This window comes from Clostridium beijerinckii (genome assembly GCA_003129525.1).
In the GTDB taxonomy this organism is placed as follows: domain Bacteria; phylum Bacillota; class Clostridia; order Clostridiales; family Clostridiaceae; genus Clostridium; species Clostridium beijerinckii_D.
Window position 1 is genome coordinate 1,926,545 of sequence record CP029329.1, and the last position, 57,671, is coordinate 1,984,215.

Below are 57,671 nucleotides of genomic sequence, written 5' to 3' on the forward strand. Positions count from 1 at the left end.
AAAATTGTAACAGAAGAAGCATATCCATCAGATTATAATAGCACTGTTGATCTTGCAAAAAAAGAACAGAATGAAAATGCAAGGCCGACTTTGAAGAATAAGATTGATAATATTAAGGATTACGACATCATTATGCTGGGTTATCCAACCTGGTGGAGTACAATGCCCATGGCGGTAAAGACCTTCATTGAAGAATATGATTTGTCAGGAAAATCAATTATTCCATTCTGTACTCATGAGGGAAGTGGACTTGGAAATAGCGTACTGGATTTAAAAAATGAATGTCCGAATTCAAATATTGTAAAAGGTTTAGCAATACGTGGCGGTAGTGTAAGTAGCGATAGCGCAAAAAATGATGTTTCAGAATGGTTAAAGGAAATAGGAATGAAGTAGATTCTAAAATATAGTAAAGGCAGATATTTAATTTTGTAACTTGAACCCATTGAGAATCCAAACTCTGATTAAGGTAAGGAATGGGAGTCAGAAACTATAGCTGGATTAACTGCATTGATCACATCCGATTATGATTCGTCAAAGGAATGTAAAATGATGGTTTCAATCGCGGATTATGGTGGATTATTCTTCTCTGTGGTGCGGATACAACGGGTGTAAATATGATGTGAATGTATTAAATCAGTGTGAAAACAGCAATGATGTATTAATGGATCGACATCTGGGAGAATGTAGGCCCATTGTTGAAAATTCTTCCTGTAGAATGAAATTATGAAATTCCCTTTGAATTACTTAAGTTAAAAATCCACGATGCTTCGTGGATTTTTTTTTTGAATTGAGTTACAACCTTTAGGTTGATACTGGAGAACTTATTGAAACTTCTGTTTATTATTTGATTTACTTATAATAAAACTGTAAAGAGAGATGATTAAACAAGAATGGAGTGCGTTAAATAAAATATGAATAATTTTATTTTTGAGAATACGACAAAAATTTATTTTGGACGAGGTTGTGTAAAAGAATATCTTGCAAGTGCTCTTTCAGATTATGGCCATAATGTGATGTTTGCCTATGGTGGTGAGGCTATTAAGCAAAACGAAATCTATGGGGAAGTTATGGAGATACTCAATATGGTTGGAAAGAACGTCATTGAGTTTTCAAATATTATGCCTAATCCGACTTACGAAAAGGTATTGGAGGGGGCAGCACTTGCAAAAGAAAATGCTGTAGATTTTATCCTTGGTGTGGGTGGTGGGGCTGTTATGGATTGCTGTAAGGCTATTTCTATGGCGGTTGTTTCAACAGAGGATGTATGGAATAAGTATTGGTCAAAGATGAGTGTTATAGATTTTGAACCACTACCTCTTGGTGTAATTGTAACAGTTGCTGGCACAGGCAGTGAGATGAACGGCTGTGCAACAATCACTAATGAAAAGTATAAAGTGAAAACAGGTCGCGATTATCCGAAATGTAATCCAAAGTTTGCTATGATTGACCCAGAATATACATACAGTATATCAACGGATGAGATGGTGTCTGGTGGGTTCGGTACCTTAAGTCATATAATGGAGACTTATTTCAGCGAACCCAATGAAGATAATGTTTCCTATGATATTTCAGAGGCGCTGATGCGAAGTGTTATCCGCAATCTGCGCACAGCAATCAAAAATCCAAAAGATTATACGGCTCGAAGTAATCTGATGTGGGCATGTACTATGGCCGAGAATCGTATCATCAAGCTGGGAAAGAAGATAACTTTTGAAGTTCATAATATTGGAAATCAGCTGGATGCTTATACAAACTGCAACCATGACTGCGGTTTAGCGGTCATAGACCCGGTTTATTATCGACATATCTATTCCTACCACCCTTATAAGTTTGCTCGCTTTGCTCGAAATATTTGGAACATTAAAGCAGAAGGAAAGACAGAAGATGAACTAGCAAGAGCAGGCATTGAGGCACTTTCTGATTTCATAAAAGAAATTGGATTGCCTACAACACTTCGTGAGCTTAGTAATATTGATAATGACATGCTAAAGCAGATTGCGAACTCTTGCAAAATCTCTGCAGAAAGTAATAAGAAGATGACAAACCAAGAAATATTGAAAATCTTAGAAGAATGCTATTGATAAAGTAAATTCACATGTACTATTAGTACTGTCGTTGGTTTCAACCGGCGGCCAATTCTGTAAAAAATGGATATGCTTTATCCTGTAACAGTATAGTATATACTGCAAAGGAGAATTGGAAATCACTTTATTTAACAAAGTATTTATACAATTTAACTTTGTATAAATATTCAGCTAATAAATGGTTATAGGTTGCCTTGATCAACCTAAATGTATTATATAAGGAGAAATCAATGAAAAAAGTATTAGTTTTATCAGGAAGCCCAAGAAAGGGAGGCAATTCAGACACTTTATGTGATCAGTTTATAAAGGGTGCAAAGGAATCAGGTAATTTTGTGACTAAGATTTATATAAGGGATTGTAAAATTGGAAGTTGTAATGCCTGTTATGCCTGTAAAACAAGTAGTATCTGCGTACAGAAGGATGACATGACTAATATCCTCCAGCAGATGATAGATTCAGATATCATCGTTTTAGCTACACCTGTATATTTTTATTCTATGGATGGTCAGATGAAAACAATGATAGATCGTACATTGCCACGCTATACAGAAATTAGGGGTAAAGATTTTTACTTTATTGCAACTGCAGCTGCAGGTAAGAGTTCCATGGAGCGTACTATCGATAGTTTACGTGGATTTACAGATTGTCTTCCAACGTCTCATGTAAAAGGTGTAATTTATGGAGCAGGTGCTTGGCAGCTTGGAGATATTCAAGGCAGCAAATCAATGCAGGAAGCATATATAACAGGAAAAAATGCTTAAGGATATGCAAAGATTTTAGAAATAAGCATCACTTATATACCAAAGTTATGAATTAACAAAAGTAGAGGAGAATGTAGAATATAATGAACAAAGAAATAAACAACAATTGGAAAATTTATATGCTGACTATTATCTGCTTCGTGGTTGGAACGACACAATTCAGCATAGTTGGAATGTTAGATAAAATTGCTGAATCTGTAGGTGTATCTGTATCAACAGCTGGTCAGCTTGTCACTGTATATTCGCTAAGTAATGCAATAGGAACGCCTCTTGTCGTTGTGGCGATATCTAAAATGAATCAGCGCAAGCAACTGCTGCTGGCTCTTGCCATAATATTATTAGGAATCAGTTGTATACTTGTGCTGCCGGGCTTTGCATCTCTGATGACTGCGCGAGTTATACTTGGCGTTGGGACAGGTGTCTTTATAGTTAATGCTTATGGAATGGCTGCGAAATTAGCTGCTCCCGGACGTCAAGGCAGCGCTATGTCAAATGTTGCAATGGGTTTTAGTTCATCCCTTGTATTTGGAGTACCGCTAGGAAGAATGGTATCAGGGGCATATGGGTGGAAGGCAATCTTTTGGATTATTGCAGTTATCTGTTTGTTTGCACTATTTGTTATTAAGCAATCAATACCAGCACTTGAAGGAGATGCTTCAGTACCTCTTAATAAAAGATTTGCTCTTTTAAAGAATCCTAGAATAGCATTTATGCTTAGCGTAACAGTATTTGTATTTATCTGTTTTTCTATTATTGATACATATATTACTCCATTTCTTACAGCAGCTATGCCGATGATGGAAAATAAAATAAGTATTGTTCTTATGATTTTAGGTGTTGGAAGCTTAATTGGTTCAAAAACTGGAGGTTTCTTGGCTGATAGAATTGGAATTAATCGTACAATACTTGGTGCTATTGCTATTCAAATTATTACCCTTGTGTTAGTGTCTTTATTAGGTTTAGGTTGGTCAATGGGCACTATAATATTACTTATGATTTGGGAGATAGCTTGTTGGACATTTGGACCAACACAAAATTTCAACCTAGTGTCACTTGCACCTGAAGTTTCGTCAATTGCTCTTAGTCTTAACAGTACCTTTGTACAGATTGGGTTCTCCTTGGGGGCAGTCATTGGGGGAATCGTTGTAGGAGGATGGTCTGTAATGTCAATTACATGGATTGGTGCAGCAGCAGCGGTTATAGCCATATTTGTCTTCAGTTTTGCCCGTTCATTATCAAGTTCTGATGATGAAATAAGCAAGGAAAAACAATTTGAGGAAGAAGAATATAGCATAGGATAATTTGAATATAGTATGCACAGCAATAAATAAGCTTATGTTAATTACAATAATTGCAATGTGTATCTTTGTAACAAATTATATTGATGTAAAGTGAAAGGAAGATTTGAAGATGGAAAAGAGAAAATTAGGAAGAAGTGGATTAGAGGTATCTAGTATTGGTCTTGGCTGTATGGGAATGAGTTATGGATATGGAACAGTTTCAGATAAAAAAGAAATGATATCACTAATTCATAAGGCAATTGAAATGGGAATTACCCTGTTTGATACAGCAGAGGTTTATGGACCATATATAAATGAAGAATTACTTGGCGAGGCATTAAAGCCTTATAGGGAGAAAGTTATTATAAGTACTAAATGTGGAATAAAGATTGTGGATGGAAAACAGGTTCTAGATGGAAGACCGGAAGTAATCAGGGAATCAGTGGAGGGATCATTGAAGAGATTGAAAACGGATGTGATTGACTTATACTATTTACATCGTGTTGACACCAATGTCCCTATAGAAGCAGTAGCAGATACTATGAAGGAATTAATAAAGGAAGGTAAGATAAAACATTGGGGGCTTTCAGAAGCTGGAATTAACACAATTAAAAAGGCACATGAAATCTGCCCGCTAACAGCAGTGGAAAGTGAATATTCTATGATGTGGAGAAAGCCAGAAGAAGAACTATTTCCGCTTTTAGAAGAACTAGGAATTGGATTTATGCCATTTGCACCACTAGGAAAAGGATTTTTAACGGGTGCCTTCAATGAAAATACTGAGTTTATTAAGGGTGACCTTCGTAGTCAACTTCCAAGATTCTCATCAGAAAATATGGAAGCAAATCAGGTTTTAATTGATTTGATTTATAAGGTCGCTAAAGAAAAAAGTGCTACACCTGCTCAAATAGCTTTAGCATGGGTATTAGCACAAAAATCTTGGATTGCTCCAATACCAGGTACAACAAAAATTCATCGTTTAGAGGAGAATGCAGGAGCAACAAAAATCACTTTAACCTATGAGGATCTCAGCAAATTAAATGATGCATTATCAAAAATTACTGTAGTTGGAGAGCGTTACCCAGTGGGATCAGATATGGCTAAAAGAGCTGGAAAATAAAAAATAGGATAAAAATATGATAAAAAAATAGAAAAGTGCTTGACTGAGAGTATACTCTCAGTAGTAAGCTGATTCTAAAATGAAATTTTTTTAAAGTGAGTTGATTCAAAATTCATCGTTAAAATAAAAAATAAGTAAAAGTTATAAATTTATAGTAAATCATTTAATAAAAGAAATGGAGAGATAAAAATGAAAGTATTATTAGTGAATGGAAGCCCACATCAAAAAGGATGTACTTATACTGCATTAACAGAAGTTGCAGAAACATTAAATAAGGATGGAATTGAAACAGAGATTTTCTGGATTGGCAATAAAGCTTTAAATGGATGCATAGCCTGCAAGGTATGTGTTACTAAGAAAAAATGTACATTTGATGATAAAGTAAATGAATTCCTTGATATAGCTGCAGACTATGACGGATATATCTTTGGAACACCAGTGCATTTTGCAGCAGCAGGAGGCGCGATAACAGCGTTTTTAGACAGGGTATTTTATGCAGATTTAAACGGTGGCAGACAGTCATTTTATTTAAAACCTGCAGCATGTGTTATATCAGCAAGAAGAGCAGGAACAACTGCAACTTATGATCAATTAAATAAATATTTTGGGTTAATGCAGATGCCAATTGTTTCATCACAGTATTGGAATATGGTTCACGGTGCTACTCCTGAGCAAGTAAAACAGGATATAGAAGGACTTCAGACTATGAGAACTCTAGGAAGAAATATGGCATTTTTCTTAAAATGTAAGGAAACTGGTCTTAAGAATGGTGTAAAGATGCCAGAGAGAGAAACTGGCGTATTTACCAACTTTATAAGATAATGATTAACCTATCATCTGGGGCATATATAGAATAGTTAAAAATGCAGGTAATGTGATAGAACCAATTGAAATGCTGTTTGACAGTGACAATTTGTTGCCATTCATAATACCTGCACTTCTATTTAATTAAAATCCCTACAAATAATTAAATAAGGAGAAAAATAATTATGAAAAAGATTCTATTGACTATACTATGTTTCATGATGTTACTCTTTTCTGTAGGTTGTGGAAGTAATAGTAATAATTCTTCTTCTGCTGGTCAGGAAAAAGTTACTTCTTTAAATGGAACAGAGGCTGGTAATGATATTTCTAGTGCAAGTGATACGTCAAATTCAAATGGATCTAAGTTAGCAAAGAGTAATAATGGAACAAAAAGGATTCTAATCGCATATTTTTCACAAACTGGAACTACAGAAAAAGCTGCTAAAAGAATACAGGAATTTACTAATGGTGATATTTTTGAAATTAAAACTGTTACACCATACCCTAATGAATATAAGGAATTAAGTGATGTTGCTAAAAAGGAAAAGGAAGATAACGCTAGACCTAAGTTAGCAACGAAAGTAGAAAATATAGATAATTATGATGTGATTTTTGTTGGTTATCCAATCTGGTGGCATACAGCACCAATGGCAATAGATACATTTCTTGAATCTTACAATTTATCAGGTAAAACAGTTGTTCCTTTCTGTACCAGTTCATCAAGTGATATTAAAGAAAGTATGGAAGCAATCAACAGCCTTTGTCCAAAGTCAAACATATTGGAAGGATTAAGGGCGGACGATCCTAATGACATTGAACCATGGTTGAAGAAAATAGATATTATTAAATAAACTGAGTGATAGGATTAAGAAAATAAATACAATAATACTATTACTTTTAAGTAGTTTTAATACTTTTGAACTAGATCTAACAATTAATTAGTGAAAACGTTCAAGTGGACAATTTCTAATAATTAAGCTATGAAGTAAAGATTAATTGTTTTTGATATAAAGCATGATATCAAGTATAAATTAAGGGGGACAAAATGGAAATACTATCATTTATAAAACAATATATTACAAAGCCTAGAACAGTTGGAGCGATACTTCCAAGCTCAAAATATCTTGCAAATAAGATGATTGAAGATATTGATTTTAAGAGTGCAAGATATATTGTGGAATATGGTTCTGGTACAGGCGTGTTTACTGAAAAAATAGTAAAAGGAAGAAAAAAGAATACCCAAATTCTGCTTTTTGAAAGCAACAAAGAGTTTTGCGATTTACTTAAAGAAAAATACAAAGATGAATCTGATATTTATGTTATTAATGATTCAGCTGAATACATTGGGAAATACATGAAAGAATATGATATTCCGTGGATAGATTATATTGTCTCAGGACTTCCGTTTGCAAGTTTACCCAATGATTTATCTTCAAATATTTTGAAAGAAACACAAAAGCATTTAAAGGAAGACGGCAAATTTATCACTTTTCAGTACACTTTATTAAAGAAAGATTTTATTAAAAAATATTTTAATAAGGTAAGTGTAAAAAGGGAAGTAAGGAATGTACCACCTGCATATGTGCTTTGCTGTAGTATCTAATTTGATGTTAATTAGTGAATTACGTATACATTCAAATCTAAAATAGATGGAGGATAGATACTAGTTATAAATGAATTGGCGCAGGAAATGTATTAAATGCACTATGAGTAGTATAAAATATTTTGTTGATTCGTTGGTAATTAAATAAGACAAGTGTAGAAAGAGGGGATTCATATAGATATAAAAGATTGATTTATTAAAGATAAGTATAGAAAAGATATCTAAACCTTAATAATGTAATTCCATTCTAAAAAATTTATAAAACAAGAGAAGAAAGTAATTGGGGAACTTAACGAAAATTTGCTTTATATTATTAAGCAATGTTATTGGAGTATAAAAGTTTTAGAAGAAAAGGAAGGTTGTAAATATGAAAAGATATTCATTATGGAAGAAGATTGTAGTTGGGATTTCGGCAGTATCGCTCGTGGCAGGTGGGGTATTGACAGCGTGCTCTAGTGAAAGTAAATCCTCAGCTATAGTGAAAAGTTCAGAAACCACAAAAACAGAGGTAGTAAGCAGCAATCCTAAGGCATCTGGTGGTTCTTCAGTAGTATATATGACAAAGGACATCAGTCCAAAAGGGTTAGAAGCAGTCTATGAAGCTCTTGGACGTAAAGCAACAGGAAAGGTAGCAGTCAAGCTTTCCACTGGTGAACCCGGAGGAAACTATTATTTATCACCAGACTTAATTAAGGATTTAGTACAGTCAGTAAATGGAACCATAGTAGAATGTAATACAGCCTATGATGGGGGTAGAGCAAGTACAGAAATGCACAAGCAGGTTGCAAAAGACCATGGTTTTACTGCTATTGCAAATGTAGACATCATGGATGAAGATGGTTCTATGAGTATACCTGTCAAAGATGGAGTGAGGCTTAAGGAAGATTTAGTAGGATCACATCTAGCAAATTATGATTTTGTTATGGTTTTATCCCATTTTAAGGGACATGTTATGGGCGGTTTTGGAGGTTCAATTAAAAATATATCTATTGGTATAGGCTCAAGAGAAGGTAAGAGTTTGATTCATACGGCAGGAGCTAGCCATACTTCTCCATGGGGAGGAGAACAAGATCCATTTCTTGAATCCATGGCAGAAGCAGGAAAGGCAGTTTCGGATTATGAAGGTAATGGTACAAAAATGCTTTATATCAGTGTTATGAACAATATATCTATCGACTGTGACTGCAGTAGTAATCCAGCAAAACCTGAGATAGCTGATATTGGAATTTTGGCGTCTTTAGATCCTGTGGCCCTTGATCAAGCATGCGTTGATCTTGCATTAGCAGCACCTGGCAGCGAGTCGCTTAAAAAGAGAATTGAAGACAGGCATGGAATTCATACATTGGAGCATGCAGAAGAAATAGGCCTTGGAAGCAGGCAGTATAAATTGGAGAGTATTGATGGCTGATATATTATATAGAGAGTTTGTATATTTCTGGTATTACTTCACATTACAATTTAAACAGATATTTGGATACTGGATATTGGGAATAGTTATAGGTTCCTTAGTGTCTGTATTTCTAAAAAATAAAATACATGGAATGATGGCTTTACTGAATGGGAAAAAGATGGGGATTATTGGGATAATCCCTGCTGCAGCACTTGGAATATTATCCCCACTCTGTATGTATGGAACGATTCCTATAGTTGCATCTTTTTCGAAAAATGGTGAGCGTGAAGACTGGATTGCTGCGTTTATGATGAGCTCCGTTCTTTTAAACCCACAACTATTCTTTTATTCTTTAGCATTAGGCAAACAAATAGCAATGTTACGCCTTATTGTATCTTTTCTAGGTGGTATTTTTGCAGGAATTCTGGTAAGGGTATTTTTTAAGAATAAATCTTTTTGTAAATTTAATGAATTTGATATGCCAAAGAATCGTGACACGGATCCAAATCCTGCTATGAGATTTCTTAAGAACATCTGGCGAAATGTTAATATTACTTTACCTTATTTCCTTTTAGGAATTATTTTAACTGCATTATATCAAAGATATGTTCCAAATGAATGGATTATTAATCTATTTGGATCTAATCATGGATTTGGTACACTTATGGCTGCTGCGCTTGGGATACCACTTTATATGTGTGGTGGAGGAACAATACCTATTATATATGCATGGCTTGGAACGGGAATGAGTAAAGGAAGTGCAGTTGCCTTTATGATAGCAGGTCCTGCAACCAAGATAACAAATCTCGGTGCTTTAAAGATTGTTCTTGGCATGAAAAATTTTGTTATTTACATTGTCTTTTCTATTTTATTTGCCACACTTTCGGGGATTATTGTTAATATGATGTTTTAGCTGATCTACGAAATATTTATATTTTTAATCATTTTTAAGGTTTTAGAAAAGATAAATATAAATGACAAATGTTGAATGAAACTTAGGTTTGGATGGAGTTTACTAAGTGTCCTTTGAAGGTAAATCTCCATCTGAAAGTTAATTAACTTATTCTTTTCCTTTCAGGGGGATATTTAGTTCAAGTCAAAGATTCGATTAACAAGATTAATATTCATATAACTTAACAGAACTAAGATAAATTTTAGGAGAAAATATGAAAGAAAGTGAAAAAATTAAAAATATGAGAAGCGAACTTAATGATATGCTTAATAGTAAGAATTTATTAGATAATGAAGTTCTTGTTTTAAGCCAGAAGATAGATTTAGAAATTGTGAATTATATGCGAAGACAAAAAGATATTTTGATTAGAAAATACTTGCAGCCGGATGATAAATAGGTAATAGGAAAAGTGTGTTTATGCTGATATATATATAGTTTATTGAATATTTTATTCAAAGGAAGCAAAAGTGTTTTTTTACTTAAAGTGTCAATATAAATTGTAGATAAAAAGGAGAACTGAAATTGGATAAGTTATTTAAATGTATTGTGTTTATATTTTGGGCTGCAATATTGTTAATATTTTTTAAGTATGAATTATACAATAATGGTACTGATAAAATTATAAAATTCTTAAATACATATAAAGAATATAGTGAACTATTATTTCTAATAATTGCATCACTAAGAATTTTTACTTTGATTCCATGCACTGTTTTTATAATTATCGGAGGAGTTTTGTTTAATCCGTTGGAAGCTTTTATTTTAACAGCGATTGCGAATTTAATTAGTGAAGTTTTATTATTTTTCTTTGTTAAACTCACTTTTGGTATGAGCTATCAAAATAAAATAATAAAAAAGTACCCTAAAATATACAACATGGTAAAAAAGAATAGTGTACAAATTCTAGCATTAGGTGTTTCATCGCCTGTTGTGCCCAGTGATATAGTTTGTTTCTTTTCTGTATTAACAGAGATTACTCTAATTAAGTATATTTTAACAATACTTATAGCTGATACCCCGATAATTCTGTTGTATACATTTTTAGGAGTAAGTATAAGATACTCTATATTTGTATTCATTGTTATGTTAATAGCCTTAATTCTAGTAAATTCTATTAATATTAAAAAATGGAATAATCAAATAAGTGAATGAAAATAAGCGTTAAGTGAAAAAGTAAATTCTTTATTTTGAGAACTATTGAAAATGCAAGATTTAAGTCACCTTAGTTACCTTTTACGGGGCAAAAAGGCATCTAGAATGGAGTGCAAAACTAAATTCCACATGCCGCTCTTGTGCAACAAAAGCATTAGGGACAACTTAAACGGGGTGCAGCCGTTTAAGCTGTCCCTTGCTTCGATGTTAATATGATTTGTTAAAATAGTTGTATCTTTATGTGTATATGAATCTAGGCTACGTCCTCTTGGGATTACATATCGTATGTGTATTCATGATTTTTTCAATCATAATGCGTTGAGTTGTTGTTAGATGTTTATAATCATAATTCTTATTCAATATAATTACCTCCAATAATCTTAGAGGAATCCACTTTCACATAAGTTGTATGGAAAAAATAGTGCAAAACTAAAATCATGAATGACTAAATAAGTATTGCAATCGAGAAATTGCTTTTTCATTTTAGGTTAAATATTAAATTTAATACTTGACTTGGAGTTCACTTCAAGTGATAGGGTATATATAGATAAAGAAGCATAAATAAGAATCAGAGGGAGGAATAAAACAAGTAAGCAGGTCTTAAAAATGGTGTGAAAATGCCAGAAAGTGAAGCAGGTACACCAGATGAGGTGGCTGAAGTAGCAGCATTACTTATGAGTGAGCGTGGTGCATTTATTTCTGGCAGCGATTTTCTAATGGACGGTGGTGTGACAGCATCATACCGGTATGGAGATTTATCACCAAAGAATAACAAATAGATTCTCAAGATGTATGTTTTAATTGAACATGTCAATATCTTGCAATTGAAATACAAGAAGGAGTTTTCTAAAGATGAGTAAGAAAGGAACTTTGATTGTAACACTAGCACTGTTATTGTCAAATGCAATGGCAGGTTTAGATGGAACAATTGTGAATACAGCATTACCAGCAATCATAAGTGATTTACATGCAATTCAATACATGGGTTGGATAGTAGCTGTTTTTTTATTGGGAATGGCAGTAGTAACTCCACTCTGGAGTAAATTAGGAGAACGTATCGGAAACAAAAGAACATATCAAATAGCCACATTATTATTTGCAATTGGTTCAATATTTCAAGCATTATCAAGTGATATTATCTTTTTCCTCATTGCAAGAACCATCATGGGAATAGGAGCAGGTGGAATGAATACTATCCCTTTTATCATTTATGCAGATTTGTATACAGACTTAAGAAAGAGGGCGAAGGTTATTGGGTATGCTACAGCAAGCTTTAGTGCAGCGGCTATTATTGGGCCTTTAATTGGCGGATGGATAGTTGATACTTTTAGTTGGCATTGGGTATTTTATATTAATGTCCCAATTGCATTAATCTCGATACTAAGTGTTCAATTTTTCTTTAAAGAGCCTAAAAGAATTTCTACAGGTAAAAAAGTAGATTATTTAGGTGCTGGGATTATGATAATCAGTTTAGTAACACTTTTGACAGGAATTCAAATGATAGAGACAGCTTCACTAAGTATGGTTACTATTTTAATTATTGTTGGTCTAATTCTCTTAATAGTACTATTTAAGGTTGAAGAGAAGGCTGCTGATCCTATAATTCCTAATAGACTTTTTAAAAATGGTCCATTAGTAGTTGATTTCATATTGTTTGCTCTTTTATGGGGAGCATTTGTTGCTTTTAATATTTACATACCAATGTGGGCACAAGGATTACTAGGCGTTAGTGCTTTAATTGGAGGGGTGACTCAAATTCCAGGTTCCATTACAAATTTTTTTGGTTCAGTAGTTGGACCAGCCATAAAACCAGAATTGGGTAAATACCGTACCGTTGCTTTAGGAACTTTAGCTTTTATAATCTCTTTCGGAATTATGGCATCAGCTGGAATAACTATACCAATGTGGGTTTTATTAATAGCGGGAGCATTTGAAGGCTTTGGTCTAGGTTTAAGTTTTAACATTTTACAAATTAGTGTACAAGAGGATGCGGAAAAGCGAGATATTCCTATTGCTACATCATTTGCATATCTTTTACGTATTTTGAGTCAAACATTTATGTCATCAATATATGGAGTAATTTTAAATAATGCTTTAAATAAAGGTGTGGCTGAAACTAATGGAGAAGTTACTATTGCAATGTTAAATAAATTAAATGATTCTCAAAGTGCAGGTGATTTACCTAAAAATTTATTACCACTTATGAAACAGATTATGTATGGTGGTTTACACAATATCATGTTAGTTGCATTAATTTTGTTAATGGTCGCTCTAGTTTTTAATATTGGATTACAATTAAAAATACAAAAATCAGAAATGGTTTAATGTTATAGCATAAAGCATATTACATATAAGTGGAATAGTGTATTTATTTAAATTGAGGTTTTCTGGTGTGTGGAGGTGTGATGAAATCATACTGGAATGGAGAGTATTGGCAGCCCTCAGAATAAAACATGAAAGTTTTAAATTATTAGGTGGCTCTTATGACAGTAAGGCATTATCTGACGAGGGAAAAGAAACTTCTAATAGGAGTTTCTTTTTTATTCTTTTAGGAAATTATAATCAAGTCAAATATGTGGACATTGTGACCCCTGAGGTTATAAGTTCAACTAAGATTCAGATGGGGAGCAAACCCCATCTGAAATCAAGTTTCACTTGATTTTATGCATCTAATAAATTCCATTTCTAAAACTGTATCTATAGTATGTTTACCAAGATAATCTAAAGATCTATATTTATTTAAAGTATTTATTTCATCATCAGATAGATGAATTTCTTGTTTTTATTTCCATCCCATTAAATAAGTAGGGGTTGTACCTAAAATATCTGAAAGCTTTTCAACTTTTTCAAAAGGGACATTTGATATTACACCACTTTCATATCTTTGAAGTGTTGGTTTGCTTATGCCTAATTTATTTGAAACTTATTCTAATGTAAGATTTAATTCTAAACGCCTAGTCTTAATATTTTCTTTAAAGCTCATTTTATCACCCTTTAACATTATAATGATTTAATTATATCACCAAAATTCAAGGAAGATATTAATATACTTCAAGCATAAGTGTTGGTGCGATTCAAAGTACCTCTACAGTTAAATCTATACACTTCGCATATAGTGCATTCAGCTTGAACTAATTAATATCTTTAGATTAAATTCGCTATGCTCAAGATTAATGTTTCTCTCATCAGGTGTATGGGATGGGCTTAATGTTTTTTAAACTCTAAGAGCAGGAAACAATCAATATGTCATACTCTTTCGCCCTGCTCCAGAGTATGACATTGATACTTTCCTTTAGTGAATGTTCCTGGTGTAGTTAGAGCCTTCAAGGCAAGCTTCAAGGCTAAAGTTAATGTTTCTCTCATCCAAAGGAAGCTAATTACAAGCTATCTTCATAAATTGTGCTAATTATAAAAATTGAAATTTAGATAGCTTATACTTAGCGTTGAATGTGTTTGACTGCGGCAGCAAGGAAGTAATAGGCTACGCCTATAAATTATAACTCGCTACGCTCACACAAAAGGAAGGCTTGAAGCTACGCTCCAAGTTCTATTACAAAAAATAGATGTTTGGTGACCGATGCTATACGTTTGGTGTTCAATTATCTATATTCTGTGAACGATATTAATTTAATGTTTTTCTTTACAGCATTATAAATATAAGTTGGTTTGTATTCTGGTATACGTAATTTTTAAAGGACAGGCTTTTTTCTTCTTTATCTTAATAGAATAGTTCTATTTGAAATCAGAAATTGATGTTAATCACAATTTTTTGCACACTCAAAGTATAGAGTCAGTTTGTTTAGGTGCTCCCTTTCGGGATTGCGTGGTTGCATCCACATTTTGTGGATTGTGGCGTATCCGCGGTCGGTGTAGTCCGGGGGCTTGTACTAGCAATCAAGATTGCAGGTACATCTTGTATAAGCTAGCGGCTTGTCCCATCTGCGATTGGGACAGGCTACTAGCTTACACAAGAGCGCCCCAAGATAGCCAGTACACTTCGAGAAATAAATCGTTGTTGCGAGAATGTCCAAGCTAAAATAATTAAGGCTTATGGTAAATTCGAGTTGTGTATGTTTTGAAAGTATATGAAATGTATAGTTTTATGCTTTATATTTCAGCTAGAACACTTGCGCAAAACTTTATTTCTCTAAATGTACAGGCTATCTGTCAGAGATTGTGTTTTTATGAAGCACAAGGCTTATTTTAGGTATATAGCTGATTTAGGTGCATGGGGGAGTTCTGGAATTTGAGATAGAAGGTCAGTAAACTGACAAGGGAAGGGCGCCTTGGACATGCCATCATCATGCTATTAGTAAGTTTAGTGAAGGATGATGGCATGCCCACAATGTACAGGCTTACCTGCTAGTCCTTTTTAGTGATGGCGTTATTTCCGCTTCATAAATCCAATCAATAAAAATAATTAAATCTTATATTACAGGGAAATTATTTTTATTGATACGATTTCTTCAGCTCCAATAACACTCATCACTAAAAAGGACAGGCAGAAAAGCCAGTACATTGACGGCGCCCCTTTGCTCAAAACGAAAGATTGTGTATAGGAAAGTTTTGTAAACAAAATCATATTGGATATAAAAATAAATGATGTTACTACATAGTTTGCAAGAGAATATGGTAGCAAATTAAAGAAAGTGTTCTTTTGAAAATTGAATAGTGTGATTTTTACAGAATATGCTATAATTTATTCAAGAAAGTATACTGTAGCGAAATAGAAGATCATTGAAAGGGTTAATATATAAGTTATATATATAAAAGCATGGTAAAAGGAGTGGAAGAAAATAATGGTATTGTCATTAGAGCACGTGTTTGAATTTTTAATAAAAGATTTATTCATGTATTATGGATATGCTGTAGAAAATGAAAATACAATAATCAAAAATAGTAAAAGCCATAGAGCTGATTTAATTATTTCAAGTAACAAATCTGAAAAATGTATTGTTGAAATAAAAATGTATATAACAAGAAAAGCAGATTATGGAATACTGAAACAAGCAGCATTGCAGTTGAAATTCTATGGTGAGATATACAATATTAAGAGGCAATTGCTAATTGTAGGGTCTCCAATAGATGAGAAGTTAAAAGTAAATTTAGAAGAGGAATTTCAAATAAAAATCTATGATAGCAAGAATTTAATGTTTCTATCTAAAGTAGATGATAGTCTATATATGAGATTTAAAGGGATAATGAGCAATACCTTGGATGGAATTTATATACCTGAAGAGATGAGTGAAACGAAAATTGAAACATTATTTGAAGAGAGAAAAGAGCGGAAAACTAATATTGTGTATAAGAGATCAGGAGAAGGAGAAGAGTTTTTACGAGAACTTGATAATATAAAGCCCGGTAGAGAAGATTTCTTAAAATATGAAAAAAAGTGCACAGATATTTTGAAATATCTTTTTTTAGAAAACTTGAATGGTTGGAACGAGCAATTAAGAACAGATGATGAGCTTAATCGTTTTGATTTAATATGTAGAGTAAAGCAGGGAAATGAGTTTTGGGAACTTTTAATAAATGAATTTAAATCGAGATATGTAGTGTTTGAATTTAAGAATTATGCTAAACAAATTAATCAGACTCAAATTTACACGACCGAAAAATATTTATTTCAAACTGCTTTAAGGAATGTAGGATTTATAATTTCAAGAGAAGGTGCGAGTGTAAATGCAGTTAAATCTGCAAAAGGTATTTTGAGGGAAACTGGAAAATTAATAGTGAATTTAACTAGTAATGATTTGAGGAAAATGTTAGAAATGAAGGATTCTGGTAATGAACCTTCAGATTATTTGTTTAGCATAGTAGACAAATTTCTATTAGAGTTAGAAAAATAAATAATAGATATAAATATATCATTATTCAGAAATGGATTTGATAATTTCTTACTCACAATACAATTTTATGATTGATGAAAGCAGTATTACATATGATCTTGTTTTTTTAGAACTAGGTATAAATATTCTAGAGAAAATACATATTTTAGTGTACAGTTTGGGGTGTAAGTTTAAAACATATGAATATATGAACTTGGTAAGTTTTATAACTTAACTTTTCCAAAGCCTGTATTTAGTGATATAATGAGTAATTAGTAAATAAAATTGTGTACAAGTAAGTATGCGATTTAGAAAGTTGTGATACATATGAGTCTTCTTATGTCAGGAGTTATGGATAGTGCACTGTCAGATATTATGATTACTGGAGCAAAAGGGTTAAAGAAGAGGCCTAAAGAAAGAAAAATTGCTTTGATTTTATCTGGTATATGTATGATATTGGCAATTGCTGGTCTGGCGTTGAATGAATTTTTTTTCAGAAATAATAGTATGGCTTCAGGATTCCTTATTATACTAGTCCCTTCTGCTTTGACTTGTTTAGTTTCTATTATGTCTTATTTGGTTGATGATTCAAGAACTTTTGTTGAAGAATTGGCAAAATTTGCTGAAGAGCGAGAGGAACTAAATGAAAAGATAAAAAAAGAAAATAATGTTATGGATGTTATTAAGGTTAATTTGAACCAATTGAATGAATACTACACTATAAATAAGGTACAAGCTAGGAGAAGTTATTCGTTTAGTATAACTATGATAGTTACTGGTTTTATCGTACTAATTGCAGGTATTGTTCTTTGCTTTTATGGGAAATTAGGGTTAAATATCACTATATTATCAAGTCTATCAGGTTTGATTGGAGAATTTATTGGTGCAACTTCTTTGTTGCTATATAAAGAAAGTACAAAGCAAATACAATTGTTTTTTGATAAGTTGTCATATTTACAACATATTATGCTTTCAGTAGAATTGGCTGAAAGATTAGATGATAGCAAAAAACAAGAGCAAATTTCAGTAATTATATCCTCACTTATAGAAAATAAAACTAAGTCATTGAGTATAAGTAATAAAGATAAATGAATAAAAGTACTGCATTTTTACAGTGAATTTACGGTACTATTTTTCTACATAATAGTAAATTTAAGTGTAGATAATGCAAATTGTATTCCAAAGATAATATTTTTTACTATGTCACATGATTGACATGTTTATCCTGTACTATAAGGAGTATAAAGTAGTTAAAACATTATTTACCCCTTATTAAATATAGTTATTAACCAGTTTTAAGAATGATCTATTAATCCCCTAATAGGTCATTCTTTTTTTACGTAGAATTATACTAGATTTATGGTATAGGCTAATACCAATAAGGAAATTTTAGACAAGCTCTATACTATAGAATAGGTTGTAATAGATGTATTTTACTGAATAGAAGAATAGTATATAATCTTAGTTTTAATGATAGAGCTTATCTAAAATATTGTTTTTTGGGGCAGCAATTATACCAATAGAAAATAAATATAGTAAAGGGGTCGCTGCGCTCACCCTTGACAATATTTATTTTCTATGGAGCTTGGTATTTGCCAAAAAAACATCAGAGGCTTGTCCCATAATTTTGGTAGTTAATTCTGCAGGTTGTGTAGATTTGGAATTTTCAGTTTTGGTTTAGGTGAATATTTGATTATAGTAATGATTAATATTAAGATAGTATTTGACATGAAGCAAGTATATGTGAGTGGAGAGGTAGGACCTCTCCAGTATTATTTAAATTCCAGTTGTTTTGGTTGTGTTTCAAGAAAATGTTCATATTTCTCTTGATAATAGATAACAACTTTTCTTTGTGCTTCATATGGTAAGGTGCTTAAAAGGTAATCATATTGTGCTCTTGAAGTGAAACCTTCACTTTTTTTTAGCCATGTTGTGTATGTCATGTGATTGGATCCTTTCTTATGCTAATATTTATATTATTCTTGAGCTTAGAAGAGGAATGGGAATAGTGCCCCTAATCCCATTGAGTTTGCAAATATTTTAGAAAATATTGATATTTTTCACGATAATATAAGTTTGTATTTTTAGCATCTTCTTTTGACATAATGGACAACCAATAGTGGTATTGAGCATATGAATTAAAAGTTTCTTTAGTATTAAGCCATTTAGTAAATGAAAATTTTCTCATGTGTTTCTCAAATCCTTTCTGTATTTCCTTATTAATCTTTATATTATAAGTATGCCCAAAATACGAACGAATATTCTATATTGCTTGTACCTAAATGTATAAGTTTTAATATAGAGAAATGTATAAAATTTCAAATATTGGACACAATATTTGACAGAGAAGGAGTGAGGAAATGATGGAGAATAAGCAGAAACCAAGAATTATAAAACCACCAATAAAGCAAGTCCATTTGGAATGTGATATGGCATTATATAAGAAGTTCGAAGCATATTGTCATAGAAATGGAAAGAGCGTAAGTGCTTCATTAAGAGCATATATAAAAATGTGTGTTGACGAATAAAGAGAATGTTTAAAGTACCTAAGAGAAGGTACTTTTTTTGTACAGAAAAATGTATTAAAATTCTAGAAATGGGCAAAATATAAATAGGGGGGAGGGAATGAAAGGAAGGTTGTACAAATGGATAGAAGAAAATATCAAACTAAGACATTAATTGCAGAATATCATTATTTAACAGAGCTTGAGGAGTTTAGATTTTCTGAATTTGCTTACAGATTGAAAGATGATTCAATAGTTATTGAATATGATGGAAAGCCCCTTAGTCTATATGGTTTAAAATTGGGTTTTAGTAAGAATGTAGGCAGAAAAGGAATTTATAATATTTCAAATTGTGAGTATGAATCATGGAAAGTTGTTGCAAAAATGCGAGATAACAGTTCTTTCATTGATTGGGAAAAAGAAATGAATGAACAATTTGAGGATGAACATGAAAACGTGCTAAAGTGCGTTGGTGAAAATGAATTACCATATTAAATACATAGGGGGCGAAAGCCCCCAAAGAGTAAAGATTCATGAATATATGATTATAAAGATAGGATGGTACAAATGAGATATATTAATATAAATCTAAAAATTATAAGAATAACAATTGAAATCGAAGATAGTTTGCCTAAAAGAATTCATAGGTATGGAAACTATTTTGTTATAAATAATAACCCATTTTAGAGAGGATAAAAACATGATTAATGTATACATAACTAACTTAGGAAAATATAACGAAGGGGATTTAATAGGGAAATGGCTTGAATTACCCGCTACTGATGAAGAGATTGAAAATGTACTTAAAGAAATTGGTATTGATGGAGTATTGTATGAAGAATATTTTTTTACAGATTGGGAGGTCATAGATGGAATTGAAATTAAGGAATATTCATCATTAAAAGAACTTAATGAAATTGCTGGAACTTTAGAAAATTTAAACGAAGTTGATTTGGAAATATGTCAATGTTTAATGAAAAATGAAAATTGCACACTAGATGAAGCAATGGAGAAAAAAGATAATAGAATTATAATCAATTTAGAAAAAAATACAATGATTGATGAATGCAGTAATTTAGCATATTCATATATTAATGAAATTTATGGAGATGTAAGTGATTTAAGTAGAGAAACTTTAGAAAGATATTTTGATTTTAAGAGTTTTGGAAGAGATTTAAGTTATGATTATTTTATTGATTATAACTTAAATATTGCAATAAGTAACAATTAAATAAAATGGGGGGAAACCAAAAAAGTAAAGGAGCATGGAGCAAACACAATGATTAAATGTTACAAGGAAAATTCTAATACCTGGACTGTCTGGAATACATCAAACAATAAAACTGCTGATATTGTAAAGATTGATGAGCATAATGCAATTATAAAAATAAAGCAAAAATATAGAGTTGATGTAAAAGGTAATACTTATAGGTCATTAATTCATAATTTCAATACAGCAAAAGGGATAGCCTATAGCCAAGTCAAATAACAATGGGAAGAGATTCCCTTGGAATTAAAAGTGGACAAGCCATAATCATAGCGTAGCCAAGCCCACCCACTACCAAATGAAAAACGGTACAAGCTTTAAGGAAAGAGCCTGTCCCACCAAGCACCATACTACCACATAGATTTTTTCATATTGACCAGACATATTTATTTAGATTTATAGTCAAGACCAAAAGAGTAGCGTGTCTTTACTATAAATTTAAATAAATATACCATAAAGTATGAAAAAACCAATGTTAAAAGATTTTCTCAAGTTTCTGTATGAACATGAAAAAACCTTAATTAATAAAGAAAATTATGTTAAACAGAGTTTCCAGAGTTCCTGTAGGGGGGCGTTCTTGTACTTGATTTTCTGCCTGTCCTTTTTTGTAATGAGTGGCATTGGAGCGAAAAAAACCGAATGACTAAAAATAATTTCCCTGTAATATAAATTTTGATTATTTTTAGTTATTGGATTTTTTGCAGCGGAAAGGACACCATTACAAAAAAGGACTTAGCAGGTAAGCCAGTACAAGATGGACCTGCCAGCACTCTTCCAACTATATTTATTTATATACTAGTGGTGGCGTGTCCAAGCCCCCCCAACCCTTGCCAGTTTACTGGCCTACTCTCTAAAGTTTCAGCATCTCAATAAACCATAAATTCAATATGCAACCTTAATATAAACATTGTGTTTCAAGATATTATTGTTTCTGTACAAGAGCCATATACTAAAATATTGATAGTTCCATAAAATAAAGCATACACTTACGTTACAGACAGAGGGGTGGACTAATTTGAATGTACTATTGGTAAAGGACACACTATAAATTATCATTTTATTAATGGATTCGCAAATATCTCCACACCGACGCGCCCCACCGGGTACCCAAACAATGGACTAGTCTAATGCGTACAGATTCTTATCTCATAAAAGGCTTCGAGTGTGGAGGAGACTTTTATGAGGTTAGAATTCTGTAGCTAATGACCTGTCCATTTTTGGGTGGTGGATAAGGCGCCCAAATAATTATTTAGAAATAGAACTTGTCCTTTAGAAAATGCGTATATAGGAATAGACAGAGTAACTATATATTATCTCATATCCCAATATAGTTATTTACCTATATTGATATCTAGTTTAAATACTATATGTAGTGATATACCAAAAACTAATGGAGTGGCGCAGCCACGAGGAGCACGTAGTGTTCCTTATATATTTATTCATTGCTGCCGCAGGCTACAATAATAAGTGAGAAGTGGAAGCTATATATATTTTATTACTGTTTAGAATATACAATTATAACATTCATGTACTAAAAATATTGCAATCCATGAACTAGCTTCTACTTCTCTTCCTTAGGAGCGAAGCGACGTTATTGAATTACAAAAGATGGACAGAATAAAGCTATAGCTAAATTTTAAATTACATCATAACTGTAATAGCTTTATTCTGTCCATCTTAACTCCTTTGTTGAGAGAAACATTAACTATGGGATTTAAGGCGCAGCCTTTAATCCTGCCGCTACATTTAGAGCAATTGCAGAAGAAAGTGTCAATGTAATGCCAAGGAGCAGAGCGTATTGGTATTACGGATTGACTCTTTCTGGACTTAGAGTTTAGAAGTAATTTAAAGTAAGCAGGATGGATGAGGGAAACATTAACTTACGAGTGTAACGAGCATAATCAAAAGATATTAATTAGCTTAAGCTGAAAGGAATATAGGAGATATAGAAACTTTATTAAATGGAGTTCTTTAAAACGTAGATTTTCTTTTGCTTGAAGTATATTAATTTCTTCCTTTTAATGATATGAATGTATTAGATGATAACATTGATATAGGTATATAAGGAAACTTATAAATAAATACGATTATAATATAATATTTGTATGAAGATATACTCGATTCATTAGTTAGGTTTTCAGAAAGTAGTTAACTCTAATCGAATAATTCATCTCTATCTTAAAAGTTGAAGATAAATTAATAGTAAAATTTTTTTATAAATATGACATATAGTTGTCAGGTTAAACAAAATATAATGATAATGTATTTTAAAATTACTAGGAAGAACCTTGCGAGAACGCATGCTCTAATAATTTTGAAAACAAATGAACTATAAATTTTTATGAAAGAAGAGGAAGAAAATGAAAGATATAAACTTTAGTGAAGCGGTTGAGCGTTCAGTTCAAATAAGAAAACTTTATCATCAGTTGGAATGGCAGTATCATGAAAAAGAGTGGACAGTAGAAGAGGATGCGTTAGCTTTTCTGACAGATGCTGGCTTGGTAGGCCGTCTGACAATGTCTCAGCAGGGACGGTGGCCAGCCGGAGGGAAAACTGCATCGGAATTAGAACATAAGCTTGGTGAATGTATATGGTGGCTGATTATTTTAGCTGAACGCATGAATATTGATATCAGTGAAGCTGTGGAAAAATTCTTATCCAAAACTGAAAAACATTTAGGAGATTAGTATAAACAATTAGATTTAAAATAAACTAAAATGCAAATTGACTTAAAGGCGATAAACATTTAAAACAAAACGTTTATCGCCTTTATTCAAGCTACTTTATGAGAATCATCACTAGAATCCACATCTAGAGCCACTCCAAGCTTTGCTGATATTATGGTATTTAATTTATTAATTGAAGATGATAGACTACTAATTTGTTTTTCTAAGCGGATTAGCAAATACGCTGCTACAACAACAGGAAAACCGTTATTAACTATCAAGTTCATTAATTCATTCACTTCCATAAATTCATCACCTCCCATAAGGGATATATGAGAAAAAGCATATTATTTTATAAACCAATTAAAATATTATTAATATTATTATAAACATTAAAAAATCATTTATTGTTGGCTACCACCATTAATTATATGTTCATAGTAATGAGCAATAGCTAAATCTACTATGGTACTAACATAAGCATTCAATTCAGGATGAATGCTTTTAAGTTCATTAATTTTTCTAACTGTAGAGGCTCTAAGCATATAGGTTCTTTTTATATCCAAGTACTCTCCATTAATAGGTGGAGCCATACCATTTACTATAGGAGCTTTTCTATTATCATTTAAGAGATTATTTTTGTTAGATTTAGATTTATTATTTGAAGGGGTAGATGATATACTTTGTTCATTGGTATATGAAATATTAAAGTCTACAGTTTCATTGACTATATTAGAAGTAGTATCAACATTGCTTTTATTTTCAATATTAGTTGTAACATCAGGTTTAGTTTCATTTATAGAATCATCATCAAACGAAAATGACGAAATACATTCTCCAGTCACAATTGGTTCAGAGGTAAAGCTGCAAACGTCAAGATCCTCTTCAGCTGCAAAATCATTTTTAGGTATTTCATTTTGTTTTCTTCTTGCCATAAGTATTCTCCTTTATTAATATTTATTGGAAACTCGACTCATATTCATTCGCTGAGTAAGTTCGAGGAACCAAATATAAAATGCCCACAGGGAAAGTTCATGTTTCCAAATATAAAATTTGGACATTCACTTTTGGACTATCACTTAGGATATATGACTAAATGGAGCATATTCTAATATTGCAAAGAATATATATGGTTTACAATAAATATGGTAATATTCTTCACCATATTACCATAAATATTCTTCAGAATATGCGCCAAAAATGCAGGCTGAGAGGGTATTGCTATAAAAATATTACTTAATTTAATGTTATGTTACACTACAAAACATATATCCATAATAGCAGCTGTTTAATTTTTAGATCTGCAAATAGATTATTGGAGTGTGTTGTAAAAATGATTAGAAATGAAATTAAAATTAATTTAGAAGAAGGAGAAGTATTTGATAAAAAGCAAATAGCCCTAGCAATTAGAAATTCTACTTTCAATGATGAGCTTAGATGTTCTTTACTTGATGATGGGATACTTAATAAATGTGAAGGGTGTAGCCTTAGATATATTTGTGATGGAATTGATCAAGTTGTTGATAGTTATGTGGACAAAACTACTGAGGTTGTGAATAATTTTAATTTTGAATAAGTGAATAAAATATTGATATTGCTATTATAAAAATAACAGCTCCAAGGATAAATTTGGAGCTGTTAAGTTTTATAATTTTAGGTAGAAAAAGTACGAATCAATATTTCTTATAAACCTAGAGTTCGTGGATTTGAATTTTAGTGTGTTTTATAGCCTCTTTGAAGGCTTTATTTTATGGGGTTTTAAGATTTGTTGATTTTATTTTATCATGTAATATCATAAAAAATAACTGTGCTGTGTTATTAAAAGTATAACTTATTTAATTGATTAGATAATAAGTTAAAAATTAGTAAGTGATTAAACATTTAGAGATTTGTACATATTATATATAGATTAAAATTTTAATATACAAATTTGTGTCCCAAATATTGATTTAGTGTCCCGAAGCGTGATATAATAAATTAGGAGGTGACTGATTATGAAGAAAAAAAACATACTAAATTTAATAAAATATTATGCTGAAAAAAACGATGCTGGATTTAGAGATGAAGCATATGAAATAGCAAGATATTTTGATGGGATTGGAAATTATCAGTTAGCTGAATATATAATGGCATTAATGTCGAATACTAATACTTTCGTTCCTCAAATAAATGATAATGATTCTAGTTTTTTTAGGAGAGTAGAGTATGGTAGTGATTCGTTACCATTACCAGAAGCTATTAAAGATGATGTTGTTGGGATAGTAAATGCAATTGGACATAATGCTGGTATTAATAAATTTTTGTTTGAAGGTGCACCAGGTACCGGAAAAACTGAAACTGCAAAGCAGATTGCACGAATATTAGAAAGAGATTTATTTATGGTGGATTTTGATTCTATCGTGGATAGTAAACTTGGTCAGACATCTAAAAATATTGCCTCTCTTTTTGAAGAGATTCGTAATTTTTCACATCCTGAAAAAGTAATTATTTTATTCGATGAAATCGATGCAATAGCTATTGATAGAATTAATTCAAATGATTTGCGTGAAATGGGTAGAGCTACATCATCAGTATTAAAAGGAATGGATAGCTTAAATGAAAATATAGTTTTAATTGCAACAACAAATTTATTTGATGCATTTGACAAAGCTTTGACTAGAAGATTTGATTCGATTATTAACTTTAATAGGTATAAGAGAGAAGATCTGATTGAAATTGGAGAATCAATATTGAATGAATTATTAGTTAAGTTTAAATTTGCTGGAAGAAATATGAGGTTGTTTAAAAAAATAATTAGTCTTATGGACACAATACCTTACCCTGGAGAACTTAAAAATCTTTTAAAGACAGCTATTGCTTTTAGTAATCCGAGTAATGAATATGATTATTTAAAAAGATTATATAATAGTGCTAATAAAAATAATTTAGAAATGAATTTAAAAGAACTTCAAACTGAAGGGTTTACCACTAGAGAAATAGAGATATTGACGGGAGTTTCTAAAAGTCAAGTTTCTAGAGAATTAAAGGAGTGATTAGATGAATGAACTTTTACAATTAAAGGGGACATTTGAACAAAAATCAAGTAATTCAAGGCCAGGCGCACCTGAATTGCCATCCCAAACAACAGTAAAAGTTGAACAATTGGAAAAGCTTAAGAATGATTTAGAGACTTTAAAAGAATTTTGGAGTAAAGATAAAATCCTCAATGGAGCGCTCGTAAGTGTTTTTTATATAGACGTTATTGCTAAAAGTAGAAGAATATCAGGAACATTAACAAAGAGTTCTATCACTGCAAATAGTTCTATAGTTGGAGCTAAGTTTTCTAAATCAGATAAAATAAAGCACATAATTACTCACTATGTGAGTTTGGAAATGTTAAATGAGTCTATAGAAAGATACAAAAAGAGTATAACTGTTTTGAAAAAACAATTTAATGGTGTTATTACTAGCGAGGATGTTAAGAAATTAAATCAGAAAAAGATATTGTATGACAATAGTTTAATAGCAAAGACAAATTTTTTAAAAATAATTGTTGATGCTCATTATGTTGAAAAATTTTCTATTGTTATGCAAGAAGAGGAATTGAAAGAAAACTCAATTATTACAATTTATAAGACTAATACAGATACAATTGAGCTTATGGACAAAATAGGAATTAATCTTCTCTCTGCAAGATTGATTGATGATACTACAATGTTATTAACACCAGACCAATTAGCAATTTTAAAGCAAAAAGCACCATATTTGATATCTATGGCTATAAGTGATATTTCAAAATTAACAAAAACAGATTTTGAAAATATTAATAGAGAAACTATTAATATTCCAAGTCCTAAAAATGAACCAACTATCGGGGTTATAGATACAATGTTTGATGAAAATGTATATTTTTCTGAATGGGTTAATTTTAAAAATATGGTTAGCAGTGATATAGAATTATCACAAGATGATTATTTTCATGGAACTGCTGTTTCATCAATTATTGTAGATGGGGCATCAATTAATCCTGATTTAGATGATGGTTGTGGAAGATTTAAAGTTAGACATTTTGGTGTAGCATCTGGAAAAAATTTCAGTTCATTTTCTATTCTACGATCTATTAAGGAAATTATTACTTCTAATAAAGATATAAAAGTATGGAATTTATCATTAGGTTCACCTATAGAAGTTAATCCTAATTTTATATCACCAGAAGCAGCTATTTTAGATAAAATCCAATATGAAAATGATGTTATTTTTATCATTGCAGGAACAAATAAAAATTCAATGAATAAAACAGTAAAAGCTATAGGGGCACCAGCTGATTCTATAAATTCACTAGTCATTAATTCTGTAGATTTTGAAAATAAACCTGCCACATATTCAAGAGAAGGTCCAGTGTTATCTTTTTTTACTAAGCCAGATGTTAGTTATTATGGAGGAGATGGCAAGAAAAAAATAAGAGTATGTACATCTATGGGAGAGGTATTTGTAGCAGGAACTTCATTTGCAGCGCCATGGATTTCAAGAAAAATGTCTTATTTAATTGATGTTTTAGGATTAAGTAGAGAGGTAGCAAAGGCATTAATAATAAATTCAGCTACTGGATGGCATCCTCAAACAATATCTCCTTCAGTAATTGGACATGGTGTTATTCCTAAAAAAATTGATGACATATTAAAATCACCTAATGATGAAATTCGTTTTATATTGTCTGGAGTATCAGAAAAGTATGATACATATAATTATAATTTGCCTGTTCCAATTGATAAAGAGAAACACCCTTTTATTGCGAAAGCAACTATGTGTTATTTCCCTTATTGTTCAAGGAGTCAAGGAGTAGATTATACTAATACAGAACTTGATATGTATTTTGGGCGAATTAATGGAAATGAAATAAAATCTATAAATAATAATCAACAATGTACAGATGGTAATCATTATTTATATGAAGGAAATGCACGGAAATTTTATAGAAAATGGGATAATGTGAAACACATTATAGAATTTGCTAAAAATAATAAACCTAAAAAGGTCTATGATAAAGGTATCTGGGGAATTAGTATAAAAACAAAAGAACGTCTTGAAGAAAAATTTGGAGATGGAATTAAGTTTGGCATTGTTGTTACGTTGAAAGAAATAAATGGTGTTAATAGAATAGAAGACTTTATTAGAAATTGTTCATTGAGAGGATGGTTAATAAATAAAATAGATATTGATAATAGAATTGATATTTATAACATAGCTGAAGAAAATATTGATTTTGATGATGTGTTTTAATTAATATTTTGATTTAATAGACAGTGAGGTATTTGAAGAAAATTGAAATCTTATGAAGAAGAAAAACAGGAATATATCTAGAATGGAATAGATGTGACCAAGCCAATTAGTATGGTTAATGTAGATAAAAACATCTTAGAAGAAGTAACATCTAAAGCGTGTGATAAAGAATATTTAATAGCTAGATATTTAAGGTTACCATATGATGAGTTGCCAGAAGAATTGTGGGAAAATGTGAAAGGAAAAAATGATAAATATTTAAGCAAAAGTATATAATATAAGCTTGATTAAAGTATAAAAATAATTTATTAAAAGTACATTTTAGAAGGTAATGTAAATAAATATTAATAGTATTTATTTATAATTGATTTTAAAATTCCTAAATAATTGTTTACAATACACTAGACTAAAAAAATCCAAGGCATATTAGCCTTGGATTTTTTGAGCATTAGAATTTTGATAATATAGAGAAATATTATTGAATATCTTTTTTAAAATAGTTTTCTTTTTTACAATAGCAGTAGAGTAACACATATTTTTAAGATAAGCATAGTCTTTAACTGTATTACTTTTAAAGAATACAAAATTTATAAAATCCATTTCCTCTTCATTTAAATTCTTAAGAGCCAGCCTTAAATCTTGGAAGTCACACATTTCACATAATGAAATTTCAGTGGAGATTTCATCTGAAGGAAATTCTTTTTCAACATCATCATGTAGGCTTAATGCATCACTACCTTCTGTAGATCTTCTGGTTTTAATTCTTTTGATTAAATCTCCTATATTATTTTTAATAGCATTAGTAGCATAGGCAACGAATCTATGCTTTTCTAAATTGTACATGGAAACACATTTGAAAAGGGATTTATAACATTCATTCTGTATATCTTGTATGTCATAACTATCAATAAAGGTTCGTTTAGAAATATTGTAGATTAAAGGTCTAAATTCTGTAGCGAGTTTTTCTTTTGCTGCTTCATCATTATTTTTACATTTGGTAACTAAAGCTTCAATATAATCAAAATCCATATAAACCTCCTTTTTAAGTAAGAGTTATGAATAGAACTAATTAATTTACATATATTGTGTTTGTTGTTAAATTTACCTCTACATATAGTATATATGGCTAAACGACATATAACTTATATAGAAATAGAAAATTAATTAAGTTTATGTTGTTTTAGAGTATTTGTTTAAAGTTCTTAATTGCAGCATAGCTGCATTTTTTAAAGGTGTATAACTTAGGTGTAAATGCAAAAAAATTAAAGATTATAAAGGAGATGCGTAAAAATGAGTAATTATATAATAGCTGTAGGTCATACTGCTAGTGGAAATGTTGGATGTGGGGTTATTGATAGGCTTAATGAGAGCAATTGCAATCGTCAAATTGGAGCTTTGGTTACAGAGTATTTGCAAGAGAAAGGGCATGGAGTCAATTTACTTAGAGTGGATGAAAGTAATAGTTATAATTGTGAGGATTGTTTTGAAAGAGCCAATAAAGCAAATGCTACAGCTGAAACTACAGATGTGGAATTGTATATTGAAATTCATATTAATGCAGGGGGAGGAACAGGGCCAGAAATATGTGTTGCTGGAAAGTCAGAGGTAGCTAATCAGTATGCTGTGAAAATAAGTAATGCTTTAGCAAGTTCTTTAAACTTACCTAATAGGGGGGTAAAGGCAAGAAGTCTTATTGTACTAAATAGAACTGTTATGCCTGCAATTTTAGTTGAATGTTTGTTTGCTGATAGTGATGATGCAGATGTTTATGATGCTGAAGTTATTGCTAGGGCTATTGTTAGTGGATTAGTCAGAGCTGGTGTTTCTAGTGATGGGGAATGGAAACGAGGTTGGAATAGTAACGAAGTTGGATGGTGGTATACTATAGATATTATAAATAAGTATTATTACACATCAAAAAATGGATGGAAGGAAATTGATGGGGAATGGTATATATTTGATAGTAGGGGGTATGCGCTACAAGATGCCTGGTATTATGATGAAAGTGATAAGGCTTGGTATTACCTAGATTCTGATTGTAAGATGATTAGAGGAAGTAGTGGGAAGCATTTGTGGGTTTTGGTGGATAGTGGTTGGTACTGTTTTGATGAAAGAGGGAGAATGTATTGTGATTGTATCACTCCTGATGGCTTTAGAGTTGACGAAAGTGGAAGTTGGATAAAAGTTTAGGCGACATTGCTACAATATTGTTAGAATAAAGGTGTACAAGCTATCATAAGTTATAACAAATACTTTTTAAAAGGTGATAGTAATTGAGTCTTCCATTGATTATTCATAAAGATGGAACTATATATTTTTACAAGAAATTTTCAGCTAGTAATGAGATTGAGATTAGTAATTATTTAAAGAAAACAACTGTACAAGTCCAATATACAGATAAAATTGAGGTATATAAAATTGAAAATCATTCTATTGCATCTCTTTTATTGATGGGTGGTGAATCTAAAAATGAATTTATTAGATTTCTAAATAGATATAGCTACAATGAAATACCAGATGTTTTAATGGAGCATTTAAAAGAAATAGAAGAAAATATGAAAGTGGTAAGTTTAACTTTAAGTAAAGCGGAAATTATTATTAGGATAATGAAAGGGGATCCTTCATTCTTAGAAAAAGATAAAAAGATAAATGATAAACTTAAGTCAGATAGTGAGAAAAAGTTATACACTTATCCTAGAAAAGGTAATTTGAAGTTGATAGAACGCTTGGCCGAAAAAGATGTAAATATAACATTTCCTACTATTGATACAGATGGAACTGTAGATTTTAATTTTAAAGAAGATATAATTCCAAGATACTATCAAACACAAGCTTTTGATGCTCTGGTCCATAGGAAAAGAGGACTTACAGTAATGCCAGTAGGTTCTGGAAAGACATATGTAGCTATGAATCTAATTCAATACTTTAAAAAAGTCACTCTAATATTGTGTGAAAACAAAGATAATTGTTTAAGATGGAAGGAGATGCTTCTCAAATATTTAGATATTTCTAATAAGGATATTTCAGTATGTATTAACGATTCTAACATAAATAAAATAAGTAAAATCAACATTTACACTTACGATATTATAAGAACTACAACAGATGATTCAATATTTGAGAGGCTGTTTGAAAATAATTGGGGATTAGTAATATACGATGATGCTCATAAGGTAGTTACTGAGAAAGCAGTAGATTTGTTATATTTAAAGTCAACATATAAATTTGCGCTGGATTCTACGTTAAGTAGGACTGATGGTATGGAACGTAGCCTTCTTAATCTATTTGGAGGAATAACCTATAATATATCTTCTGACGAGTTAGTTAATAATTTATATCAAAAGAGGCTGGAATGTTATGAGGTTGATTTAAGAAATTCAGATTTATCAAAATTTCAGTTTATAAATTATGTGTTAAAAAGTATTGAGGAAAGAAGTGTACTCGTAGTTGCTTATGAAATAAAGGATATGGACAAAATTCGTGCAGTTTCAGGAATTAGAGTCATAAATCAAAATACTTGTGATACTGAAAGGATACATTGGGTTGATGAATTTAACAATGGCAGATTGAAAAGATTGTGTATAGGGAAATTAATTGAGAATTATCCAATTACAAATGTAGATGTTATGATTGCGGCAGGTTATCGAGGAAGAACTGAAATTGAAGATAGTTTTAGAATAGGAACTTTAGTTAGTACACCTTATAGATTGAATAAAATAACAAAAAGTTTGATGTTTTATTTAATAAATTCTGATTCTGATGAGGAAAAAGTGAAAAGTAAAGAACAATATATTTACAAATGGAAAGTTTCTTTGAAAAAGTTAGATGCAAACAAGTTGTTGGGAGATGACAATTTTGAGTTTGAGAGAGAGTTTGGAAATTTATAATACCACAAATAGGGAAGATTGTGAACTATTAGACTTAATATATAAAAAAGTATCCCATAATTATACAGTAAGTAATATTAACCCTTTTAAAATAGATAAAATCTTAGAAGCTTTTAATAATTTTGATCATATTCTTATGTATTTTGAATATGAGAATGAAGCTATTTTACAAGATGTTAAATTGTATATTATGAGGTGCAAACTCGATTTAGCACGGACTAAGGAAGTAGAGAATAGACTAATGGAATGGGGAATATTTTTTAATGGTGTAGGTATTGAACCAACATTCTCGGAACGACTTAGTTCTAGGTATAGAAAAGAGTTTATTGTTCAATTTTCAAACGAACAGAAGAAGTCATTAGAATTTTTGATTTACCTCGAATATTTGTTTTTTGTTAGGAATTTAAGTTGTGCATCTCAAGCTGAACAAATAAAAATATTAGAGAAGCTTAAAGTTGATAATAAGAATATATGTAATATTTTCATTGAATATATAATTGCTCCTCAAAATGGAAATGTATTTACTAATGGTTTTATCAATATAAGTGAGAACTATATAAAAAAATTAATGGACGAAAAGTTTTTGCTAAAAACTATTAAACAACTTTATCTTATATTTATTGGACATAGCTATAATAAATATGTACAGGATTTAGAAAGGATTTATTATGTTCAAAATGAGTTTGAAAATTGGGTAGATGTAAATAAACTGAAAAACTTTATTTCACAAGAGAAAATAGTTTTACTTAAAGAGGCATGTCTAATAGAAGAAATATTTGAAAAATACAATCATCTTATCAAACTGACTAAAATAGGCATTTCGTTGGCAGCAAATAAATTACTAGAAATATGGGATAGTGATATCTATTTTTATGAAACAGAAAACGAAGTTTTTATCCCATTTAACTCCAATCCACTATTACTAAGTAAGTATATTTTTAATAGGAATTTTGTATTAGAGAAAAGTGACTTCCTAATTACTTTTAAGAGAAAGAACACTTAGTATAAGAGATAATAATTATTAAGAAAGAAAAATTTTAAATGGTAAAAATTATTGGCAAAATATAGGTAAAATAATAAAATATTGTAGTATAATTAAGAATAGATTATTTATGAATAAAGAAATAATTTATTCTTAATTTATTTTAGATGAAATTAGAGGAATAATATTAAAAGTGTTTATTATGTCTATAATGTGAAGTGATTTACATTTAAATAGATAAATTATTTGATAATTATAAAATTGCTAATATCAAAGATCAATATTACTAAAATTTGAATTTGTGGGTGAGTGGGAAATGGGAGAACTTAATAACGTATATAATTTTAAAAATCCAGTTAAAAACTTTTTGAACACAGATAACATTAAATTGCCAAATAACGTATCTTCGTTCAATATTGAAAATTTATGTTGGGTTGAACCTTTTAATTTTAGAGTAAAAAAACAAGATGATAAGTATCGTACACTTAAGATACCTAATATCTTAAATTTTGCATGTGCATATGAACAGTTTAAAGACATGGACAATTTTGGCAGTATTAAAAGTATGGATCCAGTCCATAAACGTTTATCAGCAAATATCGAAACCGGAGATTTTGTATCAGGAGAATATGATAGTCAATTAGATGAGGACTTTGAAAAATTATGTGTTTATGACAACTTAATTAAGATGGATATAAAAGAGTATTATGGAAGAGTATATACGCATAGAATTGATTTTAAAGGTAAAGAGCGATTTTTATCTAATATGAATTTAGGAGCTACCAATGGTTTAATAATGGGCAATTATTTATCATTATATTTTGCAGAATTAAATTTAACAAACATTAGTAATGATATCGAGAAGGAAATTGGAGGTTTAGATTGCGAGTTTTCCTATTTTTCTGATGATTTTTATTTCTTTTGTAATAAGAATGATAATGAAAAAATAATTCAGATATTTGATAAAGTACTAGAAAGATATAATCTCGAAAGAAATGAGAATAAAAGAGAAATATGGACTTATGAAACCTTTAATAATTATAACTTAGTAGAAAGATATTGGAAAAAATTAATTGCTTACTGTAATATAAGATTTAAAGAAAAAAGAAATGATAATAAGTTATATTTCATTAATCAAATAGTTTATAGATTATCAAAATTAAATGATGATAAATTAAAGAAAATATTTATTAACAATTTTTTTAAAACGAAATATTTTAGAGAATTAAATTTTAGCAAATATCAAGTTAAAAATTATGATTATCACCAATTATGCTTTATATTGAAATTTTCGCCTGAATCTATGCTATATGCAGTTGATAAGTTTAATGGAATGGATAATTTTGATAATAGAAAATTATATAAGTTTTTTAAAATAAGATATAAAGAATCACTTCAAGAATCGTTTAATGAGGAGCAGTTATATTTTTATTATGCAATAAAAATACTAGGTTTTACAGACATATTAATAGAAGAAAAAGATACTGTGCTTAGATCAAATAATCAAATATTAATTTCATATTATTTGAAGGATAGTATATTTAAAAGTGAAGATATTGAAATACTTAAACAAAATGATACTGAGGAGTTCTGGTTTCAAAATTATCATTTGATTTTATGTACACCTGATTTATTAGGTAATATAGAAAATAGTATTTATAGATATTTGATGCCTATAAACGCTAAAGAGAAAGCAGAGGATTCAAATGATAAAAAGAAGAAGAAAGGATTTCAAAGAGAATCTTATATGAATTTTTATAAAGAAAATTTGGAATTAAATATTTCTTTTATTAAAGACATATCAAATGTTCATACTGAAATTAAAAATTATTTGAACCTAAAAATTGAAGAGAGCGAAGTTGCCTTTGAGTCACAAGAGACATAGTTGAATTTTTAAATTTTAATGATGGATATATTTTTTTATATATCGATTATTATTAATAAAACTTATATTATCGTAACTTACTCATTGGGTCAATAATTAGAAGAAGAGAGTGTTATAAAAATTGTATATGTTGTGTGTCTTTGATGGGTAAAAATCATAGTAAAATAGTATTGCATATAAAAATAGCTCTATAAATAAAAAGTATAAAGGGGGATATTACAATGATGGATACTACATTTATAAATTACGCAGCTAATACTTTGGGTGAAACTAAAGAAGGACTATCTGGCTCGGAGATTGCTAAATTTTGTGCTGCATATTCTATTGAATTTGATGTTTCTATACCTTATGGAAAATCACCATTTCCTAAAACCGTTCCTAATAAGCGTACAGCATTGTACGAAAATTTACTTTGCTTTAGTGATGAACAGAAATTACAAATTATGAATGAATTATGTGTTTTGCCTAAATTGTGTAAAGTGAATGAAGTGAAAAAATTAAAAGAAAAGTTACTTAGTAGATATGGACATCTTGCAAAAGATAAAATATCTCAAACAGAGTTAGTTGTTAAGACGCAACACTGGCTTGAGGATTATGTAAATGCATTAAAGGAATATAACTCAGCATTAGAAAAGTTTGAAAAAGGCATTTATCAGAGAAATATATTAGATGATGTTAGATTGTCTTTTGAACTATTGGTTAAATCACTTTTAAACAATGAAAAAAGCTTAGAAAATCAAGTGGCGGATTTAGGAGGAAAGCTTAAGGACACAAGGGTTTCTAATGAATTGAGAAATATGGTAATTCAAATAATTAATTATTATACAAAATACCAAAATAATTATGTTAAGCATAATGATAAAGTGAATGAAAATGAAATTGAGTATGTTATTGAACAGACAAGTATTATAATGAAATTTCTGATAAAAATGTTAGGATGATTTTGAAGAATAGTTGTTTGTAATCCTTGAAATAGACTAGCTTGTTTATGTTGGTAAATATAGAAGGCTAGGTTAACATTATTTATTGAAAATGAAAAATTATATATTAATTGTGGGGGATATAATGAAAATTATAAAAGTTATTCATGGTGAAACAGATAATCAATTGGCTTCTGAGAAAGATGAATTTTTATTGAATAAGTATGATGCTAATGAATTTTATATTAAATATGGAAGTAAGATTACGAAAGAAGCTTTAGAAGAACTTTATATTGAAAGGCTTCAAAACATGATTCCTCTTAATCCTATTCCTAATATTTTAAAAAATGGAGCAAAGTTAGTTTTTTCTGAGTTTATAAAAGATGACTTGAAAATTGAATTGCAAAATATAGTTAAAGAAACATCAAAATTGTTAATTGATGATATGAAAAATAGAAGTGAAAATTTAGAAATAATTTCTTTGGAAGATGCTAGAAAAAAGTATTCTAATACTAATAAGTTATCTATAGGTACATATACTTTACATCCATATAATAGTAGTAGACTTGCAAGTTTAGAATATTACCATGAAAAACTTGCATTAGAAAAGGATGATGAATTAATTATTCTCCTAGGAAAAATGGGAGCTAAAAAGGTTAGAATAATAGAAAGTATTTCTGACAAAAAAGCAGCCAATTGTGGTGTGGGAGCTAAGGTATCAAATGTTGATGGAAAGGTAAATGCATCAACAAGTGAAAATGAAAGCAGTGGAAAAGAATTAGTTGTTACATTCCAAGGGAATGCTGTAGATATTGATGAAAATTTACTAAAGAACTCAATATGGTTTTCAAATGATAGCAATTTAATTTCAATATTTGAAAGTAGACGTTTTAACCCAAATAAAATTGAAAAATATACGTTAAAAAGTACATATACTGAAACATTTGATTTTAACTTTGAATTGGCAACAAAATATTTGGTGACAAAAATTGATTTGAATGCAAGTTACAGCTCAATTAGTCAGAAAGAACGCTATTTTGAAGTTGAATTTGGTAAATAAATAGCTTGCGTGGATTTATGATTAGAAAGAAAATACAAAATCTACTTTCTGAATGTGCAATAAACAAATTATATTAAAATAATGCAAACTATAAATAAAGATATAGTTTTAAATAAAATGTAACTTCTCATTATTCATATATTAAGAAGTTGATATAGAGAGTAAAGTTATAGAGGAATGAAATCAAAAGAATTAGCTTTAAATTATTGATATTACTTAACTTAGAGAATGGTCGGAAGAATGAAAAATTCCACCCTTCTTCCGACCATCAACAAGATATGTTATATTATTTTAAATTACAATATGTAAAGATATGATATTTTTAATCTAAGGTTTAATTTATTTCCAATGATAAATAGATACAGTAAAATGCACTAAGTTATAATTTAATATAACTATTCAACACACACCTCACGTTGAAACTACCATCCAACATGAGGAGAGTTTTGTAATACATGGAACTATATATTTTAATGATAAAAGTGTAACCTTCCACTAAACTTCCACTGTACGTGAAAATATAATAAAATATAAATAGATATAGAAAAATATGTAATTAGGTTTAAAGCCAGTTGTATCAATACTTTCAGAATACAATAGAGTATGATTTGATACAATAAAATATAGTCTCAAGCGAATACAGAACTCGGCTTATGGCTTATCTCGCATATTTAAAATGAACAGTTTAGAGAATTTAGGAATAACTTTCCGACATTCTTCCAACTGTTATTTTTTTATGACAAATTAATAGATTTTACATTAATTATGCAAAAGGGACTGTGCTTAATGAATTTTTATTCATTGTGCAACAGTCCCTTTGTTTTATAAAATATAAATCAGTAAAATTATACATATTTGATTTAGTATTTTAAATTTAAGTATTAAATAAATAATATAAAAATATACATAGTAGTAAATAAAAGGCACATCAAAAAATAACAGGTCAGTATAATAGTATATTTTGGCTTATTTTTTAGTTAAAGTGCCTAAATAATATTAGGAGTTAAATATGTCTAATTCACGTGACTGTAATTTATATTATAATCCCAATACATTAAATTATTTAATTGAATATAAAGGAAATTTTAAAGAGAAAATAGATAAATTATCTTATGCATGTGGGGATATAATTACAGACACTATCGGAGTTATATCAGTGCTGGCTAAAGATTTTGATAGACTTTTAATTGATGTCCCAGAAATAAGTTTTTATTCTAGTAGAAAGATATATGTATTACAAGATATTTCGCCATCTTCTGTAGATAATATAAACAATATCAAAATAAATCCATACTTGAACTTAAATGGGAAAGGTGTATTAATAGGTATTGTAGATACTGGTATAGATTATCTAAATAACGAATTTATTAGAGAGGATGATACATCAAGAATAATTAATATATGGGATCAAACAATAGAAAATAATACTGATGACTCTGTATATATTGGTCAGGTGTATTCAAATGAACAAATAAATAATGCAATTAATACTTATAAAAATAACGGAGATCCATATGAAATAGTACCTTCAAAAGATGAAATTGGTCATGGAACTAAAGTTGCTGGAATTATAGGGGCAAGAGGATATAATAATGAATTTCAAGGAATTGCATCAGATAGTAATTTTGTAATTGTTAAACTTTTAGAATCTTTTGAGTTTAAAAATCAATTAATAGAAAATAATGTTAAATACACTCCGGTATATAATGGTTCTGAAATTGTAGCAGGACTAGAGTATTTAAGAAAAGTGTCTATGAGACTTAAGCAACCTATGGTTATTTATATGGGCCTTGGAAGTAGTGAAGGAAGTCATGATGGTACAAATCTGATTTCTAGATATGTAACATCCCTTGGAAGTAATGTAGGATTATGTTTTGTAGCAGGAGTCGGAAATGAAGGCGATTCACAAGGACATGCATCTGGTTATATTAAAAATGTAGGAGATGTAAAAGTAGTGGATTTAAAAATACCAAGGGAATTAAAATATTTTCACTTTGACATATGGGTACGAAGACCTAATGTTGCTTCTGTAAATGTAATTTCGCCTACAGGAGAAGCATCAGGAATTATTGAAGCTAAAATAGATAAATTTCAACCAAACAAATTTGTTTTTTTAAATACTACAATGACAGTTAGATATTACAATCCTGAACATTTTACTGGACATGAAGTTATAAGTATTGTATTCAATAATATAAAACCTGGAATATGGAGTTTTAATTTAATAGGGGAGTATATAATTGATGGGAGATATGATATATGGCTTCAAGCTAAAAGTACTTTGCCAGAAAATACAATATTTCTAGAATCAGATCCTTTTAATACAATAACAAATCCATCTGAGGCTGTTAACGTAGTTACAGTTGCTTATTACGGAAATAATAATGCTTTAATTGCATCTTCTGGTAAGGGATTCAATACTAATAACATAATTAATCCTGATATTTCAACTTTAGGAATAGATATTTTAACAACAAAAGTTTCAGGAGGAATTACAACATTTTCTGGTAGCTCTGCGGCTACTGCAATAGTGGCTGGAGCTTGTGCTCTTTTATTGCAGTGGGGAATTGTTGATGGGAATGATCCAACTATGTATACAAAAAAGATTAGAAGTTATTTAATGTATGGAGCAAATAGAAATCAAATTTATAAATATCCAAGTAGAGAATTTGGTTATGGGGACTTTGATTTATTAGGGACTTTTAATATTATCAGTGGAACATATAGAAGGAAAAATCAAATAGCTAATACAGATAATTCTAATGTGAGAAATATTAAAGAAAATTATGAATACATTGAATATTATATTAATAAATTATTTGTAAGAATTCCTAAGGGGATATGAGGAGTAATATATATGGAAGAAAATTTTAAGGCTTCAGGAAATATTTTTTCTGATCCCAATTATTATCATTATATTGTTCAATATCAAGGAGATATTAATGAAGAGGTCTCAAGACAACCAGGATATTATGTAACTATAATCAATAATAAATATGCAATAATATCTGCAAATAGAGAACTTGAATTAAATTTGGAAGAACCAATGTTTTCATCTATAGTATATGCGGCCACACCAGATATATTTACACTTGAACAAATTTCACCGATTGAAGCTTCAAAAGCTAATTTTTTACAATTAGATTTGCCTTTGAAATTAACGGGAAATGGTGTTGATGTTGCAATTATAGATACAGGAATAGATTATCTAAATCCAGAATTCATGAAAGAAAATGGAGAAACAAGAATAGAATATATTTGGGACCAAACAATAAATCCCATTGAAAAAGATACAAACAATTTTGCGGTTCCATTCGGAACAGTTTATACTAAAGATAATATACAAGAAGCTATAGATGCCTCAAAAACAGGGAAGTCACCTTATGAAATAGTGCAAACTAAAGATGAGATTGGACATGGAACTAACATGGCTGGAATTATTGGGGCGAGTGGAAAAAATCCTGATTTAAAAGGAGTAGTTCCAGAATGTAATTTTGTAGTTGTAAAATTAATGGAAGACATTGTATATAAAAAGCATTTTAATATACAAATTCCTATATTTGATATAGTTTTTATTTTTACAGCTTTAGAGTTTTTATATAGATATTCATTGAGTAGCAATAAGCCAATGATTATATATTTTCCACTTGGAAGTAATTTTGGTAGTCATAAAGGCAATGGTATTTTAGAACTATATATGGAATCCATATCTAGAAATAGTGGTATAGCTATAGTTACTGGAACAGGTAATCAAGGAGCAAGTGGAACTCATACTTCGGGCATAATATCAACAGTTAATGAATCGAGATCAATACAGCTATATGTATCTCCAGAACAAATATTTATTGTGACTTACATTTGGATTGACTCACCAAACATAATGTCTTTAAATATAGTATCACCTTCAGGAGAAAATACTGGTGCAATAAATGCTGAAATTAATACTTTGGAAACTTACTCATTTTTATTTGAAAACACAACAATAAGAATTAATAATTATCTACCAGAAGCCAATACAGGAGATCAATTAATACGTATTAGATTTACAGGTCTAAAAGAAGGAATATGGAATCTTATATTAACAGGAGAGTCCATTTTAGATGGAAAATTTAATGCTTGGATACCTCAAGAAGGATTGAGTATTGGTGGGACTAGGTTTATTTCTTCAGATCCATATGGAACAATTACGAATCCAGCTACTTCAGAGTATGTAATAACTGCAGCAGGATATAACCAAAATAATAATAGTATTTTAAGCTATTCTGGAATGGCATTTTTGGATGATTATATCAGTAGAATAGATGTTGCCGCAGGAAGCGTAAATGCATTAACTGTAGCGCCTAATAATACAACAGCTATTGTTAACGGAACAAGTGTGTCATCAGCAATACTTGCTGGAGCTTGTGCTATGTTATTTGAGTGGGGAATAATCGATGGAAATGATGCTAATATGTATTCTCAAACTATAAAAGCATATATTGCAAAGGGAGCGGTTCAAAGAAGTGGTGATGTATATCCAAATCCACAGTGGGGATATGGAATATTGAATATATTTAAGATGTTTCAGAATATGACATAGTTAACAAATAATAAAATAATAAAGTGTGGTGAGATAATTATCTAACTACCATAATTTATTTTTTATGGTAGTTAGATGATATGTTGTTTAATGAAGCAGTTATAAATGTTTCAAAAAGTTTAAGCATATTTTTGTCATTATAAGTAGTCATAATTTCAGGATGGAATTGTACACCAACAACAAAGTTTTTATCACATTTTTCGATAGCTTCAATTACATTATCTTTAGAATAAGCAGTAACTTTAAAACCAGGAGCTAAAGTTTTTATTGCTTGATGATGAAAAGTATTAGTAACAATAGAATCTCCTAAAATACTATGTAAAATTGAATTCGGAGTAATATCTATGGTGTGAGTTGCTGCACCATCTTTTGTTTGTTGTTGGTGCTTGATATAACAGCCTTCCATATCTGATAAATCTTGATATAAGGTACCTCCAAAGGCAATATTTAAAATTTGATGTCCTCTACATATAGCTAAGATAGGTTTATTAAGTTCACAAGCAATTTTGACGATTAAGAGATCAAAGGTATCTTTGTCCGGAAATATATAACCTAATTTAGGTGAAGGCTCTTCATTATATACTAAAGGATTTATGTCTACACCGCCAGATAGAATAACACCATCAAGAAGTTCAACTTGTCTTCTAATAGATTCTTCATCATATAGAATAGGAAGTATAACAGGGACTCCACCTGCCTTAATTACTGATTCCACATAATCATTACTCAGTGATTCTATAACAGAATGAGAATAAGAAGTTTCGTGCTTAATAACTCTACTTGAATTTATACCAATAACAGGTTTTTTCATATCAACATTACCTCCATTAAGAATGTTTATAAATTATACTATATAAGGACAAATAAATATTGTCAATTGTAGTTTGTTGGTATAAATATAAATAAAATATAAATTAATATTTACAAAATAAATAAACCAAGTAAAATAGAAATGAAGATAAATGATTTTTTTTTAAACAGAAGATAAAATGAATAGTTTTAGGAGGATATATATTAAATGAAAAGATTTTTCAAAACTATCATAATGGTAGGTATAATAATACAAATTATGACGTTGACAGCATTTGCATATGAAAAAGTTCAGAACCTAGAAGATATGGAAGGTAGTATTTATAGGCATTTTAAAAATAGAGATGCAAATTTTACTTTTTTATATACAGGAACAAGAAAAGAATTTGAGGATAATATACGTAAATGTATTAAGGATGCATATTCTAAAGATGATTATTTAGAAAGATCATGGTTAGAAATAAAACCTAAAGCAAATGTTACAAAAGATGGTATAGAAACAACCATAGATACAACTTATTTAACTACAAGGAAACAAGAAGAATATGTAGAAACTGAATTGAGAAGTATTACTAAATCTTTGATTAATATAAAAATGTCTGATTTAGAAAAGGTAAGAGCTATAAATAATTATATAGTAAATAGATATGAATATGATTATACACTAAAATCAATAAGCGTTTATTCAGGGTTAACTACATCATTAGCTGTTTGTCAAGGATATTCAATGACTGCTTATAAAATGTTTAATTATGCAGGTATAGAAAATAGAATTGTTGTTGGAAGAATTAAAGATATTCCACATTCATGGAATAGTGTTAAGGTGCAAGGGAATTGGCGTCAATTAGATATTACAAATAATGATTCTATTGAAAAGGATAAATATTTCTTAGTAGGAGATGATGCTTTAATTGCTAATAATTATATTTGGGATAGAGAGAAGTATCCCAAAGCACTAAGCGAATATAACTAATAAAAACTAATATTGTTTTATTTATAATTTTTCACAATGAAAATTTTTAATATGATTAAGGAATATCATTGAAATATAACATACAATTGTATTTCAATGGTATGAGTGTTTATTGATAAAGTCCAAATTATACTTATAATCATAAGTTCATTGTTCCCTTTTATATTATTTCACAAAAAAGATAATATAGTTTTGTAATTTTTCAATATAGTATTTAAAGGGTTACATATAGTAAAATAAACCTATAACAAATAAAGAAATAATATTTTAAATTATATAAATGAAATAAGGGGGAAATAAATATGGCAGATTTGTCACTAAGAAATATTTATAAGATTTACGAAGGGAATGTAACAGCAGTTAAGGACTTTAATTTAGAAATTGCTGATAAAGAATTTATCGTTTTTGTTGGACCATCAGGTTGTGGTAAATCGACAACTTTAAGAATGATTGCAGGACTTGAAGAAATATCTAAGGGAGAATTATATATAGGTGGGAAATTAGTTAATGATGTGGAACCTAAGGAAAGAGATATTGCGATGGTATTCCAAAACTATGCATTATATCCACATATGACTGTCTATGATAATATGGCTTTTGCTTTAAAATTAAGAAAAGCACCTAAAGAAGAAATAGAAAAAAAAGTTAGAGATGCGGCAAAAAGATTAGATATTGAACATTTATTGGATAGAAAGCCAAAGGCTTTGTCAGGAGGTCAAAGGCAAAGAGTTGCTCTTGGAAGAGCAATTGTTAGAGAACCAAAGGTATTCTTAATGGACGAACCTTTATCAAATCTTGATGCAAAATTAAGAGTTCAAATGAGAACAGAAATATCAAAGCTTTATCAAAATTTAGAAACAACATTTATATATGTTACACATGACCAAGTTGAAGCATTAACAATGGGAACTAGAATTGTTGTAATGAAAGATGGAATAATTCAACAAGTTGATAGTCCACTTAATATTTATAATACACCAACTAATTTATTTGTTGCAGGATTTATTGGAAGTCCTCAAATGAATTTAGTAAATGGTACTGTTGTAGAAAAAGAAGGCAAGTTATATTGTAACTTTGAAGAAAACAGTATAGTATTTACTGACGATAAAGCAAAAGTATTGAAAGCTAATGGATATGTAGGCAAGGAAGTAGTATTTGGAATAAGACCAGAGCACTTAGATGACAATGAAGAACTTGTTTCAATGAATCCAGCTGCAACTCTTACTGGATATGTAGAAGTTGTTGAACGTATGGGAGCTGAAAGTTATATTTACTTCAAATCAGGAAATAATAATATGACCGCAAGAGTTGATGGAAGCACTAAATCTGAACCTAAGGATAAAATTAAACTATATGTAGAACATGAAAATATTCATGTATTTGATAAAGAAACAGAATTAAGAATATGTTAATATAATTGGAGCGTTAGAAATGCTAGATATCAGGTAAAGTGAATTTCAGGTGGAGTTTTATACTTCACCTGAATTTAGTTAATATTCTTTCTACAATGGATACCAAACATTAAGAGATACGATGATATCTACAAAAGGGCATACGTAAAGTTAGTGGATGCGCAGTCTAGGATAGCATAATTTGTAGTTGATATTTTCTAAAAAGATAATATCTAAGAATGGCTAGACATAATATAAGAAATAGCAGAGGTAAGAATATGAATGGATTAGTAAAATATCTAAAAGAAATATATGAAAATTGTGAAATACCTTTTGAATTTTATATGGATGACGAAATAATATTTAAAGCTAATCTTGATTCTCATAAAGGGAAATTATTGGAAGATATATTTTTAATTGGAACAAAACAAGTAAAAATAAAAATTGAAGAACAGTATAAAGATTCTATAAAAATATTAGAATTTTGTATTAAAGATAAATACAAAGACGATTATAATAGAAAAGAAAAAATTATTTCTCAATTATTGCAAAATTTAAGTATATCAAAAGAAAAAATAAAAGAAGCTTTGCCACAAATAAAAGAAGATACATTTTTAATTACTATAAGTTTAAAAGAAAAATTAATAGAAGCATTAGACGCTTTAAAAAACATTTATAATGATACTGATATTATAGTATTGAATCATGAAGATACTATAATTTTAATAGGAATATTTGAAGATATAAATGAACATGTATCAAGTATAAGTGAAACAATATATCTTTCTTTTTATGAAAAATGCTATATAAGTTATTGTCATATTCAAGACTATGAATTTTTAAATGAGTTATATAATAACAATGCATATAAGATTAATTTGGCAAAAAAATATAAACTGTCTACAATGATATTTGGACAACATAGTCTTTTATTTGAAAAGATTATGGATAATATAAAAGAAGAAACTAAGATAAAAATATTAGATGAGTTTAATGATAGTTTTTCTAAATTAGATGAAGATATGATGAAAACAATAGAAATTTTCTTTAAATTAGATTTAAACTTAAGTGAAGCATCAAAAGCGTTATATGTTCATAGAAATACTTTAATTTATAGATTGGACAAGATTCAGAAATATACAACTTATGATATTAGAAAATTTAATGATTCAGTATTATTTAAAATAGCATTCTTTCTTTGGAAACAAAAAATAGCGAATATAAAATAGACTAGTATAGTGACATTGGAATTTTCCATAGCAAAACAATATTAATGATAAATCAAGATTATTTTAAAGTTAGGAAAAGAGGATTTAACATGAAAAAAATAGTAGTATTAGATGGTAAAACATTAGGTAATGTAGATTACATTAAATTAAATGAATTCGGTCAAGTAATTTATTATGATTTAACGTTAAAAGAAGAAGTTGCTAATAGAATTAAAGATGCTAATATTATATTAACTAATAAAGTTGTATTAAATGAAGAAAACTTAAAAGATACAAATAATCTAGAGCTTATATGTGAAATGGCCACAGGATACAATAACATAGATATAAAGTATGCCAAAGAAAAGAAAATTGCAGTAACTAATGTTATTGGATATTCTACTACTACTGTAGCACAACATACATTTGCTATGTTACTACACTTGTATGACAATATAAACTATTTTGATAATTTTATCAAAAGTGGTGAATATTCTAACTCTGCAATGTTTACTAACTTAGAAATGCCATATAAAGATTTGTGTGGTAAGGTATGGGGAATAATTGGACTTGGCAATATTGGGAAAAGAGTAGCAAAAATAGCCCAAGCTTTTGGTGCAAGAGTAGTATATTATTCAACTTCAGGAAAGAATGCAAATTCGGATTATGCGCGTGTAGAATTTGATTCATTATTAAAACAATGTGACATTATTTCTATACATGCTCCTTTGAATAAAAAAACAGAAGGATTAATTAATTATGAAGCCTTTACTAAAATGAAAAAGGATTCAGTTCTAATAAATGTAGCAAGAGGTCCTATAGTAGTAGATGAAGATTTAGCTAGAGCTATAGATGAAGAGATAATAGGTGGAGCAGCATTAGATGTATTTAAAATTGAACCAATGCCAGGCGAAAACCCATTACTAAAAGTTAAAAATAAAGAAAGATTAGTATTAACACCACATATAGCATGGGCAAGTGAGGAAGCTAGAAATAGATTATTTACAGATTTATTAGAAAATATTGGTGCATACAATAGAGGGGAAATGAGAAATAGAGTAGATATATAATACGGGCATTGCGCAATACCTATGCATTTTGATTGATAACTTAAACTGGTTTTATTTTTGGATTAATGTTAATATATATAGTGCTAAAAGTAGTAACTAAAGGAGGATAAGTAAAATATCATGGCGAAGGTTATTATTGCGGAAAAACCATCTGTTGCTAAGAATATTGCAGATGCATTTAAAATTAAAAACAGGAAAGACGGCTATTTTGAAGGTAATGGCTATTATATAACATGGGCATTTGGACATCTTTTGCAGCTTTATGATGCAAAGGATTATGATGAAAACATGAAGGGCTGGAGATTTGAGAAGTTTCCATTTATTCCAGAGCATTTTTTGTATAAGGTAAAATGCGATAGTGCGGATAGAACTATAGAAGATAAGGGGGCAAAAAAGCAACTTGGAATAATAAAGAGTCTAATTGACAGAGAAGATGTAGACGGAATTATCTCAGCTACGGATTTTGATAGGGAAGGTCAGGTTATAGCCGATGAATTATTTGGCTATTTTGAGGTCAAAAAACCTATATATAGATTGCTTTTAAACGAATGGACACCTGATGAAGTTAAAAGTGGTATGGAATCTTTAAAGGATAATAAAGAGATGCAATCACTTCAAGATGCTGGTATAGGAAGGCAATGGAGTGATTGGATTATTGGAATTAATTTAACTTCTGTAAGTACGTTAAAATATAAATTTGAAGAAAATAAGACTATTAATATAGGGAGAGTGCTATTACCTACATTAAAGATTATTTATGATAGAGATAAAGAAATAGAAAATTTTACAGCAACAACTTACTATAAATTAGTATCAAATTTTAAAACTTCAAGAAATGGCGAATTTGAAGGACTTTATTATGAAAATGATTCTGAAAAGTTTGAAAAAAAAGAAGATTTAGATAAGTATATTCCTTTATTAGAAGGATCAACTGCTAAGATTATCGATAAACAAACAGAATTAAAAAAGGAATATCCACCTTATTTATTTAATTTATCAAATTTACAAGGGTATGTTACAAGTAAATACAAAGGTTGGACATCGGATAAGGTTTTAAAGGTTGCACAATCTCTTTATGAAAAGAAACTTACAACTTATCCTAGAACAGCAAGTGTTGTTTTAGAAGAAAGTTTGAAGGATAGGGCAAAAAAAGTTTTAGATACTTTAAAAGTTGGTTTACCATATGAAAAAGATATTAAGTTTAATACATCTAAAAGAATTTTTGATAGCTCGAAAGTTGAAAGCCATAGTGCTATAACTCCAACATATATTAAACCATCAGGATTATCTGCAGACGAAAAGGTGGTTTATGAAGCTATTAAAAATAGATTTATAATGCAATTTATGCCTATAGCTGAGTTTGAAGAAACAAAGGTGACTTTGAAAGCTAATAATTCAGAAGTTAGAGGCATATTTATTTCTAAGGGAAAAGTAAAACTTGTGGAAGGATGGAAGGTAGTAGAAAAAATAGAAAGTAAAGATATAATTCTTCCAAAGATTGAAATAGATGAAAGTGTAGATATTATAGATTCAAAAGTAAATTCAGTTACTAAAAAACCACCCAAATATCATACTGAAAAAACTTTACTTAGAGTTATGGAAACGTGCGGAAAAGGTGTTGAAGGTACGGAAGATTCAGAAGAGATGATGCAAGCTATTTTGAGCGGATATAGTATAGGTACACCAGCAACCCGTGCTGAAACTATAAAAAAGCTAAAGGATATAGGCTATCTAAAATCTAAAGGGAAAAATCTTATGTGCACAGACCTTGGAATAAATCTAGTAGAAATTTTTCCTGTGAAAGATTTATTAGACTTAGAGTATACAGGAAAACTAGAAAAAACTCTTTCTGATATTGAAAAGGGTAAATTCGAAAAAAGTGATTTTATGAAAATGATAACAGATTTTACAATTGAGTCTGTTGATTCAATAAAGAAAGATGAAGGTGCATTATCAAGATTTAAAGTAGAAATACCTAAAGATGTTAAAAGCTTAGGACCATGTCCTATTTGTGGAAATGCAGTAATTGAAGGAGAAAAAAGTTTTGGCTGTAGCAATTGGAAAAATGGTTGCAAATATACAATTTGGAAGGATGATAAATATATTGCATCCTTTGGGAAAAAGATATCTAAGGAAATGGTTGAACTTTTGCTTAAAAATGGCAAAGTAGGATTTAGAAACTTAAAAAGTAAAAAAGGGAATACATTTTCAGCTTATTTTAAATACGAAAAAAATGAAGAAACGGGATATTTTAATTGGAAGATTGAGTTTATAGATTAATATTTACATATAAAACACATGTTTTAGAATTTTGAATATATTTAAGAAAGTAAAAATACTCAATTTGATATCTTGAGGATAAGTTTTAGAAAGACTATCTTCAAGATATTTAATTTGTAGAATAATTAATAATTAAAGATATTCTATAATAATTTGAAAGAAATTTAAATTATTATGTTTAAAATTAAAGAATAAAATGTAATAATAAGAATAATGATGATAATATTGCCAACATATGAAAAAAATATAATGTAAAAAGCACACTTATCTAAAGATAAGGCCGCAAAGCTATGAGTCTAAGGAAAATGAGATTTTCTAGGATTGTCAGGTTGCCAAATGAATATACAATAATAAATTATATATTTGATTGTCTTTTGGTACCTACGCTTTATAGGTACCTTTTAATTTTTACAATTATTTTTTTCATGGGAAAAATAGACTTAATGTAAATTTAATAAAATCGCAAAGTGAAATAATAAATAAAGACAGGAGGAGAGATTATTTTTCGATTTAATAATCAGAACAGTACATGAGTAAAATAAATAGTTTATTGCAAAAAACAGAAGAAATAATAAATAAAGGTATAACTAAAGATGGTGTAATAGAAATTTTAAATGCACTAAAATGTTCTTTTCCATTTGATGTTTTAGAAGAAATCCAATTATATGGGGATTATTTACCTAAAAATCAGGAACTAGGTTTTTCAGAAGAAAAAAGATACTTACATTTTTTATGGGATGTATTAGATAAATCACCTATGTGTCTTATATCTAACTTTGCTATTCCATTTAGAAGAATATTAGCAATGAAATTATTTAAGTCATGTGGAAAAAATTTTATAGCTGAAGAAAATGTTCGTTTTAATGTGCCAGATAATATCGAAATTGGTGACGATGTATTTTTAAACAGGGGAGTATTTATGGATTCTAAAGGTGGTGTAACGTTAGGGAATTCAGTAGTAATAACTGAAGGCGTAACAATATTTACTCATTCTCATACAGAAGATGATCATGTTTTAAGAACGTATGCACCTGTAATCATAAAAGATTATGCTAAAATATATTCAAATTCGACAATATTACCAGGTGTAACAATTGGAAAGCAGTCTATAGTAGCTGCTTGTTCGCTATTAGATAAAAGTGTAGAAGACAATGCGTTAGTAGCAGGAGTACCTGCGAAAAACGTAAGAGATCGGAAAACTTTTAATAAAAGCGAAGATGAGTTAAATCACATATGGTTTTATAATAACGAATTTCAAAAATCGGAAGTATAGTAAAAGTTTTAAATATTAAATGTTTATAAGGAGATTAAAAAAATATGAAAATATCTTTTAACTACAAGAAAATGTCATTTAAATCAAAATTTATGGCTGTGATTTTACCATTGGTTATAGTTGGATTGCTATCGCTAACAGGAGTAGCGTATGCGAATTTTCACAATATAATGGACACAGAGCTAACTAATTCAATGTCACTTAGAACAACAGAAGCTACAAATCATATTAATACTTGGCTAACCAGCAGGCTTGCAGAAGTACGTGAAACTGTTCAAAATCCTATGGTGAAACGTGTTGTGGACATTAATCCTAATCTTAATCTTAACGCTGTGGATGAATCGATAAATTTTATTGATGAATTAAATTTATCACGTTGGAATTTTATTAATACAACATATCCAGATCAATATGCAGCTTTACATATTGTAAATTTTCTAGAACCTAATGAATGGAGTAATACTGAGAGTTTAGGTAAACTTGAAGCACGTTATTATAATGTGAAAAATGGACAATTTGCAACTGCTCCATGGGCAAAAGCTGCTGCGGCAGAAGCTGGACAAAGATATTCTAAGACTAATGGTGTTCCTTATGATGCCATATTTAATCCAACATATTCTGAAGCTTATGCAAGAAATGTTGTAATGATGTTTGCATGGCAAAAAAATACTGAAGGTAAAGTTGTTGCAGGTGCAGCATCAAGTGTAACAATAGAAACAATAGAGGAACAAGTTAAAGCCCTAAAATATGGAGAAAAGGGTTATGGAATGTTGTTAGCTAAAGATGGAACTTTTATTGTTCATCCAAACGAGGATTGGGCGATGAAGGAAAAAATCAGTACAGTTAATGATCCAGATCTTAATAAGCTTAATGAACTTATTGCTACAGGAAAAGCAGGTATGTTCAGATTTGGTGAAGGAAGTGAGAAACAAATTGCTTTTTATGCTCCGGCACCAATAGCAGAGTGGACTGTAGTTAATGTAGTTTATGAAAATGAATTATTTGCAGCAGCAAATAAATTACTTTTAATCATGTTAGGAATAGCAATTGCAATTATAATCATTTTATCATTAGCCATATACGCTGTAGCTAGTCATCTTGTTAGACCATTAATTCGTCTTAATAAATTTGCTGAAGTTGTATCTACTGGTGACTTAAGTGGTTCTATAAAAGTGGAATCAGAAGATGAAATTGGAAATCTTACTCGAGCATTTAATAATACTATTGAAGCTTTAAGAAATATAGTAACAGATATAACTAATGAATCAATAAAAGTTAATGATGTTTCTAGTAATCTTGCTACTTCATGTGATGATAGCAGTAAAGTTACAGTAGAAGTTGCTAAGACAATACAAGTTATAGCAGAAAATACTACTGAACAAGCAAGACAAGTTTCTTTATCTGTTGATAAGACAAATGAAATAGAAGAAGCAAGCAGTGCAGTTATTAACAAGTGTAACCATATGCTTGAAACCGCTGAGGAATCACATAATATAAGTGCAGTAGCCTTTGAAGCTGTTGACAAAGCAGTAGACAGTATGAAAATAATTGTTGAAAACAATAATAGCAACTTAAATGAGAGTAAAATATTACTTGGTAGATCAACAGAAATTGGTAAAATTGTTGAGGTTATTACTAGCATTGCTAGTCAAACTAATTTACTTGCGCTTAATGCGGCTATTGAAGCAGCGCGTGCTGGGGAACAAGGACGTGGGTTTGCTGTTGTTGCAGATGAAGTTAGAACACTTGCTGAGCAGTCAGCTAATGCTGCTAATCAAATATCAAGTCTTATAAATAGTATACAATTACAAATTGTATCTATAACTGATAGTATGGACAAGGGTTCCGCTGAAATTACTATTGGTATGGAAACTGCATTACAAGCAGAAACTCATTTTGAGGATATTGAAAAGGCTATTGGCAATATTTTCTCTGTTGTACGTGATGTACATTCTGCAACAGAATCAATGACTCAAACTGCTAAAAGTACTGTAACAGAAATGCAAGAGACATCTGCTATATCTGAGCAGACAGCAGCTGCTACAGAAGAGGTATCAGCTTCAGTAGAAGAACAGTCTGCCACTATGGGGGAAATTGGTAATTCGGCTAATCAATTATCAAAACTGGCTCATAGATTAAATGAATTAGTATCACAATTTAAAATTTCTAATAGTGATAAAAAATAAAGGGAAATTAGAAGATGTGCCTGATACTTTTGAAGCAACAATTAATATAGAACTTTATATAAAAGATTAACCTATTATTTAAATTCATAATTTGTAATATAATAGTTCATATGTCAATATAAAATGAAAATAAATATCTCATTTTATATTGACATATAAAACTTAAGAAGGTAAGATTATATAAGTAATTTTAAAGAAATAATAGAATTTGTAGAAAACAATGGCGTTTTCATTTCAAAGGGAAAAATATATTCAATGATGGATATACCCTTTTGAAGTGAGAGCGCTTTTTTTATTCATTAAGAAATTACAATAAAGTAAATAATTGAAATAATTGAAGTTATTGAGGTAGGAGGAATAAAAATGGAATTGTTAAATGGAGCAGATATGGGATTTGTAATTATTTGTGCTGCGTTAGTAATGCTAATGGTACCAGGGTTAGCTTTATTTTATGGTGGTATGGTAAGGAGTAAAAATGTACTAAGTATTACAGTACAAAACTATGCAGCTCTTGTTGTTATATCTCTACAGTGGATTTTTGTAGGATATACCTTAGCCTTTGGTCCTGATATAAATGGAGTAATTGGAGGATTAGATTGGAGCTTTTTAAAAAATATAGGTATTACACCTAATACGGATTACGCAAGTACAATACCACATTTAGAATTTGTAGTGTTCCAATTAATGTTTTCAGCAATTACTGCAGCTGTTATTTCAGGTTCTGTTGCTGAACGTATGAGATTTCCGGCCTTTCTGATATTTATTATTTTATGGAGTACATTAGTGTATGATCCTATTGCTCATTGGGTCTGGGGTACAAATGGATGGATAAAGAATTTAGGAGTTCTTGATTTTGCTGGAGGACATGCTGTTGAGATGAATTCAGGTATTTCTGGACTTGTTGCAGCAATATTTATTGGTAAAAGAAAGAAGGTAATCCCAGAACCACATCATATACCTATGGCAATACTAGGTGGAGGACTTTTATGGTTTGGATGGTTTGGATTTAATGCAGGAAGTGCTCTTGCTATGAATTTTACGGCTGTTAATGCTTTTGTTACTACAAATACTTCTGCGGCAGCAGGAGCAGTGGGGTGGGTAGCTTGTGAATGGATTCTTTACAAGAAACCTACAGCACTTGGAATAGTCAGCGGAGCCATAGCTGGATTAGTTGCAATAACTCAAGGTGCGGGATTTGTAAGTCCTATATCAGCAATATTTATTGGATTAATTGGGGGAACATTGAGTTTCTTTGCTATAGCAGTATTAAAAAGAAAATTAGGATATGATGATACTTTAGATGCTTTTGGTTGTCACGGAGTAGCAGGGATATGGGGGTCTATAGCTACAGCTATATTTGCATCAAAGTCAATTAATCCAGCAGGCGCAGATGGATTAATATATGGAAACTTTCATCTTTTAAAAGTTCATTTAATATCAGCATGTGCTACTGTCTTATATGCAGCAACTGTAACTTTTATAATACTTAAGATTATGAGTTATGTGATGAACATAAGAGTTACTGCAAATCAAGAAGTAGAAGGATTAGATATATCTTTACATGGAGAAGAAGCATATTCAGGTTTTAATGGATAAAAATTAGTTTTAATAAAAAAGAGGGAAATCTTACTTTGTAATATAGGCAATGAGGAAGTATTAAGCAATTGAAAGATTTAAATACCATTTTAGGCCATATTGTCTAAAGTTTTTTCCCTATCAGACAAAACCTTATTTATGGATTCATATATATTAGAACAATCTTCGATTAAATATCATATTATACACCATGAATATTATTAGGAGATGTTTTCTTCATGAGAAAGAAGTTAAAAGTATTAACTGCGTTATTGATTTCAAGTGTAACTGCTATATCTATGTTTGGATGTGGTAATACCAAAACTGATGAAGGTAAAGTGACTGTACGTTTAAATGAAGTAACACGTTCTGTTTTTTATGCACCAATGTATGTTGCTATGAGTGAAGGTTTTTTTGTTGAAAATGGAATTGAGATTGATTTACAAACAGGTCAAGCCCCTTGAACTCGCTTGCGAAGGAATGGACAATAATGGTAGCAAAGATTCTATTTTTTTTTATCATCATTGCTACCAATGAAATTAAGGTTTAAGTCTCCTCTATTTCCATCCCATGTAACTTTATCTGTTAGTCCTCTAATTAGTTCTTTTATTTCATCGTGAGTCAAGGTATCTATTATAGAGCACTTTTCCAGTAGGCACTTTATGAAGGATAAAGTTAATTCTTCCATATCTATTTGTTCAATTGTATTATTAGCATCATTTAGGTCTTTATTAAGTTGTGTTATTTCTTTCTTAAGTTCCTTTATCTTAGGAATGATGAAATCTCCTAAATCAGGTTCTAAGGACACTTTAGTGAGGAGATTATCTATTTGATGTTTTTTTTGTTTAATAAGGACATTAAGGTTACTTTCTAAATTATCTTTAGCAACTGCTTTTCTAGTTTGTTTATTTTTCGCCATAAGATTTTTTAGAAAGGTTTCTTTAGTTTTACCTAGGTCCTTTATGGCATTTATAACAACTGGATCTATTTGTTCTACTTTTCCATTTGGATTATCACATCTAGTTCCTTTAGAGTCTTTTTTCATTGTACAAGCATAGTAGTATAGTTTATTTCCAGTTTTTTTACTAACTGGACCATGCATTATTCTCATTGGAGAGCCACATTTTGCACATTTCATTATACCTGTCAATAAAGCATTATGGCTTCTTGCTGATACTGTGAATTTATCACCATTTCCTGTATACATTTTTTGAACTTTAAGCCAGTTTTCTGATTCTATTATTCCTTTATGTTTGCTAACAGCAACTATCCAATCTGAGGTATTTCTAAATTCGCGACCATGATTACCATCTTTTGAATAGATTGTTTTAAGCTTATTGTAAGTTAGAAATCCATTGATTCCATCAGGTGTTCCACATAAAGTCATACCTTGTGAACCAAGATAATCAAATATTTCTTCACTAGATTTTGCATAAACAGGATTAGTTAATATTGATCTTAAGGTTGATTTTCTAAAATTGGCTCCAGTTCTTGTTTTATAGTAGCGCTCAAGAAGATAGGCTTCAACGCTACTTAATGATTTAAGTTCTAGGTATTTATCATATATTAATTTAACTATTTTCAATTCTTCATCGTCAATTGATAATTTAGCCATTGAACGTTGAGTCATATTTTCATCATAGTATGTTACAAGAGTAGATTTATAGCCAAGTGGTGGAGTCCCACCAAGCCATCTGCCAGACTTTGCAAGTTCAAGCATGTTATCTCTTACACGTTCTGCAATGGTTTCACGTTCCAGCTGAGCGAATACTGAAGCTATGTATATCATTGCTCTTCCCATTGGTGAGCTAGTGTCAAATTGTTCTCTTATGCTTACAAAATCAACATTGTATCTTTGAAGAGTTTCAAGGGTAGAAGAGAAGTCAGCTACATTTCTAGAGATACGGTCTAATCTATAGCATATTAATATATCAAATTTCTTTAAAGAAACATCATTCATGAGCCTCTGAAATTCAGGCCTGTTAGTATTTCCACCAGAGAATCCTTCATCTTCATATATTAGAAATTCATAAGATTCATTATTTCTATTTTGATTTGATAAGTAATCCTTACACATTTGAACTTGATTTTCTATACTGTCACCTTTTCCAGTGAATTTTGATTTTCTACTATATATTGCTACTTTCATGTTGCCACCTCATTTTCATCATAGAAAAATTTACATTGAATAATAAGTATTAATGTAAAGTGAAATAACTGTTTATAATAGTTATTCATTTACATTAATAATATGAAAATTAAAAGAGGAAATTACATGTATTTATGTATATTTATTTCACATGCATAAGTTTTAATTTGTATATTGATTAAATAAAAGATTATATTTATTAGACTTAATGATTTTATTGGAAATTAATTTTAATTTAGGAGGTTGCATAGTATGAACTAAGCAATGTTTAAGGGAGAACGGGTTTTTTGAAGATAAATGTTCATATTAATTATCCAGATGATATGGAAGAATTAGAAAAGAAAGCTGCTGACTTATTATCTTCAATACTCATAAAGAAACTCCAACCTAAAGAAATTGATGAACTAGTTGAAATACTTAAAGATGATTCAAATAAGATTACTTGGTAGAAACATGAGATTTAGAAAAGAGGAGTTTATCCGATAGCTAGCATCCGTAACACGCCCACTTCTTCAAGTAGGAGATAACGGCTGCACGCTCCTGGACAAGGTACCCCTTGAGGGTATAAGTTCAACTAAGATTCAGATGGGAATCAAACCCCACCTGAATCAAGTTTCACTTGATAAATTCTATTTTATAGATAATTAACTTTAGTAATAAATAAAAAAGAATACAAAAGAAAAGGAAATGGATAAATTAGAATAGCTTAAGAAAAGGCAAATAGGAATTGGTAGTTCTGATGTTGGAGCTATCATGGGAGTTAATAAGTGGAA

The 57,671-nt window shown here is 29.9% G+C and carries 47 protein-coding genes, 5 pseudogenes and 1 riboswitch (2 of these 53 running past the window's edge); of the genes and pseudogenes, 45 read left to right on the forward strand and 7 right to left on the reverse strand.

What is annotated here, in order from left to right; all coding sequences use genetic code 11:
- The 13 genes and pseudogenes from DIC82_08495 to DIC82_08555 all read left to right on the forward strand — a co-directional run.
- On the forward strand, nucleotides 1-393 hold the 3' portion of the coding sequence (locus DIC82_08495) for a flavodoxin (protein AWK51052.1). The gene continues 282 nt to the left of window position 1, outside the view; 393 of the gene's 675 nt are visible here — the last part of the coding sequence; its start codon lies beyond the left edge, outside the window; the stop codon is at nucleotides 391-393.
- A gap of 220 nt (nucleotides 394-613) precedes the next feature.
- Nucleotides 614-716, forward strand: a pseudogene (locus DIC82_08500) (LysR family transcriptional regulator).
- A gap of 195 nt (nucleotides 717-911) precedes the next feature.
- On the forward strand, nucleotides 912-2,081 hold the full coding sequence (locus DIC82_08505; GenBank protein ID AWK51053.1) for an NADH-dependent alcohol dehydrogenase: 1,170 nt from the start codon (nucleotides 912-914) through the stop codon (nucleotides 2,079-2,081).
- 233 nt (nucleotides 2,082-2,314) lie between these two features.
- A complete protein-coding gene (locus DIC82_08510) occupies nucleotides 2,315-2,845 on the forward strand; it encodes an NADPH-dependent FMN reductase (GenBank protein ID AWK51054.1) in 531 nt (176 codons plus the stop codon).
- Between the two features lie 83 nt (nucleotides 2,846-2,928).
- Nucleotides 2,929-4,146, forward strand: coding sequence for an MFS transporter (locus tag DIC82_08515; protein AWK51055.1), 1,218 nt, complete (start codon nucleotides 2,929-2,931; stop codon nucleotides 4,144-4,146).
- Between the two features lie 109 nt (nucleotides 4,147-4,255).
- On the forward strand, nucleotides 4,256-5,245 hold the full coding sequence (locus tag DIC82_08520) for an aldo/keto reductase (GenBank protein ID AWK51056.1): 990 nt from the start codon (nucleotides 4,256-4,258) through the stop codon (nucleotides 5,243-5,245).
- A 189-nt stretch (nucleotides 5,246-5,434) separates the two neighbouring features.
- Nucleotides 5,435-6,067 (forward strand): flavodoxin family protein, encoded by a 633-nt coding sequence (locus tag DIC82_08525; GenBank protein ID AWK51057.1) that lies wholly within the window; start codon nucleotides 5,435-5,437, stop codon nucleotides 6,065-6,067.
- Nucleotides 6,068-6,234: 167 nt separating this feature from the next.
- Nucleotides 6,235-6,900 (forward strand): flavodoxin, encoded by a 666-nt coding sequence (locus DIC82_08530; GenBank protein ID AWK51058.1) that lies wholly within the window; start codon nucleotides 6,235-6,237, stop codon nucleotides 6,898-6,900.
- Nucleotides 6,901-7,094: 194 nt separating this feature from the next.
- On the forward strand, nucleotides 7,095-7,652 hold the full coding sequence (locus tag DIC82_08535) for an SAM-dependent methyltransferase (GenBank protein ID AWK51059.1): 558 nt from the start codon (nucleotides 7,095-7,097) through the stop codon (nucleotides 7,650-7,652).
- A 367-nt stretch (nucleotides 7,653-8,019) separates the two neighbouring features.
- Entirely contained in the window at nucleotides 8,020-9,060 is a 1,041-nt protein-coding gene (locus tag DIC82_08540) for a ferredoxin (protein ID AWK51060.1), read from the forward strand.
- Complete coding sequence (locus DIC82_08545; GenBank protein AWK51061.1) at nucleotides 9,053-9,955, forward strand: permease; 903 nt, start codon at nucleotides 9,053-9,055, stop codon at nucleotides 9,953-9,955. Before DIC82_08540 ends, DIC82_08545 begins: the two co-directional genes overlap by 8 nt.
- A 253-nt stretch (nucleotides 9,956-10,208) precedes the next feature.
- Nucleotides 10,209-10,391, forward strand: coding sequence for a hypothetical protein (locus DIC82_08550; GenBank protein AWK51062.1), 183 nt, complete (start codon nucleotides 10,209-10,211; stop codon nucleotides 10,389-10,391).
- Between the two features lie 125 nt (nucleotides 10,392-10,516).
- On the forward strand, nucleotides 10,517-11,146 hold the full coding sequence (locus tag DIC82_08555; GenBank protein ID AWK51063.1) for a hypothetical protein: 630 nt from the start codon (nucleotides 10,517-10,519) through the stop codon (nucleotides 11,144-11,146).
- Nucleotides 11,147-11,283: 137 nt separating this feature from the next.
- On the opposite strand, the pseudogene DIC82_08560 reads toward DIC82_08555, so the two are convergent.
- Nucleotides 11,284-11,454, reverse strand: a pseudogene (locus DIC82_08560) (IS30 family transposase).
- 309 nt (nucleotides 11,455-11,763) lie between these two features.
- Between DIC82_08560 and DIC82_08565 the strand changes: the two are divergent.
- The 3 genes from DIC82_08565 to DIC82_08575 all read left to right on the forward strand — a co-directional run bounded on the left by DIC82_08565 (nucleotide 11,764) and on the right by DIC82_08575 (nucleotide 13,805).
- The gene (locus DIC82_08565) at nucleotides 11,764-11,925 is read left to right on the forward strand and encodes a hypothetical protein (protein AWK53056.1); all 162 of its coding nucleotides are present in this window, start codon (nucleotides 11,764-11,766) and stop codon (nucleotides 11,923-11,925) included.
- 73 nt (nucleotides 11,926-11,998) lie between these two features.
- Nucleotides 11,999-13,471, forward strand: a complete 1,473-nt coding sequence (locus tag DIC82_08570; GenBank protein AWK51064.1) for an MFS transporter — start codon at nucleotides 11,999-12,001, stop codon at nucleotides 13,469-13,471.
- Between the two features lie 67 nt (nucleotides 13,472-13,538).
- Nucleotides 13,539-13,805, forward strand: coding sequence for a hypothetical protein (locus DIC82_08575; GenBank protein ID AWK51065.1), 267 nt, complete (start codon nucleotides 13,539-13,541; stop codon nucleotides 13,803-13,805).
- Here the strand turns inward: DIC82_08575 and DIC82_08580 are convergent.
- Nucleotides 13,791-14,129: pseudogene (locus tag DIC82_08580) on the reverse strand (XRE family transcriptional regulator). The gene DIC82_08575 and the pseudogene DIC82_08580 sit on opposite strands and share 15 nt — an antisense overlap.
- Before the next feature lie 1,816 nt (nucleotides 14,130-15,945).
- Between DIC82_08580 and DIC82_08585 the strand changes: the two are divergent.
- The 7 genes from DIC82_08585 (at nucleotide 15,946) to DIC82_08615 (ending at nucleotide 23,432) form a co-directional block, all read left to right on the forward strand.
- On the forward strand, nucleotides 15,946-16,995 hold the full coding sequence (locus tag DIC82_08585) for a hypothetical protein (GenBank protein ID AWK51066.1): 1,050 nt from the start codon (nucleotides 15,946-15,948) through the stop codon (nucleotides 16,993-16,995).
- Nucleotides 16,996-17,313: 318 nt separating this feature from the next.
- The gene (locus DIC82_08590; protein AWK51067.1) at nucleotides 17,314-18,066 is read left to right on the forward strand and encodes a hypothetical protein; all 753 of its coding nucleotides are present in this window, start codon (nucleotides 17,314-17,316) and stop codon (nucleotides 18,064-18,066) included.
- Between the two features lie 400 nt (nucleotides 18,067-18,466).
- Nucleotides 18,467-18,655 (forward strand): hypothetical protein, encoded by a 189-nt coding sequence (locus DIC82_08595; protein AWK51068.1) that lies wholly within the window; start codon nucleotides 18,467-18,469, stop codon nucleotides 18,653-18,655.
- A 964-nt stretch (nucleotides 18,656-19,619) separates the two neighbouring features.
- Complete coding sequence (locus DIC82_08600; protein ID AWK51069.1) at nucleotides 19,620-19,973, forward strand: hypothetical protein; 354 nt, start codon at nucleotides 19,620-19,622, stop codon at nucleotides 19,971-19,973.
- Between the two features lie 205 nt (nucleotides 19,974-20,178).
- Complete coding sequence (locus DIC82_08605) at nucleotides 20,179-20,709, forward strand: antirestriction protein ArdA (protein AWK51070.1); 531 nt, start codon at nucleotides 20,179-20,181, stop codon at nucleotides 20,707-20,709.
- A gap of 48 nt (nucleotides 20,710-20,757) precedes the next feature.
- Nucleotides 20,758-20,967 (forward strand): hypothetical protein, encoded by a 210-nt coding sequence (locus DIC82_08610; GenBank protein ID AWK51071.1) that lies wholly within the window; start codon nucleotides 20,758-20,760, stop codon nucleotides 20,965-20,967.
- 2,138 nt (nucleotides 20,968-23,105) lie between these two features.
- Complete coding sequence (locus DIC82_08615) at nucleotides 23,106-23,432, forward strand: MazG-like protein (GenBank protein ID AWK51072.1); 327 nt, start codon at nucleotides 23,106-23,108, stop codon at nucleotides 23,430-23,432.
- Between the two features lie 86 nt (nucleotides 23,433-23,518).
- On the opposite strand, the gene DIC82_08620 is transcribed toward DIC82_08615, so the two are convergent.
- Both DIC82_08620 and DIC82_08625 read right to left on the reverse strand, forming a co-directional pair.
- Nucleotides 23,519-23,716 carry a hypothetical protein gene (locus tag DIC82_08620; GenBank protein ID AWK51073.1) on the reverse strand — a complete coding sequence of 66 codons (198 nt, stop codon included), beginning with the start codon at nucleotides 23,714-23,716 and terminating at the stop codon, nucleotides 23,519-23,521.
- A gap of 99 nt (nucleotides 23,717-23,815) precedes the next feature.
- The gene (locus tag DIC82_08625; protein AWK51074.1) at nucleotides 23,816-24,346 is read right to left on the reverse strand and encodes a hypothetical protein; all 531 of its coding nucleotides are present in this window, start codon (nucleotides 24,344-24,346) and stop codon (nucleotides 23,816-23,818) included.
- 398 nt (nucleotides 24,347-24,744) lie between these two features.
- On the opposite strand from DIC82_08625, the gene DIC82_08630 reads away from it, so the two are divergent.
- The 4 genes from DIC82_08630 to DIC82_08645 all read left to right on the forward strand — a co-directional run bounded on the left by DIC82_08630 (nucleotide 24,745) and on the right by DIC82_08645 (nucleotide 28,946).
- A complete protein-coding gene (locus DIC82_08630; protein ID AWK51075.1) occupies nucleotides 24,745-24,987 on the forward strand; it encodes a hypothetical protein in 243 nt (80 codons plus the stop codon).
- A gap of 418 nt (nucleotides 24,988-25,405) precedes the next feature.
- Entirely contained in the window at nucleotides 25,406-26,443 is a 1,038-nt protein-coding gene (locus DIC82_08635; GenBank protein AWK51076.1) for an AAA family ATPase, read from the forward strand.
- A gap of 4 nt (nucleotides 26,444-26,447) precedes the next feature.
- Nucleotides 26,448-28,670 (forward strand): serine protease, encoded by a 2,223-nt coding sequence (locus tag DIC82_08640; protein AWK51077.1) that lies wholly within the window; start codon nucleotides 26,448-26,450, stop codon nucleotides 28,668-28,670.
- 93 nt (nucleotides 28,671-28,763) lie between these two features.
- Entirely contained in the window at nucleotides 28,764-28,946 is a 183-nt protein-coding gene (locus DIC82_08645; protein AWK51078.1) for a hypothetical protein, read from the forward strand.
- Nucleotides 28,947-29,096: 150 nt separating this feature from the next.
- Here DIC82_08645 and DIC82_08650 read toward each other — a convergent pair whose 3' ends face one another.
- Nucleotides 29,097-29,699 carry a sigma-70 family RNA polymerase sigma factor gene (locus DIC82_08650; protein ID AWK51079.1) on the reverse strand — a complete coding sequence of 201 codons (603 nt, stop codon included), beginning with the start codon at nucleotides 29,697-29,699 and terminating at the stop codon, nucleotides 29,097-29,099.
- A gap of 261 nt (nucleotides 29,700-29,960) precedes the next feature.
- Between DIC82_08650 and DIC82_08655 the strand changes: the two genes are divergently transcribed.
- From DIC82_08655 to DIC82_08690, 8 genes are all read left to right on the forward strand, one after another.
- On the forward strand, nucleotides 29,961-30,860 hold the full coding sequence (locus DIC82_08655) for an N-acetylmuramoyl-L-alanine amidase (protein AWK51080.1): 900 nt from the start codon (nucleotides 29,961-29,963) through the stop codon (nucleotides 30,858-30,860).
- A gap of 83 nt (nucleotides 30,861-30,943) precedes the next feature.
- On the forward strand, nucleotides 30,944-32,557 hold the full coding sequence (locus DIC82_08660) for a hypothetical protein (GenBank protein AWK51081.1): 1,614 nt from the start codon (nucleotides 30,944-30,946) through the stop codon (nucleotides 32,555-32,557).
- Nucleotides 32,526-33,560 (forward strand): hypothetical protein, encoded by a 1,035-nt coding sequence (locus DIC82_08665; protein ID AWK51082.1) that lies wholly within the window; start codon nucleotides 32,526-32,528, stop codon nucleotides 33,558-33,560. Before DIC82_08660 ends, DIC82_08665 begins: the two co-directional genes overlap by 32 nt.
- Nucleotides 33,561-33,855: 295 nt before the next feature.
- The gene (locus tag DIC82_08670) at nucleotides 33,856-35,424 is read left to right on the forward strand and encodes a hypothetical protein (GenBank protein ID AWK51083.1); all 1,569 of its coding nucleotides are present in this window, start codon (nucleotides 33,856-33,858) and stop codon (nucleotides 35,422-35,424) included.
- Between the two features lie 221 nt (nucleotides 35,425-35,645).
- Nucleotides 35,646-36,365, forward strand: a complete 720-nt coding sequence (locus tag DIC82_08675; GenBank protein AWK51084.1) for a hypothetical protein — start codon at nucleotides 35,646-35,648, stop codon at nucleotides 36,363-36,365.
- A gap of 124 nt (nucleotides 36,366-36,489) precedes the next feature.
- Nucleotides 36,490-37,404, forward strand: a complete 915-nt coding sequence (locus DIC82_08680) for a hypothetical protein (GenBank protein ID AWK51085.1) — start codon at nucleotides 36,490-36,492, stop codon at nucleotides 37,402-37,404.
- A gap of 1,009 nt (nucleotides 37,405-38,413) precedes the next feature.
- A complete protein-coding gene (locus DIC82_08685; GenBank protein AWK51086.1) occupies nucleotides 38,414-40,249 on the forward strand; it encodes a peptidase S8 and S53 subtilisin kexin sedolisin in 1,836 nt (611 codons plus the stop codon).
- A gap of 12 nt (nucleotides 40,250-40,261) precedes the next feature.
- A complete protein-coding gene (locus DIC82_08690) occupies nucleotides 40,262-41,983 on the forward strand; it encodes a peptidase S8 (protein AWK51087.1) in 1,722 nt (573 codons plus the stop codon).
- A 55-nt stretch (nucleotides 41,984-42,038) separates the two neighbouring features.
- Here the strand turns inward: DIC82_08690 and DIC82_08695 are convergent, their stop codons facing one another.
- Nucleotides 42,039-42,794: a gamma-glutamyl-gamma-aminobutyrate hydrolase gene (locus tag DIC82_08695; GenBank protein ID AWK51088.1), complete on the reverse strand. Its 756-nt coding sequence runs from the start codon at nucleotides 42,792-42,794 to the stop codon at nucleotides 42,039-42,041.
- Nucleotides 42,795-43,001: 207 nt separating this feature from the next.
- Here DIC82_08695 and DIC82_08700 point away from each other — a divergent pair, with 207 nt between their 5' ends.
- The 9 genes and pseudogenes from DIC82_08700 to DIC82_08740 all read left to right on the forward strand — a co-directional run bounded on the left by DIC82_08700 (nucleotide 43,002) and on the right by DIC82_08740 (nucleotide 55,204).
- Complete coding sequence (locus DIC82_08700; protein AWK51089.1) at nucleotides 43,002-43,766, forward strand: transglutaminase; 765 nt, start codon at nucleotides 43,002-43,004, stop codon at nucleotides 43,764-43,766.
- Between the two features lie 302 nt (nucleotides 43,767-44,068).
- A complete protein-coding gene (locus DIC82_08705; GenBank protein ID AWK51090.1) occupies nucleotides 44,069-45,178 on the forward strand; it encodes a sugar ABC transporter ATP-binding protein in 1,110 nt (369 codons plus the stop codon).
- Nucleotides 45,179-45,435: 257 nt separating this feature from the next.
- Nucleotides 45,436-46,386: a PucR family transcriptional regulator gene (locus DIC82_08710; GenBank protein ID AWK51091.1), complete on the forward strand. Its 951-nt coding sequence runs from the start codon at nucleotides 45,436-45,438 to the stop codon at nucleotides 46,384-46,386.
- A gap of 89 nt (nucleotides 46,387-46,475) precedes the next feature.
- Complete coding sequence (locus DIC82_08715) at nucleotides 46,476-47,435, forward strand: D-2-hydroxyacid dehydrogenase (protein ID AWK51092.1); 960 nt, start codon at nucleotides 46,476-46,478, stop codon at nucleotides 47,433-47,435.
- Between the two features lie 120 nt (nucleotides 47,436-47,555).
- On the forward strand, nucleotides 47,556-49,715 hold the full coding sequence (locus DIC82_08720) for a DNA topoisomerase III (protein ID AWK51093.1): 2,160 nt from the start codon (nucleotides 47,556-47,558) through the stop codon (nucleotides 49,713-49,715).
- Nucleotides 49,716-49,962: 247 nt separating this feature from the next.
- Nucleotides 49,963-50,052: riboswitch (cyclic di-GMP riboswitch) on the forward strand.
- A gap of 192 nt (nucleotides 50,053-50,244) precedes the next feature.
- On the forward strand, nucleotides 50,245-50,988 hold the full coding sequence (locus DIC82_08725; protein ID AWK51094.1) for a transferase: 744 nt from the start codon (nucleotides 50,245-50,247) through the stop codon (nucleotides 50,986-50,988).
- A 44-nt stretch (nucleotides 50,989-51,032) separates the two neighbouring features.
- Entirely contained in the window at nucleotides 51,033-53,174 is a 2,142-nt protein-coding gene (locus tag DIC82_08730; GenBank protein ID AWK51095.1) for a methyl-accepting chemotaxis protein, read from the forward strand.
- 363 nt (nucleotides 53,175-53,537) lie between these two features.
- Nucleotides 53,538-54,770, forward strand: coding sequence for an ammonia channel protein (locus DIC82_08735; GenBank protein AWK51096.1), 1,233 nt, complete (start codon nucleotides 53,538-53,540; stop codon nucleotides 54,768-54,770).
- 218 nt (nucleotides 54,771-54,988) lie between these two features.
- Nucleotides 54,989-55,204 (forward strand): annotated as a pseudogene (locus DIC82_08740) (ABC transporter substrate-binding protein).
- Nucleotides 55,205-55,254: 50 nt separating this feature from the next.
- On the opposite strand, the gene DIC82_08745 reads toward DIC82_08740, so the two are convergent.
- Nucleotides 55,255-56,898, reverse strand: a complete 1,644-nt coding sequence (locus DIC82_08745) for a recombinase family protein (GenBank protein ID AWK51097.1) — start codon at nucleotides 56,896-56,898, stop codon at nucleotides 55,255-55,257.
- Nucleotides 56,899-57,585: 687 nt separating this feature from the next.
- On the opposite strand from DIC82_08745, the pseudogene DIC82_08750 reads away from it, so the two are divergent.
- Nucleotides 57,586-57,671: pseudogene (locus DIC82_08750) on the forward strand (hypothetical protein); it runs 55 nt beyond the window's last position.

Excerpts from the sequence above, each read along its gene's own strand:
- DIC82_08505 (AWK51053.1), top strand. The coding sequence starts at position 912 with ATGAATAATTTTATTTTTGAGAATACGACAAAAATTTATTTTGGACGA.
- DIC82_08510 (AWK51054.1), top strand. The coding sequence starts at position 2,315 with ATGAAAAAAGTATTAGTTTTATCAGGAAGCCCAAGAAAGGGAGGCAAT.
- DIC82_08515 (AWK51055.1), top strand. The coding sequence starts at position 2,929 with ATGAACAAAGAAATAAACAACAATTGGAAAATTTATATGCTGACTATT.
- DIC82_08520 (AWK51056.1), top strand. The coding sequence starts at position 4,256 with ATGGAAAAGAGAAAATTAGGAAGAAGTGGATTAGAGGTATCTAGTATT.
- DIC82_08525 (AWK51057.1), top strand. The coding sequence starts at position 5,435 with ATGAAAGTATTATTAGTGAATGGAAGCCCACATCAAAAAGGATGTACT.
- DIC82_08530 (AWK51058.1), top strand. The coding sequence starts at position 6,235 with ATGAAAAAGATTCTATTGACTATACTATGTTTCATGATGTTACTCTTT.
- DIC82_08535 (AWK51059.1), top strand. The coding sequence starts at position 7,095 with ATGGAAATACTATCATTTATAAAACAATATATTACAAAGCCTAGAACA.
- DIC82_08540 (AWK51060.1), top strand. The coding sequence starts at position 8,020 with ATGAAAAGATATTCATTATGGAAGAAGATTGTAGTTGGGATTTCGGCA.
- DIC82_08545 (AWK51061.1), top strand. The coding sequence starts at position 9,053 with ATGGCTGATATATTATATAGAGAGTTTGTATATTTCTGGTATTACTTC.
- DIC82_08550 (AWK51062.1), top strand. The coding sequence starts at position 10,209 with ATGAAAGAAAGTGAAAAAATTAAAAATATGAGAAGCGAACTTAATGAT.
- DIC82_08565 (AWK53056.1), top strand. The coding sequence starts at position 11,764 with ATGCCAGAAAGTGAAGCAGGTACACCAGATGAGGTGGCTGAAGTAGCA.
- DIC82_08570 (AWK51064.1), top strand. The coding sequence starts at position 11,999 with ATGAGTAAGAAAGGAACTTTGATTGTAACACTAGCACTGTTATTGTCA.
- DIC82_08585 (AWK51066.1), top strand. The coding sequence starts at position 15,946 with ATGGTATTGTCATTAGAGCACGTGTTTGAATTTTTAATAAAAGATTTA.
- DIC82_08590 (AWK51067.1), top strand. The coding sequence starts at position 17,314 with ATGTCAGGAGTTATGGATAGTGCACTGTCAGATATTATGATTACTGGA.
- DIC82_08600 (AWK51069.1), top strand. The coding sequence starts at position 19,620 with ATGGATAGAAGAAAATATCAAACTAAGACATTAATTGCAGAATATCAT.
- DIC82_08605 (AWK51070.1), top strand. The coding sequence starts at position 20,179 with ATGATTAATGTATACATAACTAACTTAGGAAAATATAACGAAGGGGAT.
- DIC82_08610 (AWK51071.1), top strand. The coding sequence starts at position 20,758 with ATGATTAAATGTTACAAGGAAAATTCTAATACCTGGACTGTCTGGAAT.
- DIC82_08615 (AWK51072.1), top strand. The coding sequence starts at position 23,106 with ATGAAAGATATAAACTTTAGTGAAGCGGTTGAGCGTTCAGTTCAAATA.
- DIC82_08620 (AWK51073.1), bottom strand. The coding sequence starts at position 23,716 with ATGGAAGTGAATGAATTAATGAACTTGATAGTTAATAACGGTTTTCCT.
- DIC82_08625 (AWK51074.1), bottom strand. The coding sequence starts at position 24,346 with ATGGCAAGAAGAAAACAAAATGAAATACCTAAAAATGATTTTGCAGCT.
- DIC82_08630 (AWK51075.1), top strand. The coding sequence starts at position 24,745 with ATGATTAGAAATGAAATTAAAATTAATTTAGAAGAAGGAGAAGTATTT.
- DIC82_08635 (AWK51076.1), top strand. The coding sequence starts at position 25,406 with ATGAAGAAAAAAAACATACTAAATTTAATAAAATATTATGCTGAAAAA.
- DIC82_08640 (AWK51077.1), top strand. The coding sequence starts at position 26,448 with ATGAATGAACTTTTACAATTAAAGGGGACATTTGAACAAAAATCAAGT.
- DIC82_08650 (AWK51079.1), bottom strand. The coding sequence starts at position 29,699 with ATGGATTTTGATTATATTGAAGCTTTAGTTACCAAATGTAAAAATAAT.
- DIC82_08655 (AWK51080.1), top strand. The coding sequence starts at position 29,961 with ATGAGTAATTATATAATAGCTGTAGGTCATACTGCTAGTGGAAATGTT.
- DIC82_08670 (AWK51083.1), top strand. The coding sequence starts at position 33,856 with ATGGGAGAACTTAATAACGTATATAATTTTAAAAATCCAGTTAAAAAC.
- DIC82_08675 (AWK51084.1), top strand. The coding sequence starts at position 35,646 with ATGATGGATACTACATTTATAAATTACGCAGCTAATACTTTGGGTGAA.
- DIC82_08680 (AWK51085.1), top strand. The coding sequence starts at position 36,490 with ATGAAAATTATAAAAGTTATTCATGGTGAAACAGATAATCAATTGGCT.
- DIC82_08685 (AWK51086.1), top strand. The coding sequence starts at position 38,414 with ATGTCTAATTCACGTGACTGTAATTTATATTATAATCCCAATACATTA.
- DIC82_08690 (AWK51087.1), top strand. The coding sequence starts at position 40,262 with ATGGAAGAAAATTTTAAGGCTTCAGGAAATATTTTTTCTGATCCCAAT.
- DIC82_08695 (AWK51088.1), bottom strand. The coding sequence starts at position 42,794 with ATGAAAAAACCTGTTATTGGTATAAATTCAAGTAGAGTTATTAAGCAC.
- DIC82_08700 (AWK51089.1), top strand. The coding sequence starts at position 43,002 with ATGAAAAGATTTTTCAAAACTATCATAATGGTAGGTATAATAATACAA.
- DIC82_08705 (AWK51090.1), top strand. The coding sequence starts at position 44,069 with ATGGCAGATTTGTCACTAAGAAATATTTATAAGATTTACGAAGGGAAT.
- DIC82_08710 (AWK51091.1), top strand. The coding sequence starts at position 45,436 with ATGAATGGATTAGTAAAATATCTAAAAGAAATATATGAAAATTGTGAA.
- DIC82_08715 (AWK51092.1), top strand. The coding sequence starts at position 46,476 with ATGAAAAAAATAGTAGTATTAGATGGTAAAACATTAGGTAATGTAGAT.
- DIC82_08720 (AWK51093.1), top strand. The coding sequence starts at position 47,556 with ATGGCGAAGGTTATTATTGCGGAAAAACCATCTGTTGCTAAGAATATT.
- DIC82_08725 (AWK51094.1), top strand. The coding sequence starts at position 50,245 with ATGAGTAAAATAAATAGTTTATTGCAAAAAACAGAAGAAATAATAAAT.
- DIC82_08730 (AWK51095.1), top strand. The coding sequence starts at position 51,033 with ATGAAAATATCTTTTAACTACAAGAAAATGTCATTTAAATCAAAATTT.
- DIC82_08735 (AWK51096.1), top strand. The coding sequence starts at position 53,538 with ATGGAATTGTTAAATGGAGCAGATATGGGATTTGTAATTATTTGTGCT.
- DIC82_08745 (AWK51097.1), bottom strand. The coding sequence starts at position 56,898 with ATGAAAGTAGCAATATATAGTAGAAAATCAAAATTCACTGGAAAAGGT.